We start from the raw sequence: 57,671 nt of genomic DNA on the forward strand, positions 1-57,671 counted from the left end.
GGTCCGCAGCCGCCTGGGCCGTCTCGACGGCACTGTGGTGGCTCTGCTGTTCACCATGTCCGGGATCACCGAGCAAGCGGACGAGGCGATCGTCGGGGACCGCAGGGATGGACTGGTCCTCGTCTTCGACGAGGTCGACATCCTCAGGGCTCTGAGAGACCCGCAAGAGTTGGACCGCCTTCTTCGCCTGAAACACGATGAACTCGTTGTCCACGGGCGTGTCCACCGCGGCGAAAAGGAGCGCGAGGCCGACAAGGCCGCCCGCAGTCCGCGCAAGACGACAGGGAAGCTGCCTATGAGCCGTTACAGGCTACTCAACGGCAGCGGGGACACGGTGCCATGGTTCTACGGAGCAGGAGGGTTCAGCCCCGGGGTCTTCTGCCTCGACCTGCCCGATGTCGACTGGGTGCCGGCTGCGGGAAACGGCGTGTGCCTGGATATGCCAGTCACCGCATGGGGCCAGCCTGACCTCCTCCGCCTCCTTGACGCCTTGAACGAACTGGGGTGGATGGGAGAGCGGAGTCAATGGAGCATCCAGCAGCATGACCGGAACTGGCATGGCTGCGGTGCCGATGGCTTTGCCCAGGCCCTCAAGAACTGGGAAGAACGGACCAGGGAGCTCGAAGATCCGCACCACAGCGAGGAGTTCGTCTACTTCGAAGTCTGTGACGGCGGTTTCTACACCGTGTCAGGCAGCATCTCCGCAGAAGAAACACGCCACGTCCAGCGCTGCAATGTCTCCTTCCAGCTCATCGGAATTCCGCTGGACCCTGGCTCGCTGCAGCAGCTCTACCGGCAGTTCGACGTCCCCAGCCGCGGCTACTTCCGTCCGCTGGTCGAACGGTCGGTCACCCGACAGCGATTCCACGGCCGCATCCCGCTGCACGTGCTGGGGTACGTCATCGAGCCCGCCGATCAACGCGGGGACGAGGAAGACTGGGTTGTCGGCGTCCTGGCGGTGAATCCCTTCTACGGCACTGACCTCCAGCCGCCCGACGATCCGGCAAGCGACCTGGACCGCACTGGCGTGATCGTATCAATCTGCGGTCGCACCATCCCCTCAGCAAGCCGCAGGAGCGCTACGAGCTGTGGTCGTATGAGCGGGCCAGGACTTCCGACGCCCACGCTCTGCGCATTGTCGCCGAGTGGGGGGAGTCCGACGACGGCGATGAGCAGCGACCGGCTGTTGGGCGTGGCGCTCCAGAGGGTGGCCTGATGGCGTCGACTGCTGCGGAGATCGCCGACACTCGGCGCTACGCTCAGGAACTGGCCAACCAGGCGCCCCCACTCACCCCCGAGCAGCGGGACCGCCTGCAAGCCCTGCTCCTGCCCAAGCCGACCGAGTCGAAGCCAATCGCCGCCTAGAAACGGCCCCACCACGCCGGTGTTCCAGCACCAGACCGACAGGGGGCCAGCCCATCCAGCACATGCCGAAGGCCCGGCTTCTCGCTCGCCAGCGGGACATGACCCGCTCCTGGACGACGAGGCCACCGTGAAGGTCTTGAAACGACAGAACGGACAGGTATGGCTGATGCCGCGCAACACGTCCTTCGAACCGAACCCCGGCGACGACGCGCGCATCCTCGGCAAGGTCGTCGGTTTCCTGCAGCTCCTCCGAACAGATACCCCTTGGAGAAGAGCTGGACGGTCATGCCACGCTGACTGCGACCGAAAGCGCGTAGCTCAGATGGCCAGAGCGCCGGTCTCCAAAACCGCATGCCGCAGGTTCGAGTCCAGGCGAAGTCGACGAGAGACCAGCTGATTCCGCCCGCCGGCGTCACACCGATCCCGACAGAGTTGATGATCTGTAGGCGGCTCCCTCAAAGTGGACCGCCCCCTCGGACGCCCCGGAGCCCGCATGAGTGAGAGCAGCCCCTACCCTCTCGGCATCGAGCCGCCCATCCCCCATCTCCTAAGCGGCGCGGACGAAGAGGAACTCACACTCAATCTGGGGTTGGGGCTCGTGGCCAGGAAGGCCGCGGAGGCCGAGTACATCCTGCACGGGATCTACGTGCACCTCGTCGAAGCGGAGAGGGCCTACAGCGAACTGGCAGTCGCCACCGGCGGCACGCTCGTACAGCAATGCCGCAAGAAGCTGGAAGCGGCCACCCTCTCCGCCTCGTGCAAGAGTTCACTCGCCGAAGAGCTGAACGCTGCGGAGGAAGGGTTCCGCCTACGGAACCGCTACCTGCACGGCTACTGGATCTACGACGACGAGTCCTACCAGTGGCTCACCTTGAAGGGAGCCCACCGCACTGACCGTCCCGAGATCACTTTCATCAACAGCAGCGAAGTGTGGGAATTGGCCGAGCGCTTCCAGAAGCTCTGCTCCAGCCTGCTTCACTGGGACACCGCCCACTTCGGCGAGCCGGCCGACGACGAGGACGGTCACCAGGGCCTGGTCTCTCGCAAGCAGATCTGACGCTAGGCACGATACGGCTGGGCGATCAATTCGTCGGGCTGTTCGGCCTGCTGGACATCGTGGCGTCTCTGCGTTGCGGGGTCTGGACGACATCGATGAACTGCTGGACCTGCTGGCCGCCCGGACGGGACGGCTCGTCCGGGACGGCTACCACCGCATGCTCGTCCGGGCACCCTGGGCCTACCAGCGGGCCGTTGGCGTGTGCGGCCGAGCGGGTTTGGGGCGCCCGGCCGGGTTCAACGCCGAGCAGGTGGGCTGTACTCCGGAGAGGGCTTCCAGGTCTTGGGGTCGACCTTCACGATGCTGTTGTTGGAAGAGGCGGAGGGCTTCTGGGCGCCGCCCGCCGTGATGTTCTGCTCGCCCGACACGTACGCCGTTTGGTAGGCGGCCAGCGGCCGAGGGGACTTGTCCGCGATCAAGTCGGCCGTGATTTGGTAGGGGCGTCCTTTGTCCGGGATCTTTTGCGTTGTCGGCTTTCCGTCGCCGTGCAGCGTTATCTCGTAGCTGTAGTGGCAGTAGGAACGGTGGGTCCGCGCGAACAGCAGCAGGGTCTGGGGAATGTCCTTCACAACGGGCAGGTCGTGATTGAGGAAGTAACGCCCCGAGAGCTTCAGCGAGTCCGCGTTGAACTTCTGGGCCAGCGGATGGGGCGAGTCCAGGTCGAAGCCGATGCCGACGACACCCTCGGGCCCTCCGCCGTTGCCCCCGGGAGGGGCGTAGACGATCGTGCCGTTCAGCGGCCTGGTACAGGTCTTGTGTACGGCGATGTCCGTGACATAGACGGTGTCCGACCCGGTGTTGGTGAGCACGACCTTTTCTGCCATGGCGTTGGGGACCACCACGCCGGGACCGGTCGCGGTCTCGAGGGCGTGTTCCATCTGCTGCTGGGTCAGGCGTGTCGGGCGGGCGTAGATGACCGTGGCGCCGGCACTGACGTCCATGGGGGTGACCGATGAGACGGTCAGGCGTGCCGGGGGATCGTCTCTGAGCAGCGAGGCGATCCAGTCCCACCCGGCGTCGAAGGCGCTCTGCGCATGCGCGCTCACCGCCACCCCAATGCCTCCGCCTGCAGCGATCAGCAACGTGGCAGCACCTGCGGTGACCCTGGTGCGGATGGCCTGCTGGGGGGCGGGCAGAGCCTCCGGGCTCCTCGGTTCGGACCTGCGCTGTGCGGCGGCGCCCAGGTGCCAGCGGCGGGCGCCGCGCCCGGCGGTGCCGGAGCGGGTGCGGTGGGCTTCCCAGTTCGATGATCGGCGCGACATGGGCAGGTCTCCAGCGTCGGTCGGTTCAGGCACAGAGGTGGTCGTAGGTGCTTGCGGTGCCGATGTACTGGGCCCAGGAGGCGCGGCTCATGCCGCCTCCCGCGAGGGCACAGACACGGTCGGCCCAGTTGGTGGGATCCAGGGTCCAGAAGTAGGTGGAGAGCGCCTGGGGATGGGGCCCAAGGATGCCACCGTCTGCGGTCAGCAGGGTGCCGGTGGGGTCGAAGGCGACGTCGACGGCTGACTGACCCTCGGGCAACTGAAATGCCGGGTAGGCGAGTTGTCCATCGCTCGTGCCGAAAACCAGGACCCGGCTGAGAACGTCGCCGACGGCGAGATGACGCCCGTCGAGGCTGTAGGCGATGCCCGTGGCCGGGCCGGGCAGGGCGATGACCGGCGTGCCGGGTGCGGGATGCCCGGCGCGGTCGAGGAAGGTGACCGTGTCGTCCACGGACAGGATGGCGATGTGGGCGCCGTCCGGTGCGTAGGCCACCTCGTTCGCCCAGCGGCTGAGGGAGACCGTGTTCAGCTTGTGGCTGCGCAGGTCGACGAAGCCGAGGCTGTTGCTGCTTCCGATGTCGTCAGGCCGGCCGGTACCCATGGGAAGCACCAGCGTGCGGCCGTCCGGGCTCAGGGCCATGCTGCTGCCCTTGGTCGCCCCGGTGGAGATGTGAAACGCCTGGCGCCAGGTGCGGGTGGACCAGGCGGCGACCTTTCCCGCGGCGTCGCGGGCGATCAGCAGGTGCAGGCGCGGGTCGAGGGCGACGGACACGGCGATGTTCGGCACGGCGCTCGGACTGGTGGCTCCGTCCTCGGTGCTGTCGTCGGGGAAGACCAGATGCCGCAGGGGCTGCCCGGTCCTGGCATTCCAGACGAGGACAGTGGCCTGTCCGTCCGGGTCCTGCCCGGCTACGGCGGCCAATGACGGCGTGAGGGCCGCCCCGTTGGCGTAGAAGGCGGACGCGGATTCCCACCAGGACTTCTTAGCACCGAACGTACGGCGGTGGGTGGTGTCCGAGGCGTGGCGGCCCGGGTCGCGCGGGTTGGGGCGGACGGTATACATGTGCCGGGTGCGGTTGTCGTTGTCCGGGTCGCTCAGCAGCAGGTTCCCCGACCGGTCATAGGCCAGGACGGTGGATGCCCCGCCTGTGGCGGGCGCGAGACCGGCGCCGCTGACGGTGAGGATGCAGACGGTGTCCCCGCTGCCGCCGACGGAGAGAGACTGTCCGGCGGGGTCGGAGGGCACGCCGAACCCGCCGGCGTAGCCACCTTGCGGCCGGGAGGTCAGCAGGCTGCCGTCGTCGGTGATGAGCTCGGTTCCCCGGTCGGTCGCCACGGCGAGAGTGCCGTTGCCCCGAATGGCCAGTGCATTGACGTACCGGTTGATGGCGGCGTACGGGAAGGTCTCGTGCCGGGTGTGTCCCAGCGTCCAGCCTGCAAGGCCTGCGCTCGTGCCGACCGTGACCGTCAAGGTGTCGCCGATGGACTGTGCGGCCAGCGCCGTGGCCCGCCCCCTCAGCGCGGAGGCGCCGAGGATGTTCTTGAAGAGGCGGGTGCCGAGATCGAAGGAGAAGACTCCCTCGTCCTCGCTGCCGATGAGGATGTGCGGCGCCGATCCGTCCCACCTGGCGTACGGGTTGCTCACCGCAGTCGCCGGCAGCGCACCGTGGTTGACCTTGTTGGTGAGCCAACTGGTGTGCCCGCTATGGGTGCGGGCGTTCCACACGTGGACCTCACCGGTGCCTGCCACCCAGAAGATGCTGCGCCCGTCGTCGGTGAACCCGAGCCCGACGGTGCGCACGCTGGAACCGTCCGCAGCTGGTTTGGCCAGGCGTACGGGCGCTGAGATGCGGGAGAGGTCGCCGGTGCGCCACAGCAGGACGTTGCCGCTGTTGTCGGCGCCCACCAGCAGTGGTGCGTCCGGTGCGGAGGCGAGCGCGACGACGGCCGAGCTTTTGCCGACGCGGCCGAGTTGCTTGCCCGACCACAGACTCCAGACCCGTACGCCGCCCTTGGGACCGGCGGTGAAGACCAGTTGCCGGCGGTCGTCCTGCGCGAGGGCGGTGAGCTTTCCCGTGCCGGTGTTGATCCGCCGGGCGACGAAGGCGTCGTCCTCGCTGATCCGTCGCAGCAGACCCGCTGTCTGCTCGTCTGGGTGGATTCGGTGGGCGGCCAGGGCCAGTTGGGCGGCCAGCTGAGGATTCTGGTCCTCCGCGCTCAGTGCGCGTGCCGCCAGCCGGTCCGCCACGGCGGCAGAATCAGGACCGTGGCGCCAGACTCCCAGGGTGAGGCCGAGCAGGATGAGCGCGGTGGCCGTCACGGCGCCGACCACTGCGGTGGCCGCCCGTCGAGGACGGTGTCCTGCGTTCCGCCAGGAGGTCGACAGCAGGTGCGGCAGCTGCCGCAGCCCGTCGGGCAGCCACCGGCCCGATGCGGCGCGCCGGTTCTCGAGTACGGCGAGAGCGGGCCCGATGGCCTCCCCGAGGGCCTGGTCCGCCGTCGTCACAGGGGTGCCGTTCGCCTGCTCGGCGGCCCACAGGACACAGCGCTCATGCTCGGCGAGAGGGGATGTCCGCCAGGCGTCCCGCACGGCCGATGCGAAGGAAGCGCTCGCGCGCAGCAAGGCCATCCGTGCCGGATCGGGGTGGATGCCGGCCGGCCCGTCGTCCAGAACCGCCAGCATCAGCCGGACCTCGCCGGGCACGTTGCCAGACTCGGCACCGCTGTCGTCGATGATGCCGGTGAGCGTGCTTTCCGTCTCGGCGACGATCGAGGCTGTGGGCTCGCCGGTCAGGGTGCATGCGACGAGAGCGGCGAATGCCTCGGCCGGCCCGCTGCCCGGCCCGCTCAAGATGCCGAGCACCACCGTCAGCCCCGTCGGTGTGTCGGCGGAGGTGTCCTGGCGGACGACAGTGGGCCACGCCTGTAACAGCAACTCGGCCGAACGCCAGTACTCCAGCGCCGGAGACAACCGCTGCCGGGCCCGTTCGTGGTCACACAAGGCCCGGGCAACGTCCAGCACGGCCGCCGCCGCTGGTGCCTGCCGCGCCGAGACCCGCTGCTGGATTCGGTCCAGGGCGTCCAGGGCAGCCGTCGGCTCCTGCTGGACGGCCGCCCGGCAGAGTTCGAACAACTCGGGAGCGGTCGTCACCTCCGGCTCGCTGCCCGTGCTCTCCGTGCCGACGGACCCGTCTGTCGACTCATGTCTGCGTATGCCTCTTCGCACCTTCGCACCTCTTCTGGGCTTGCCGCACTATGAGTCCCCGCGGCTGTGCCGAACCGGGGTCTTGTGATTCAACGGCCGTCGCGGCGGCCTTACTCGGCAGCAGCCATCAGGACTACGCCGGTCACGGAGCGATTGCGAAAGGTGATTTCGACCGGCGCGCCTTGACCCACGCGGAACTCGGTCGCGTGCAACGTCGCCGGGATGTACCACGGTGTGGCTCCCCGGGTGCGATAGCCACCGGGACTGGTCTCGAGAGGCTGGAACGACGTGTTGCTGTCTTCGCCCCACAGCGACTGCGCGATCCCCGCGAGCGGCCACAGGGGCCCGGTGATCAACTTTTGGCGGCCTTCAGCAACTACCGGATATGCGGTCCTCACCTGAGCACCGGCCGTGACGTGAGCCGTGGCTGACGTTGCGTCCGCAGCACACATGCCCTTGCTGGCGCATGCCGTGGACACCCGGGCCGGTGCCACCGCCAGATCGATGTGCGCATCTTTTCCCAGAGTGGTGTGCGCGTCGCTCACCGTCGCGTATTGCAGCAGCGCGCCGTAGGTGCCGTCGGTCGGCGCCGCCGACGGCAGGACGGGGACATCGCCGGTCGGCGCAGACGTCGTAGCGGCGGTGACGACGCTGTCGCTGGCCAGTACGAGGTGGTCTTTTGACCAGCGCCACTGCCGTCGGACGGGGAAGCCGGATCCGAAGGCGTTCGAGAACGCCCCCGAGTTGACCGCCGTTTCCATAAGGCCACCGGTGAACCGGGCCGACAGGTACTGGCCGGTGTCGGAGGAACTGCTGCCGGTGCCCGACGAACGCAGCCGGCTAGCTCCGTCCTGGACGAGCAGACCCCAGCCGTCGGGACCGTTGCCGAACGCCACCGCATTGCCCGTCCCGTCGCCCGAAAACGGCCCCGTGACGATGAACACGGCGTCAGACATCCCGGGGAGAACCGCACCCTCGACGCCCACCCCGTGCTCGTCATAACTGGGCGGCCCGTCAGCCGAGTCGGGCGGATAGGTGGACTGGGCCATCTGGTGCCAGCCGCCTGCGCTGTAACGCCAGAACACCAGATGCCCGCGTTGGTCGTAACAGGCGGCCTCGAAACCGCCGGGTGAGCGCACCACCAATGACGACATCGACGGCTGCCGTGCCGCGAGTTGACGCCGAGCCACCGCCAGGCTCACAGACGATGCGCTCTCTCCTGTGCGGTCCGAGTGGCCCGAGTCGTCACTCCCGCCGACACCGAGAACAACCCCTGCTATACCGCACCCGACCCCGAGCACAGCCACCAACGCCAACAAGCCTCTTCGGCCACCACGAATCCCCGTACGTACTCCCACCCCGCCCGCCCCCAAGCGCCGTTCGTCTCCGTCCCGTCAGACGGTGAAGCTTTAACTGTGCCCAATACGGCAGGACTTCTGACTTGTTATGCGAAAACCGCTATGTTGCAATTTCATCTCGTGTAAGACTCGGTACGGCGGTGCAGCATCACAGCCATGGTGCGCACCGATCCGGCCACAATCGTGCTGCCGGAAAGGCCGAACTGCCCTACAAGTGGTGGCGTTCTCCTCGGCGGCGGCCAGGCCCACCTCAGCGAAGCGGCTCCGTCGGCAGGCCGATCAGCAGGTGACCGCTGTGGCGGTGCACCAGCTCTTCGGCGCAGGAGACGTCTCGGGTGAAGTGCTGGCCATCAATGCCCACGCTGCGCACTTCTCAAGAGCCGCACGCGGCTGAGATTGTTGACGATGCGGTGTGCCGCGGACTTCGACACGCCGAACTACGGGGCGAGTTGGCACAGCGTCAGGTTGATCCGACAGTACGCGGTGACCAGCGGCACCCGGTCCTCCAGCGACAGACTCCAGGGCCAGCCCTTGCGGACCGGGTCCGGCGGCACTACAACCGTTTAGAAAGGGCCGACTCGCCCCCAAGGGGGACCTCATCCTTGGTAAACGACTCTCCGGCGAGCAACGGCAGCATCTCGGCGCGCACTACCGCTGAGCCCTTCACAGGCCCGGGCAGAAGCCGCTGATCTTGCAAAAGCGAGGATCGTGACAGGCCCGGAAGCTGAGAACCAATCAGCTCCGCGCCGTCTGCGGTGTAACCGAAGCAGCGCGGCCCGGTCGACGGCAAGCCGCCCTCGACACGCTGGCGCATCTCCCGCTCCGACATCTGCTCGACCTCGAACGTGTCGACCTCGCCAAGGAGGCCGGCCAGCAGGCGGCCGTCGTGAGGTCCACCTCGGGGCCGTTCACGCACAGCACGGACACCTGGTGCTTGCGGAGGATCTCGATTCCCTCGGCCTGTTCGCGCCGGCTGTGCCAGAGCCGGCCGAGCATGTAGACGATGATGACGTCGACTTCGCCACGCTGTACGGCAGCCATGAGGAGCTCGCACTGGGGGCGGTGCATGCCGTGGGTGGCCGACTTGTCGTTGTCCCGAAAACGGCGCCCCTGGAGGGGGATGCCGCGCCCCTTCGGCCACCTCTGCGGTGTACTCGCCTTGACGGATGACACCGTCTTTATCGCCCTCATCCGCCGTGCCGATGCCCTCGTATGACGCACCCTTACATAACGAGGCCATACGTTGAAGCACGGGTGCGAGTGCCCTCTGAACTGCGTGTTCCTTGATCACGGCCTGATGGCTCGACACGCACCAACGAGCGAGACAGAACGGTCGTCTTGTCGTAGTGGGCGAGCTGGACGAGGACGAGGTCGCCGGGGCGAATCAGCGGCTGGACGGTGGCCCACAGGCGCGGTTCGGACAGATAGGTGACCGTACTCTCGCCGGAGTCGGCGTAGTTGGCCACGGACACGCCCTTGCGCAGGTACTGGGGCAGTTGCTGTCCCCAGCCGGAGTAGGGGTCGCCGGGCTGGTCGCAGACCGTGGAGTCACCGACGAGGAAGATCTGGCGGGTGTGCCGGGCGCGGGTGACCTTGATGTCGGCGAGCGCGGGGGCCGAGCCGCCCAGCACCAGGTCCAGGCCCGGCGTGCCGTCGGGGCCGGTCGGCTCGCCCTCCGGGGTGCGGACGTTGACGGTGAAGCTGCGGGAGACCCGCTCGCCGGCCGCGGCCGCCGTCTCCGGCAGCAGCGAGCGCCGGGTCTCGCCGCTGATCGCGGTGCTCGACGCGGTCTCGCCGCCGAGGAGGACCTTCACGTCGTACGTCCCCGGCGGGACGTCGAAGTGGCAGCCGGCGGTGGTGCAGTTCTCGATGCCGAGGGGGCGGCCGGAGTGTGCCTGCGCCGGTACGGCGGTCAGGCCCGCGCTCAGCGTGACCGCCGCCAGCACGGCGAGGTTGAAACGTCTCATTCGAGGCTCCTCAGACGGACGACAAGGCCTGGCGGCTGGACCGTACCCCCATCGGCAAGCGCTTTCTAGCCTCTCAACCAATTTCACAAGATTGCCAACCTCCAGCAAGCGAAAGCCCTTTCGCGAAATCGATTCAACTGTCACTCTCCAAAGCACCCGCACCACCCCCACACGTCTCGAAGGAGGCACCCCCATGTCCGAATCCACCGTGCACGGAGCGGTCGGACGCCGCACCTTCGTCCTCGGCACCGCTGCCGCCGCCGGCACCGCCGCCCTCGCCGGGCCGCTCGCCCAGGGTGCGTCCGCCGCGAGCTTCGGCTGGTCCGACGACGGCTCGAACTACGTCGTCGACACCGGCGCCAACCTCGTCTTCAAGGTCAGCAAGACCAACGGCGACCTGACCTCGCTGGTCTACAAGGGCACGCAGTACCAGGGCTACGGCGGCAAGAACTCGCACATCGAGTCCGGTCTCGGCACGTCCACCGTGAGCATCAAGCAGTCCGGTACGACGATCCTGATCTCGGTCGCGTACGGCACGCTGAAGCACTACTACGCGGCCCGCAGCGGCGAGAACAACGTCTACCTGTGGACCAACAAGGCCGACGACTCGGTCTCGGCGACCCGCTACATCCTGCGCGTCAACGCGGGCAAGTTCCTCAACGACGAGCCCGACTCGTACACCTACGCGCCCACCACCATCGAGGCCTCCGACGTCTTCGCGAAGTCCGACGGCCAGACCCGCTCCAAGCACTACGCGAAGGCGCGGGTCATCGACTACAACTACGTCGGCTGGACCACCGGCAGCGTCGGCCTGTACATCGTGCGCTCCAACCACGAGAAGGCCTCCGGCGGCCCGTTCTACCGCTCCCTGCTGCGCCACCAGAGCGCGGACGGCGGCGGCCTGTACGAGATCCTGTACTACGGCGAGAACCAGACGGAGGCCCAGCGCTTCGGCCTCCAGGGCCCCTATGTCATCGCCTTCACCGACGGCGGCGCCCCCTCCTCCTCGCTGTACCCGGGGACCCTCACCACCTCGTGGGCGGACTCGCTCGGCATCTCCGGCTACGTCCCCGCGAGCGGCCGGGGCAAGGTCGCCGGCGTCGGCATCACCGGCCGGAACACGGCGTACGCCTACACGGTCGGACTCGCCAACTCCGCCGCCCAGTACTGGGGTTCGGCGCGGTCCTCGGACGGCTACTTCTCCATCGGGGGTGTGCTGCCGGGGACCTATACGTTGACCGTCTTCAAGGGTGAACTCGCCGTCTACACCGGCTCAGTGAGCGTCAGCGCGGGTGGCACGACCACCCTCAACAGCATCGCGATCCCGTCCTCGAACGATCCGAGCAACGCGAGCGCGATCTGGCGCATCAACAACTGGGACGGCACGCCCGGCGGCTTCAAGAACGCCGACCTGATGACGTACGCCCACCCGTCCGACGTCCGTGCCTCCTCCTGGACCGGCAACGTCGTCATCGGCAGCGGCACCGAGACCTCGGCCTTCCCCTGCTATCTGTGGAAGGACGTCAACAGCGGAATCATCGTGTACTTCAAGCTGACGGCCGCCCAGGCCGCCGCCGCGCACACCCTGCGCATCGGCGTGACGACGGCCTACGCCAACGGCCGCCCGCAGGTCGTCGTCAACGACACCTGGACCTCCGCCGTCCCCTCCCCGCCCACCCAGCCGAGCACCCGGTCGCTGACCGTGGGCTCGTACCGGGGCAACAACTACACGTTCACCTACAGCGTGCCGGCGTCCGCCTGGCTGACGGACACCAGCGCCTACAACACGCTGAAGATCTACGTGGCGAGCGGTTCGGGGTCGACGTCCTTCCTCAGTGCGGGCACATCGATCGACGCGATCGACCTGCTGGCCTGACGTCAGGTCCCGCGCGTCCACTGCTGGTTGGCTGCTCCGTTGCACGTGTACGTGATGATCGCGGCGGAGTTGGCGGTGGACGCGCCGTTCACGTCCAGGCATTCCCCGGAGGCCCTGGCCTTGATGTTCACGTACGAGCCCGAAGTGACCACCGACCACTGCTGGGTGGTCGCGCTGCCGCAGTTCTCCTGGGTCACGTTCGTGGCGTTCTCCTGGAGGCACAGGGAGCTGCCGCGGCCGACCAGCTGGTAGTAGCCGGTGCCGAGGTCCTTGAACCACCACTTCTGGTTGGCGCCGCTGTTGCAGGTGTACTGGCTGATCGCGATGCCCTGCCACAGCGACTGGTCGGCGACGTCCGCGCACTTGCCGCTGTTGCGGGACACCAGCGTGTTGTACGTGGCGCTGGTGCCGCTGATCGTCCCGGCCGCCGCGTCGATCGTGATCTGGGGGTACCAGGACATGGACATCGTGGTGGAGGTGGGGAAGGTCAACGGCAGCCACACGTACCGGGAGTCGTTGACGGTCCCGCCGAAGGAGTTGCCCCAGCGGTCGCCCATGTAGAGGTACGCGGTGCCCGACGTCCCCTGCACGGGAAGGACGTACGCGGTCTGGGAGTTGTAGGTCGTGGAGTCGCCGACGTTCGCCATCGAGGTCCATGGACCGGCGAGGGAGGTGGCGGTGGCGTACTGCTGCTGGTTGGCGCTCCAGCCGGTGGCGCCCGACGTCAGCATGAAGTAGACACCGCCGCGCTTGAACAGGGCCGGGGCCTCGCGGTGGCCGCCCACCCACGGGTTGGCGACCAGGCTCGCGATGCCGGTGTAGTCGGCGGTCAGCTTGTAGATGTGCAGGTCGTAGTTCTCGTTGGCGGCCGAGACCATGTAGCCGGTGCCGTCGGTGTCGACGAACGTCGTGATGTCACGGGACATGTTGTCGCCGAGCGGGCGGAAGCTGCCCTGGTAGGCGTAGTTGCCGTCGACTGTGGACGACACGGCGACGGCCGCGCGGGCCTCGCTGTAGTCGGTGCCGTTCTCCTTGTGCATCCACATCACGAACTTGCCGGTGGAGGCGTTGTAGATGACCTTGGGCCGCTCGATGTAGGCAGTGGACAGCTCGGAGGCGGACGACTGGGTCAGGACGTGGTTCCTGAACTCCCAGTTCTTCAGGTCGGTGGAGCGGTAGGCGTCCACGTACCGGAAGGTGTTGTCGGCGTTGCGGTCCTCGCCGAACCAGTAGTAGTAGGAGCCGACCTTGATGACCCCGCCGCCGTGGGCGTGCAGGGCGCCTCCCGAAGTGTCCGTGAACTGGACGCCGTTGGGGATCGTCAGCGGCGCGGCCTGGGCCGGACCGGCGGTCACCAGGGCGCCGGCCAGGGCCAGACACAGGGCGAGCAGTACCGCGTACGCACGTCTCATGACGCGACCTCCGTGTCCATGGCGGTGTCCGCCACCGGTATGCCGAAGTCCGGCGTGCCGTCCGCGTGCCAGCCGAGCTTCTGGACGCGGGTGTGGCGGTTGGGGTCGTTCAGCGGGTCGCCGACGATCTCCTTGTACTGGCGGGCGTGGTAGACGAGGACGTCACTGCGGCCGTCCTCGGCGACGGTGAAGCAGTTGTGGCCGGGGCCGTACTGCTTGGTGGTGTCGTTGCTGGTGAAGACCGGGGTCGGCGACTTGGACCAGCTCGCCGGGTTCATGAGGTCGGAGTCCGCGTCGGCCGTGAGCAGGCCCATGCAGTAGTGCCAGTCGGTGGCGCTGGCCGAGTAGGACATGAACAGGCGGCCGTGGCGGGCGATGACCGAGGGCCCTTCGTTGACCTTGTAGCCGACGCACTCCCAGTCGTACTCCGGGGTGGAGAGCCTGATCTGGGGGCCCGTCAGGGTCCAGGGGTTCGCCATCCTGGACAGGAAGATGCCGGTGTTGTTGTCCAGTCCGGGCTCGTGCTGGGCCCAGGCGAGATAGCGGGTGCCGCGGTGGCTGAAGGTGGTGGCGTCCAGGGAGAAGGTCTCCCAGGCGGTCCTGATCTGGCCCTTCTCCACCCAAGTTCCCTTGAAGGGGTTGGGGTTGCTGTTCTCCAGGACCCAGATGCGGATGTCCCACACGCTCTCGGCGGGCGCGGAGGCGAAGTAGATGTACCACTTGCCGCCCACGCGGTGGATCTCCGGCGCCCAGATGTGGGCGCCCATGGCTCCGGTCGGGTGCTTGGTCCAGATGACGGACTCGTCGGCGCTCGCGAGGCCGTTGATGGTGCGGGAGCGGCGCAGGATGATGCGGTCGTACTCGGGGGCGGTGGCGGTGAAGTAGTAGTAGCCGTCGGAGTGCCGGTGGATGTACGGGTCGGCGCGGTGGCGGACGAGCGGGTTCACGAAGGGCGCGGCCTTCTTCGGGCGCGGGGCGGCTTCGGCGGCGGTGGGGGTCGCGGCGAGGGCGCCCGCGGCCAGGGCACCCTTCAGCAGCAGTCGTCGGTGGGGGACGTCGGGGGCGCGGCTCATACGGACTGCCTCTCGGGTGGGGGTGTCCTGAGAGAGATGTTCGATATTGAGAACATCTGTTGTTATTGCGAACAGCCGAAAGGTACGGCTGGGGAACGGGGAGGTCAACGGGTCGGACGCGACAAAAGAAGGCGCTTTCTGTTTCGGATTTCTGTTATCGGCCGCCGCCTCGCCCGTCTCCGGTCATGTGTGCAGCCATTTCCACAGAACAGCAGCGGTCGCCGGTGCCCTGGCGGCGGCCGCCCTCATGGTCACCGCTCCCCCGGCGCAGGCCGCGGGCATCCGTGATGCCACGGCCGATGTCCTCGCGGACCGGGACGTCACACTGACCGGCGACACGGTCGTCACCGTGCCCCCGGGGACGACGACGTACGACGGGGTGTTCCGCGGCGCGGGCACGCTCACCGTGCGCGGCAGCGGGACGCTGATCCTCACGAAGGACAGCGACTTCACGCTGCCCGGGTCCCGGCAGCGGCAGTCCGTACGGACGCTGGGCGGCAACCATCCGTACGTCACCACGACCCGCCCGGACCCGCCGGCGATCACGGTCGAGCGCGGGGCGACCCTGCAGTACGGCAACGGCGGGACGACCGGCCTGATCGGCCACTTCCCCTACAACACCCCGGCGTTCCGGCTGAACCAGGACAACATCCGGGTCGACGGCACCCTGCGGCTGTCCCTGAAGAGCGCATACAACCTGGGTACCGTCAGCGGCTCCGGTCTGATCACCCAGCCGCGCTTCCTCTGGGGCACCTGGGACCTGACCTCCGGCCCGTTCTCCGGGGTCGTCGACAACGGCACACAGGCCAACGCGGGGCGGCCCGAGTACGCGACCGCGCTGCCGAACGTCCGCAAGGTGCTGAACCAGGGCACCTGGACCGTGGACACCCCGTTGGGGCAGACCGTCACCCAGCGGATGGACTTCTACCAGCGCGAGTACGGCAGCGACATCAACGTCCAGTCCCGGCCGGGCGGCAAGGTGATCCTGACGGGCCAGTACAGCTGGTCGAACCGGGGCGGCGACACCGACCCCTCGCTCAGCGACCCCGCCCTGAACTGGACGCCGGCCACCAAGAACGTCAACAAGCGCGGCACCAACATCAAGGGCGCGAACGTTCAGTGGGGCGACGGGACCACCAGCAGGATCTTCATGCCAGGCACGGCGGAGACGGTGTACATCAACCTCCTTGCCGCACGCTCCCGTTCACTGCTCACCTTCGACTACAACGGGCCGGTCACCCTCGGCGCCCCCATCGGCGGCGGCCGCTTCCACGACACCCTGTCCGCACCCGGCGCGGGTGACATCGTGATCAAGGGCACGAGGGGCAACGACGTCACCTTCGCGGCCGTCCAGTACTACGACGGCTCCACGACCGTCGAGAAGGGCGCCGTACTCCGCCTGGGCAGCGGCAGGCCGGGCGGCGACGGCGGGCTCTACACCGGGGGCGGCCTCTACAAGCTCGTGAACGACGGCTCGCTCGTGCTCGACAACACCGCCAAGCCCCTGACCCTGCCCCGGATCAGCGGCAGCGGCTCCCTCGTCCAGGCGGGCAGGGCGACGACGACACTGACCGGCAGCGCGGTGTCGTACACGGGGACCACGACGGTCCGCAAGGGCACGCTCGCCCTGCGCGGCGGGGCAACTCTCGCGCACAGCAAGGGGATCCGGCTCAGCACGTCGGCCGCACGGCTCGACGCGGGCACGGCCGGGCTGAGGGTCGTGTCCTCTCTCACCGGCAAGGGCACGGTGAAGGGCGCGGTCACCAACGAGGGTGTGGTCGCGGGCGGGCTCACGGTCTCCGGGGGGTACACGCAGAGCACGAAGGGTGAACTGGTACTCGGAAAGAGACCGTTGAAGGTGACGGGGCCGGTACGACTGTCCGGCGCCCTCGACCTCGCGGCGGCGGGCACCGCCCCGGCCCGCGGTATCACCGTGCTGGACCACAAGGGGAGTTCGAAGACCACGGGCGCCTTCAAGGGCCTGAAGGAGGGCACCCGTCTCAAGCTGGCCGACACGACGTACCGGATCACCTATCGGGGCGGCGACGGCAACGACGTCGTACTGACCGCGGTCACAAAGAGCGCCTCGCCGAGCGTGCGCGCGGACACGTCGTCGTCGACGCCGGGGACGACGCCGCGTACGACGGCGGCGGCCGCGGCCGAGGGGTTGGGGTGGTGGCCGTACATCCTGGCGCTCGGACTGCTCGGCGGGCTGGTGGTGCCTCCCACCCTGAGAAAGCGGGGCAAGCGCCGCCAAGCCGGGCGGCACGCAGCGCCCTGAGGAGCGCCGCCTCACGTCCGGGTCGATGATGCGTGAGAGCGTGGTCCCGCATGCGGGCCCCGGTGTTCGCGGACCGGACAGCCAGGGCCCTCCCGCGGGCCGTCGGCTAGCGTCGGGGTATGACCAGCGACACCCCCGAAGCCCCCGACGTCCCCACCCGCCCCTTCGCCGAGGCCCTCGCGGCCGGCCCTGTCGTGCTCGACGGCGGTATGTCCAACCAGCTGGAGTCCGCCGGACACGACCTGAGCGACGAGCTGTGGTCGGCGCGGCTGCTCGCCGAGCGGCCCGAGGCCATCACCGAGGCGCATCTCGCGTACTACGAGGCGGGCGCGGACGTGGCGATCACGTCCAGCTACCAGGCCACCTTCGAGGGGTTCGCCAAGCGCGGGATCGAACGCGAGCAGGCGGCCGAACTGCTCGGTCGGAGCGTCGGGCTGGCGCGCGAGGCGACGCGGCAGGCGGCGGCGAAGGGCATCCGGCGGCCGCTGTACGTGGCGGCCTCGGTCGGGCCCTACGGCGCGATGCTCGCGGACGGCTCGGAGTACCGGGGGCGGTACGGCCTGAGCGTGGCCGAGCTGGAGGCGTTCCACCGGCCCCGGCTCGAGGTGCTGGCGGCGGCCGGGCCCGACGTCCTGGCCCTGGAGACGGTCCCGGACAGCGACGAGGCCGAGGCGCTGCTGCGGGCGGTCCGCGGTCTCGGTGTCCCGGCCTGGCTCTCCTACTCCGTCGCGGGCGACCGTACCCGGGCCGGGCAGCCGCTGGAGGAGGCGTTCGCCCTGGCCGCCGACGCGGACGAGGTCGTCGCGGTGGGCGTCAACTGCTGTGTCCCGGAGGATGTCGACACCGCGATCGAGACCGCCGCGCGGGTCACCGGCAAGCCGGTCGTCGTCTATCCCAACAGTGGGGAGACCTGGAACGCGGGCACGCGCGCGTGGGAGGGCGACTCGTCCTTCGCCCCGGAGCAGGTACGCGACTGGCAGGGGGCCGGGGCGCGACTGATCGGCGGGTGCTGCCGGGTGGGACCGGGGGCGATCTCGGGGATCGCGGGGGCGCTGCGCTGACTTCCGCGGTGCGCCTTCTCGCCGTAAGGCTTCCGGCCTCTTGCGGCTGCGGGTTTCGTCGTGGTTGCTCGCGCAGTTCCCCGCGCCCCTGAGGGGCGCGCTGTGCGCCCCCGGATTTCTCCCGCTCCTGCCCCTTAGCCTCGCCCCCTTCCCCCTGCTAGCCTCCCGGTCGGGAACCGGTTTCCATCGGTGTTGCCGCTGTTCCGGAGGGGGAGGCGGAAGGATGACCAGGAAGAGCGAGGACGCGAGCCGGAGCACGATCCGGGACGTGGCGGCACGGGCGGGGGTGTCCGCGTCGACCGTGTCACGGGTGCTCGGCGGGGTGTATCCGGTGAGCGCGGCGACCCGCACGCGCGTGATGCGTGCCGTGCGTGACATGGACTACGTCGCCGACGCGCGCGCGAAGGCGATCGCGGGCGTCGGCACACCCACGCTGGCCTTCGTGCTGGAGGACATCACCGGGCCCTCGTTCGCCCTGATGGCACACGGTGTGGAGCGCGAGGCGACCCGGCTCGGCCATCTGTGCCTGGTGTGCAGCACGGAGGGCGACATCGAGCACGAACTGGAGTTCGTGGAGATGATGCGGGCCCAGCGGGCGGCCGCCGTGATCCTGGTGGGCGGCGCCGCCGACACCGTCGAGTACCGCGAGCGCACCCGGCGTATGGCCGACTCGCTGGCCTCGGCGGGATCACGGCTGGTGCTGTGCGGCAGACCACCGCTCGGCCCCGGCGCGCCGGTCACGGTCATCGAGTACGACAACGAGGGCGGCGCCTACGCGCTCGTCGCCCACGTCCTGTCCCAGGGCCACCGGCGGGTGCTGTTCCTCGGCGGCAGGGCCGACCACACCACCGCGCAGGGCCGTGAACGCGGGTACCTCGCCGCACACCGCGCCCGCGGCCTGGACCCCGACCCGGCGCTCGTCCTGAACGGCGACTTCACCCGCGACTCCGGTCACCGCCTGATGCGCCGGGCCCTGAAGGACGGCCTGGACTTCACGGCCGTGGTCGCCGCCACCGACATGGTCGCGGCGGGCGCCCTGACCGCCCTCCACGAGGCCGGCCTCGACGTCCCAAGGGACGTCTCCCTCGCCGGCTACGACGACATCCCCTTCGCCCGCGACCTGCACCCGGCGCTCACCACCGTCCACGTGCCCTACGAGGAACTGGGCCGCCTCGCCGTGCGCACCGCGCTCGGCCGTACCGCGGAGGACCCCGCCGAGCACCTTCTGCTGGGCACCCATGTGGTGGTCAGGGACTCGGTCACCGCGACCGGCACCTGAGACACGTCCCACCAGCGGCCGCGCTCAGTGCCGCCGGGCCAGTCCGGTGCGTCGCAGCCGCCGTACGACCGACCGGAGCTCCGCGGTCCGCGCCGGCCAGCCCTCCGCCGGTTCCGACACGGGGGCCGTCTCCGGCGTGGTCGGGTCCGCAGTCCACACCGCGAAATCGTGGTCCCGAGGGCCGGACTCCACGTACGGGTCGCCCTTGCCGAAGATCTGCACGGGGTGGGTGGCGTCCCAGGGCTGCCAGCCGGGGTCGCCGTCGACGGTGAAGCGCACCCAGGCCCCGTGCATGGCGTCGGCGAGCTCGGCCGGGGCGCCCTCGCCGGCGAGCTTGGCCGACTCGGGGGTGTCTCCGGTGTCGAAGACGAAGCCCAGCTCAAGGGCGTGGCAGGCGCCGAGGTGCGGCAGCTGGGAGGGCCAGGCGAACTCGTAGACGTACGACGAGCCGGGGCGAGCCTCGGCCAAGCGGTGCAGGGGGATGCGGAGCAGATGGTCGGTGACCATCTGGCCGACGATCTCGGCGGTGCCGGCGCCGGGGTGCAGGGCGCGGTAGCCGCGGACCACCTCGGAGCCGCAGTGGCAGCGAGCCATGGCACCGGCGAGGGCGACCGGGCCGAGCCGGTCGACCCGCTCCAGTAGGCCGCCGGGGACGAGCCAGAGGCGGTACTCGTCGCTGGTCCAGCCCAGCATCAGGTCGACGTCCTTCGCCACGCCCACGCCCGGCTCGGTGAGGGCCTCCAGGGGGTCGCGCGGCACGAGGTCGCCGTCGACGACGATCCCGAAGGCGGGACCGCCGAGGACCGGGCTGCTGAGCCTGCCCACCTCGGCCTGGGTACGCAGCAGCAGGTCACGGTCGACGTCGGCGAAGGCCGCGGCGGTGGCGGGGACCTTCAGCCGGGTGGCCATCCGGCGCACCATCCGCCGCACCTTGTCGCGGTCGCTCGCCTCGGGCGGCCCGCTCTGCAGGACCGCGCGCCGGCACAGCCCCTGGGCCTGCGGGGCGGCCAGCAGGGCGCCGGCGCTGATCGCGCCGGCCGACTGCCCGGCCAGCGTCACTCGCCCCGGGTCGCCGCCGAAGGCCCCGACCGCCTCGTGGACCCATTGCAGGGCGGCGAACTGGTCGCGCAGGCCGGGATTGGCGGGGACGTCGGGGAACAGGCCGTAGCCCTCCACGCCGAGCCGGTAGTTCACCGAGACGAACACGACGCCGTCCCGGGCGAAGGCATGCCCGTCGTACACCGGGACCGCTGAGGATCCCCTGGTCAGGGCGCCGCCGTGCAGCCAGACCAGGACCGGGAGCCGGGCGCCCGGGCCGGGCTCGGGGGTCCACACGTTGAGGTTGAGGCAGTCGTCGCCGGGCACGAACGGGTCGGAGAGGTACTGCGCGAAGGCGTCGGAGTACGGCGGTTTCGGTGCCGTCGGCCCGAAGTCGACCGTGTCGCGCACCCCGTCCCAGCGCTCGGGCGGCTGCGGCGGCCGGAAGCGGCGGGGGCCGACGGGCGGGGCCGCGTAGGGGATGCCCCGAAAGACCGCGACGCCGTTCTCGTACCGGCCGCGTACGGTCCCGTAGGGCGTGCTGACCACGGGGTTCGTCTGGACTGCCGTCATGCACCAGCCTCCTCACCGCGCTACTGCACCATGAACAACAGAGCACCACATTTCGGCTCGGTATTCCGGTGCAGAGCGCGGTTCGGCGGCTACTTGGCGTACATCAGGGTGCCGAAGCCCAGCTGGTCGAAGCCGCCGCTGGTGGTGCCGTAGTCGCCGCCTCCTCCCTCGGGGGCGACGAGGTCGTAGTACATCTGCGAGATGTACTTGTCGTCGAGGCCCAGGCGCCGGTTGTAGTGGAAGTGGAGCATCGCCCAGACCGGGCGGACCTGGCCGCGGGAGGCGGAGGAGATCACGGTCTGGGAGGAGGCGGCGCAGTTCTGGCCGGTGCCCCAGTTGTAGGTGGTGAAGGGGACGTCGCTGCCGACGTTGTACTTCGCGACGTACTGGGCGGCCTTCATGAAGCGGCGGCCGTCGTAGGAGTAGAGGTCGTCGCCCTGGTTCCAGGCCATCTCGCACAGGGCGCCCATCTGGCCCATGCCCATGACGGTGTGGCCCTGGTCGCGGCCGGACTCCTGCCACTGGCCCAGCGCGTACCCGTCGGAGTCGGTGTAGAGGTACGGCACCGCGTGGGAGAGGGAGCCGTTGCCCGCGCCGGACTTGAAGTAGGTGACGGCCTGGTCGTACTTGGCGCTGTCCTCGTTGAGGATGCCGATGGCCAGGACCGAGGCCATGTTGCACAGGTCCCAGTTGGCCCAGTAGTTGGTGATGCAGGCGTCGTTGTGGTTGGTCAGGAAGCTGTTGTTGAGCGGGTAGAAGACCTTGGCCAGCATCTCCTGGGCGGCGGCCAGGTCGAAGCCGCTGTAGCCGCGCATCAGTTCGCAGGCGTTGGCGAACTGCCAGCCGTAGAGGCCGGAGGCGAGGAAGCGGTCGGCGTTGCCGGTGACGGAGGTCAGCGTCGTCGACCAGGCGTTGAGGATTCTCGCGGCGCACGCGGCGTTGGCCTCGGTGCCGCCGACCTGCCAGCGCAGGGCGTTCTGGTAGGCGGCGGCGATGTCGTTGAAGAGCAGGGAGTAGTTCTCGCCGGTGCCGCCGCGGATGATCGTGGCCGTGGCCCGGTTGGTCCAGGTGGACTGGGAGTGGGAGTTGGCGACCAGCTTGTTCCAGCCGGAGAGCCAGGGGTCGGTGCCCGCGGCGACCCTGACCTTGGCCCGGTTGATGTCGCCGGCGTTGTGCAGCATGCCGGGGTGGGTCCAGGTCGCCGGCGCCGCGTCCGCCGTGGTGGCCAGGCCGGTGGCGAGGGCGCCGCCGCCCAGGGCGAGGGCGGCGCCGAGACCGCCCGCGGTCCTCAGCAGACCGCGGCGGCTCAACTCGGCTTGCGGGAGGTGCTGGTGGGGGGAAGTGCGGCTCATGGGGTGCATCTCCGTTCCGTGGGGGGAATCAGATGGGGGTGATGCTCACCTCGTCGAACTCGGAGGTGACGAGGGCCAGCGGGCTGCGGGAGCAGGCCACCAGGCCGACGTGGAAGGGGGCGTCACCGAAGCCGGGGATCTCACCGGAGGCCAGGTCGGTCCAGGTGGCTCCGTCGTCGCCCGAGACGGAGGCGGTGAAGTCGGTCCCGGTGCGCTTCAGCCGCAGCAGCGTGGGGAGTTGGACGGTGCCGTTGCCGGAGAAGGCGGAGGCCCCGGCGACCGTCCTGCGCAGCATGAGCTGCGCGGTGGTGCCGCCGGTGACGATCACCCCGGCGGCCTGGTCGAACGGGGACAGCGACTTGGCCATCAGCAGTCCGACCCGGTCGGCGGTGGCCCCGGTGCGGGAGACCAGCCGGGCGGTGACCTGGCAGTCCCCGGTGACGGGCCGCCGTACGAACTGGCCTGTCATTGCTTGGTTGTTGACCGTCAGGTCCACGCCCGCGCCCCGCACCACGAAGGTCCCGTCCTCGTGGGCGGTGCTGCCGGGGGTGAGGATCGCGGCCACGCCCAGCGTCCCGAAGTCCCGGTCGTCGAGGACCACGTCACCGAGGTCGCCGTACGTCCAGGGGGCCGGCGGGGGTGTGCCGACGGTGAGGGCGAGGGTTCCGGTGCCGTCGCCCGCCGCGTTCCCGGCGGTGGTGGTGACGGTGAACTCGCCGGTCGCGCGCGGCGTTCCGTGGATCAGTCCGGTGCGCCTGTCGACGCGGAGGCCGTCGGGCAGGCCGGTGGCGGTGAACCGTACGGGTGCGTGGGTGGCCCGCAGGACGTGCCGGAAGCCGACCCCCTTGTTCGCGAACGCCTTGTCGGTGGAGGTGAGTTCGGGCAGTGACGGGGTCGGCATCGTCGCGGAGGCGGGTGCCGAGAGGGGGCCGCGTCCGGCCGCGTTGGTCTTCGCGACGGCGTAGTGGTACGTCGTCCCGGGGGTGCCGGTGGCGTCCGCGTACCGGATGCGGGTGCCGGACCCGACCGGGCCGACGCCGGCGGCGAGGGTGGCGTAGGGGCCGTCGGGGTGGGTCGCCCGCAGGACCTTGTAGCGGGCGGAGAGGTCCGGGTCGGTCCAGGCCAGTTCGACGGCGTCGGTACCCGTGGTCGCCCTCAAGTCCCCCGCGGTGCGGGCAGGTCGGGGCACGGACCAGACCTCGCCCGCGGAGGCGGAGGTCACGGTGACGTTGTCGAAGGCGCCGGTGCCGGTCTCGGCGTAGTCCGCGTCGACTCCGAGGCAGGAGGTGAGGAGCAGGCCCGCGTAAGCGGTGCGGCCCAACGCGACCTCGGTGGAGCCGACTTCGGTCCAGCGGATGCCGTCCGGGGAGATGGCGCCGGTGCAGCGGCGGCCGTTGCGGGTGACACGGACCCAATACGGCTTCCGCAGGCGGTAGCCGTCGCCCGCTCCCTCGACATACGGGGCTTCGAGCGGGGTCGCCGACTCGGGCAGGGTGCCGAGGCCGGCGATCGGGAAGGCCGCGCTCGTGGTGATCGCCGTCTGCTGCGAGGGCGGCACCGGGGTGCTGCCGGTGGCGGAGACGGTGGCCCCTTTCGACGGGCGTACCGTCCACACGCCGCTCCAGGTGTGCAGCGGCAACCCCTGGATGACCATGGCGGCGTGGGCCGCGTCCGCGTCGAGGGAGTCCCGGAGGCTGACGCCGATCTTGGAGTACTGCGAGCTCAGCGGCCACACGATCCGCGCGGTCACCATGCCGTCGCCGCGCAGGGGCAGCTGCACCAGCCGGTGGGTGTCGGCGGTGCCGCTCGCCTCCAGCACGAACCGCTCACCGTCGAAGACGGCCGAACCGGGGATCCGCACGTCCCCGATGTCCCGCGTCGACCAGGGCTCCGGGAGACCGGCGGTGGCCGGGACGGGCGCCGAATCACCGCTGCTTCCAAGGGGGCCCGCGGCGACGACGGTGTAGTGGTACGTCCGTCCCGCGCGCACCCGGTCGTCCGTGTACGTCGGCTTGTCGATGTCGGTGGCGATCTTCGTGTACGGCCCTTCGGGGCCTGTGGCGCGCAGGACGGTGTAGCTCGTGGCCCATGTCGAGGGCAGCCAGCTCACCGTGATCCCGGCCCGCTCCCCCACCGCTGTCACCCCCGCCGGAGCTGTCGGCACGGACGGGGAGGGCGCGGTCGCGCCCGCGTAGGCGAACGTCCCCCAGCTCGGCAGATCGTCGTTGCTGCCCTCGACGATCCGGGCGCCGCCGGTGCCGCGGAAGACGGCGGCCCTGGTGTACGGGGTGTCGAGGCCGCGGACGCCGGCGTAGTGGGCGTAGGCCATCTCGTAGATCGGGGGCAGGGTGCCGCGGCCGGTCGCGGAGACGGTCTGCTTGATGTACTTGCCGGTGCGGTCGAGGTCGGGGGTGAAGGGGACGTCGTTGCCGAGGTTGTAGCGGGCCGCGTACTCGAAGTTGGTGAGGATGCGGTTGTCGTCGTACCCCCACAGGTCGACGCCCTGGTTCCAGGCGACCTGGGCGATGTCGCCGGTCAGACCGACCGCGAGCTGTTCGTGGCCCTGGTCGCGGCCGGCCTCCTGGCCCTGGCCGGCGTCGGTGACGATCCGGTGGGCGAGGGAGCCGTTGCCCGCGCCCGCAGCGGCGAAGCGCAGGGCGTCCTCGAAGAGGGTGGGCTCCTCGCAGAACACGCCGATGGCGAGGATGGTCTGAAGGGCCGTCAGGTCCCAGTTGCCGTTGGCGTAGAGCATGTAACCGGAGACGGCCGGATACCAGACGTCCAGGAAGGAGCGCTCGCAGCGGGCGATGTCCGCGTCCGCCCAGCCGTCGTACCCGGTGTGGCGCAGCAGTTCGGCCGCGTTGACGAACTTGAAGGCCTGGAGTCCGGCGCCGAGCGGGCCGTCGGCGCCGGTGATCACCGTGAGGGACGCCGACCAGGCGTTGAGGAGGTCGCGGGCCTTGTCGGCGTTGGCACGGTCGCCCGTGACGGCCCACATGAGGGCGTTCTGGTAGGCGGCGGCCGAGTCGGCGACCGCCTGGTTCTGGAAGTTGGTGGGGCCGCGGCCCCAGGAGGTGATCTGGCCGGTGTTCTGGGCGGTGTACGTCGACCGGGAGCGCGCGTGGGCGGCGAACGCCAGGTACCCGTCGTAGAGCGGGGACTGCTGGGCGGCGACCGCGGCCTTCATACGGGCGAGGTCGTCGGCGGTGTGCAGGAGGCCGGGGTGCATGAACGCGCGGGAGCCGTCGGTGCGTTCGGCGGCCCGGGCGGTGGCGGGTGCGAGCAGTCCGCTCGCACCCGCCACCAGCAGCAGGGCGGCCGTACCGCCGAGGAAACCCCGGCGGCTGGGGGCGAGGCCGGTTCCGGGAGGGCTGGTGCTCATGAGGCGGCGGCCGCCTCGGCCTCGGCGGTGGTGAGGAACTTCAGGTTCGTCACATGCTCGTTGGAGAACCACTGGATCGTGTCCGTGGTGTAGTACCAGCTCGGCTTCTTCATCGAGTCGGCGACGACCAGCCCGTTGATCACCAGGTTCTCGAAGGTGACGTCCTTGATGGCATGGTGGGCGTCATAACCGAGGAAGAGCGAGGGCTTGGCGTTCGTGCCCGTGTAGCTGAGGTTCTTGACGTACACGTTCTCGATGCCGCGGCCGACCGAGGTGTTGTACTTCGTGTTGTACATGACCTTCATGTAGATGACCTGGCCCCAGCGGAAGTCCTCGATCCTGATGTCCTCGATGCGGACGTTCTTGATCAGGTTGGAGTCGCCGGGGTTGAGGGCGATGCAGCCCTGGTAGTTCATCTGCGGTTCGCGGTGGTCGAGGATGTCGATGTTCTTGAAGCGGAGGTTCTTCAGGACCTCGGGGTTGTCGGTGTTGCCGTGCGTCCCCACGTTGATCGGGTGGGCGACGTCCGCCCAGAGGGTGGAGTTGCGCACGGTGATGTCGGTGGTGTCGCCGTAGTAGTCCCAGCGGTGGGTGTAGATGGCGATGCAGTCGTCGGAGTTGCGCATGAAGACGCCGTCGATGACCACGTTGCTGGAGCAGAAGACGTCGATGCCGTCGCCCCAGCCCTTGGAGCTGAAGGAGCCGAGACCCTTGATGGTGACACCGGTGGCCTCGCCCAACTGAACGGCGTAACCGTTGGGGTTGAGCACGGTGACGGCACCGATGGAGATGTTCCGCGAACTCTCCACCAGGGCCCCGCCGCCCGCGGTCCCGGCGAGCACGCCCCGGCCGGCGATCCCGGCGTGCTCCACGTTCCGGAAGATCACGGTCGCCTTGAGGACAGCCCCGCCGTCCAGGTACACGGTCTTGCCGGAGGGGACCAGCAGGGTGCCGTCGGCCGTGGTGTGGACGCCGGGGCCGTAGTAGAGGACGTCCGGGTCGTCCTGCGCGGGTTTCTTCTTCTCCACCGCGCGGGCGAACAGGTGGAGGCAGTCGAAGATGTCGTCGTTGATCTGGACGACCAGGTTGCGCGGCTGGTCGACCGTGAAGCGCAGGGTGTCGCCGAGCACTTCGGGCTTGATGCCGTAGGAGTCCGGTCTCACCCGGACCTTGGTGGTGCCGCCCTTGAGGTAGGTGACCTCGACCTCGACGGAGCCCTGGAAGTCGAAGTACGCCAGTGAGGAGTTGTAGGTCTTGCTGGAGCCGGTGGTGGGGTTGATCTCGCCCAGCTGGGGCCGCCAGATGTCGAGGGTCTGCCAGTCGCCGTCGGGGGCGGTACGCACCCGCACCTTGAACGTGGTGTTGGTCGGCATGGCGGCCGGGCGGGGGTAGGTCACCAGCTTCGGCGTGACGGCTGCGGTGTCGTCGGCCCTGGCCGCCGTGGCCGTCAGGTGGGTCAGACCGGCTGCGAGCACGGTGGCACCGGCCGTCTGGAGGGCCGTACGGCGGGACAACGGCGTGTTCATGCGGAACTCCTTGTGAACAGGGTTGTGGGGACGCCTACTTGAGCCCGGTCGTCGACATGCCGGCGACGAAGCCGCGCTGGGCGACGAGGAAGATCAGCAGGATCGGCACGACATACATCACCGAGGCCGCGGCCTGGAGGTTGGTGACCGGGGTGCCGGCCGAGGTGACGTAGGTGGACATGACGGCGACCGCGAGGGTGGTGCGGTCCGTGGAGAGCAGGAGCTGCGGGGCGATGTAGTCGCCCCAGGTCCAGGTGAAGGCGATCACGAAGCTCGCGGAGAGGACCGGCCAGGACTGCGGAAGGAAGATCCGCCAGAAGATGGCCGAGTAGCCGCAGCCGTCGACGATCGCGGCCTCCTCCAGCTCCCGGGGCAGCCCAGCGAAGAACTGCCGGAAGAGGAAGACCAGATAGGGGGCGGACGACAGGCCCCACAGCACCCACGGCCAGTAGGTGTCGACCATGCCGAGCTTGGCGAAGATCAGGTAGGTCGGCAGCAGGGTGATCATCTGGGGCAGCATCATCGAGCCGAGCAGGATGCCGAACAGCGTCTTCTTGCCGGGGGCTTCGAGGCGGGCGAAACCGAAGCCGACCCAGGCGGAGCTGAGGGTGACGAGGGTGGCGTAGATGAGCGCGATGATCAGGGAGTTGCGGGCGTAGCCGAGGAAGTCGATGAGGTTGAAGGCGTCGGCGATGTTGTGCCACTGGACGTGGTCGGGCAGCCAGTGCACGGGTGAGGCCGCGAGCTCGGCCGGGGTCTTGAGGCCGGAGATGACCAGCCATCCGAAGGGGCCCAGGAACAGGCCGGTGATCGTGACGAGGACCGTGTAGAGGACGAGGCGGTTGAGGCGCAGGCGGGGGGCGGGCTTGAGGGTTGAGCCCACCGGGGTCGGGCTGGTGGCGGTCACTTCTTCGCCTCCGGGTCGACGTTGTAGAACACCACGCCGGACGTGGCCTTGAAGATCAGTCCGGTCGCGACGAGGATCAGGACGAAGAGCACCCACAGCAGCGCGGAGGCGTAGCCGTAGCGGCCGAACGCGAAGTACTCCGCGAAGACGTGCATCATGTAGAGATAGGTGGACTGCGGGAGCGCGGTGATGCCGGCCGGCGTCGGGTCGGGGGCCAGCAGCAACGGCATGATGGTCTGCACCGAGGCGATGACCCCGGTCACGGTCTGGAAGAGCAGCACCGGCGACAGCAACGGCACCGTGATGCTGCGAAAGCTCCGCCAGGCGCTCGCCCCGTCGATCCGGGCCGCTTCGAGGAGCTCACGGGGGATGTCCTGGAGCCCGGCCAGCGAGATGATCATGATGTTCCCGGCAGTCCAGAGCACCGTCATGATCAGTACGTAGCGGGCGTAGGGGTCGGCGAGCCAGCCGAGGGCGTCGATGCCGAAGAGGTTCAACACCCCGTTGGCGGCACCGGAGTTCTGGTCGAAGAGCTGCTTGAACGCGATGCCCGCGCCCACCGGAGGCACCACCGCCGGCAGATACAGCAGGGTGCGGAACAGCCCGCGGGCCCTGAGCGGCCGGTTCACCAGTACGGCGAGCCCGAGACCGGCGACGATCGACAGGGGTACCGAGGTGATCGCGAACAGGCCCGTGCGGCCCAGCGACTGCCAGGTCTGCGAGTCGGAGAACAGTTCGCGGTAGTTGCCGAAGCCGACGTAGTGCCAGTTCGGCGAGATGCCGTCGAAGGTGGTGAAGCTCAGCCACAGCGCGTACGCCATCGGCGCGATGGTCAGCAGCGCGAAGCCGATGACCCAGGGGGAGGCGAACATGTAGAACGCCCGGTGCCTGCGGGTGGCGATGGAGGTGCGGGGCCGGGAAGTGGCCGGGCCTGCCGCCGGGGCGGAGCCGTACCGCTCGGCCGCCGAGGACATCTGATCGACCGTCATCCGACCTGCTCCTTACCGCGCTTGAGCTGCTCGTTCATGGCCGAGTTCAGGCGCCCCGCGAGGGTGTCGACAGACATGCCGCCGGTCATGGCGGCCGGGGCGATCTGGTTGAAGAGGGCGAGGAGAGAGTCCGCGGTGGCGTACGGCGTGAAGGCGATCACCGAGTAGTGCTTCAGCTCGGCCTCCTGCACCGTGAGCACCCGCTTCTGGTAGTCCTCCTGGGCGGGCATCAGCGGCCGCAACGACTTCAGGGTCGGGATGCCCCAGCCGCCGGAGGCGCGCGCCTTGGCCGGTGCCTCGCCGAAGAACCACTCGAAGACCCGCCAGGCGGCGTCCTTGTGGCGTGACTTGCTCGGGATCCAGAAGCCGGTGCCGGCCTGACAGGGGCTGACCCGCCGTCCGCCCTCGAAGTACGGGGCGGGGGCGAGCCGGGACAGCGGCGCCAGTTTGCTGTCCGCGTTGATCAGACCGCCGAGCCAGTAGCCCGAGTTGGACATGGCGAGCCGGTTCGCCTGGAAGGTGGGCCCGTCCCAGGTGTTGGGGTCGGGCTGGATGATGCTGGGACCGACCTTGGTCCGGCAGTAGTCGACGTACCAGCCGAGCGCCTTGCGGGCCTCGGGGGTGGTGAAGTCGACCCGGGAGTAGTCGTCGGTGAAGAGGTTCCCGCCGGCGGCCACGGTGAGGCTCGCCAGGAGGTTGGGGGTGAGCACGCCGTTGTAGCTGCCGCCGAACACGGTCGTCTGGCCGTGCCGGCGGCGGGTGAGCCGCTTGGCCTTTTCGAGCCACTCCTCGTAGGTGACCGGGTCCAGCTCGGGCGGGTAGTCGACGTCCGCCTGGTCGAACAGCCGGGTGTTGTACCAGAACATCGAGTCCTGGGAGAAGTCCTTCGCCATGCCGAAGCGCGGGCCCTTGCCCTGGGTACGGCCGTCGTAGCGCCACAGGTCGTTGACCGGGTCCAGGTCGTCCGGCCTGAGGACGCTGCTCCTCGCGAAGTACGGGTCCAGGTCCTCCATCACGCCCCGGGCCGCGTAGTACGGGGCGTCCACGGCACCGACACCGCGCACCAGGTCCGGCGGGTTGCCGTTGGTCATCATCGCGATCAGCTTGCTGGTGCTGTAAAGCACCGTGTTGATCCTGACGCCGATGTCCTTCTGGGCCTGCTTGACCAGCTCCGGCGAGAGGTCGTCGGCCTTGGCCATCACCGTGACGGTCTCACCGGAGCCGCCGACCGCGCTCGACACCTGCATCGCACAGCCGCTCAGCGCCGCCGCCCCCGTCACGGCACCGCCTGCGGAAAGGGAGAGAAAACGGCGGCGGCTCAAGGCGGCACCGGCATGTGGGCGCACGACGCCCCACCTCCTGCTCTGTCCGTTCATGGGCACGCGATGGCCGGAGACAACCGGTTGCCGCGTGTGGGGCAGAGCTTCAGCCCTGTCTGGAAACGGCGTCAAGAGGCTTGACGAACTTTCGAAAGGACTGTGTAACGTCACCGACACGGACCCGGTGAAGAAACCGGTTGTCATCCAGGCTCTCGAGTGATTGACCACCGCTCGATGCCAGACCTACGGTAGATCTGCTGTAGAAGACGTTTTCAGAAACTGTTTCCACCGAGTGTGTCAGGAGTGACATGCCCAGCCCTCAGCCACCCAGGGCCGTCCTCGCGATGGATCCCGTACACCTCCCCCTGCTCTTCCCCCCACCCCTGATGACCCGGCTGAGCGAGGTCGCCGGCCTCGACCCCGCACTCGTCGTCCAGGACTTCACCGACCCCCTCGCGGCCGACGCCCTGAGCAAGGCCGAGGTACTGATCACCGGCTGGGGCTGCCCCCACCTCGACATCGGTGTCCTCACCGCCGCGCCCCGGCTGCGAACCGTCCTGCACGCCGCGGGCTCCGTGCGCTCACTCGTCGGGGACGCCGTGTGGGAACGCGGCATCACCGTCTCCAGCGCGGTCACCGGCAACGCCCTGCCGGTCGCGGAGTACACCCTCGCGATGATCCTGCTGTGCGGGAAGGACGCGTTCGACCACCGGGAACGGTTCCGCGTCACCCACACGTATCCACCGCCCGCGGAGACCGCGGCAACCGGGAACCTCGGGCGGCGCGTCGGGATCATCGGGGCGTCCCGGGTAGGACGGCGGCTGCTGGAGCTGCTACGGCCGTTCGACTTCACGGTGCTGTTGCACGACCCGTACGTCAGCCCCGCGGAGGCCGGCACACTCGGGGCCGAACTCGTTTCGCTGGAAGACCTGTTGAGGCACAGCGACATCGTCTCGCTGCACGCTCCCGACATCCCGGAGACCTACCGGATGCTGGACGGGGACCGGCTCGGGCTGATCCGGGACGGGGGCGTCCTCATCAACACCTCCCGCGGGGCGCTGGTCGATCCCGACGCGCTGGCCGATGAGCTGGTCTCGGGGCGGCTGCGGGCGGTGCTCGATGTCACCGAGCCCGAACCGCTGCCCGCGGCGTCACCGCTGTACCGGCTGCCCAACGTGTTCCTCACCCCGCACATCGCCGGGTCGCTCGGGAACGAGTTGGAGCGGCTGGGGCGGATCGTGGTGGAGGAGCTGGAGCGGGTGGCGGCGGGGGTGCGGTTGGTGCACGAGGTGCGGTATGCGGATCTGGGGCGGGTGGCTTGAGGGGGGCGCGGTCTGCATTGCCTGGGCGGGGTCTACTTCACCTGGACGGGTTGTATCTCACGTGCCCGCACCACATTGGTCCGGTCGCTGTCCGGGGTGCGGGCCGAGTTGGTGGGCACTTGCCGTTTGCGGTACCTACGCCGTCGGAATCGTGCCGTAGTAACAATGGGATACGGTTTCCGCACCCGCATGGGGCGGAGCCCCCGGTCATGACCGTGAAGGAGCCGCAAGGGTGAGTCAGCGCAAGGCGTCCGGCGACGTCGGACGGGCCACCATTCGGGACGTGGCCGAGCGGGCCGGGGTGTCCGTGGCCAGCGTCTCGCGCGTGCTGTCCGGGAACTATCCGGTCTCCGAGGACCTCCGCCGCAAGGTGATGAAGGTCGTGCGCGACCTGGACTACGTCACCAACGCGCACGCCCGCTCGCTCGCCGGGGGCGGCACACCCACGGTCGCCATCCTCATCAACAACATCACCGGCGCCGCGTTCGCCCACGTGGCCAAGGGAGTCGAGGGGGCCGCCACACTGCGTGGATGGTTGTCCCTGGTGGGGACGACCGGGGACGATCCCGAGCGTGAGCTCGCCCTCGTCAACCTCATGCGACAGCAGGGGGTCGCGGCCGTGGTGCTGCTCGGCGGTGCCTACGACTACGACGAGTACCAACTGCGTATGGCCCGCTTCGCTCGTTCCCTGGACGCCGCCGGGTCGCATCTCGTGCTCGTGGGACGGCCTCCGCTGGAGGGTGACGTGCCGGCCACGACCGTCGACTACGACAACGAGGGCGGCGCCTACGCCATGGCAAGCCACCTGCTCTCGGCCGGGCACCGGAGGGTTCTCGTGCTTCCGGGGCACTCCGAACTCACCACCGCTCAGGGGCGGTTGAGGGGCGCCCGCCGTGCCTTCGAGGCGTACGGCGTGCCGTTCGAGGCCGAAATGGTGCGGCACGGGGCCTACGACTACGAGCACGGGTACGACGCCGTCGAGCAAGGCCTGCGGGACGGGCTCGAGTTCACCGCCGTCCTCGCCGGGACCGATGTCGTGGCCGCCGGGGCCATGCAGGCCCTGCGTGCGGCCGGGCTGCGGGTACCCGAGGACGTGTCGATCGTCGGGTACGACGACATCCCGCTCGCCTCCCAGCTCACGCCGCAGCTCACCACCGTCCATGTGCCCTACGAGGAGATGGGACGGGTCGCCCTGCGTGCGGTCGCGGACCGGCATGAGGGCGGTGGAGCGCGGCGCCGGGGGGCCGACGGGGACCATCTGGTGCTGGGCACCCATGTCGTCGTACGGAACTCGGTACGGCCGCCCGCACAACCCCGCTAACAGCCGAGAAAGAGATCGTTTCGTAAACGGTTTCTGCCGCTTCGCGGGGGCCGATCCGCCGGGACTCCCGGCTGTGCTCCATTCGTTCCGGCGCGCCTCTGAACTGGCAGTATGTCCTGGCACGCGGGTGCTTGCCGGGCACGTCCCGACCTGATCCGGTGGACAAACCGGCGCAACAAATTGCCGTCCACCTCTTGCTAACCACCGCGGCCTCGGCCTACCGTCCCAGCAACCGGTTACTACAGCTTCTGCTGGGCCGCCCCCCGCAACCGCGAGCCGATGAACTTCCGGCCGCCGTTTCCGGCCGATACCGAGCCGCCGATCCCCCTCTCCTCTCCGAGACGCCCTACTTTCCGAAGGAACACGGTCAGATGAACTTCAGCAGCCCCCGGAGAAGGTTCGCCCGCGTCGCCGTTGCGGGACTCGCGTTGTCAGGTCTGCTCACCGCGTGCGGCGGGTCGGACGATTCCGGCGACTCCCAGTCGTCCGGGCCGGTCACCCTGCCCTTCTGGGGCTGGGCGAACGGCCAGGACGCCGTCGTCAAGGCGTTCAACGCCTCGCACAAGGACATCCAGCTGAAGTACACGAAGGTCACCGACCAGCTGACCATGCAGAAGCAGCTGACCAACGCGGTGAAGGCGGGCAACGCACCCTGTCTCGTGCAGAACACCGCCGAGTACGTCACCAGTTGGGTCGCGCAGGGCGCGCTCGCCGACATCACGAAGTACGTCGAGGGCGAGAAGGGCAGGTTCAACACCGGTTCGTGGGCGAGCGCGCAGGTGATGGGGAAGTCGTACGGCGTGCCGACCAGTTCGTCGCCGAACTTCACCATCTACCGCACCGACGTCTTCAAGAAGTACGGCATCGAGCCGCCGGCGACCTGGGACGAGTTCATCGCCGCGGGCAAGGTGCTGAAGAAGCACGGCGTCAAGATCACCAACTACGCCGGTGAGGACCCCAGCACGCTGGAGGTGCTGGCCATGCAGGCGGGGGCGCACTGGTACTCGATCGACGCCAACTCCTGGAAGGTGGACTTCCAGGACGCGGGCACGCTGAAGGCCGCCAAGGTGATCCAGGAGATCATCGACAACGACCTCAACAGCAAGCTGTCCTTCGCCGACTACGCGGCCGTGCAGCGCAACTACGACAACGGCGGCACCGCCACCCGGCAGATCTCCACCTGGCAGATGGCCGGCATGGTGCAGAACTTCACCAAGTCCTTCGGTGACTGGGGTCTCTCGCCCTGGCCGACGTTCACCGGTGAGGCCGCCAAGACCCCGGCCGGCACCAACCTGACCGGCAGCGTGACCCTGGTGACCAAGGGGTGCAAGAACCAGGAGCAGGCCGCCGAGGCCGCGCTGTGGATGTCGACGAACACCGGCGCGGTGAAGACCATGGCGAGTCCGACCACCGGCAACGGCGTGATGCCGGCGCTGGCCGACAGCGACTCGTACGTGCCCGAGGCGGTCTCCGAGAAGCTGCTCGGCTCCAACTACCAGGCCGGTCAGCAGGTCGTGAAGGACAGCCTGAAAACCGTCACCACCGACTGGACCTTCGGGCCCGACTGGACCGCGATGTTCACCGAGATGCAGGCCGGCTGGGCCAAGGTGGTCAGCAAGGAGCAGACGGTGACCGACCTGCTGGCCCACATGCAGGAGTGGACGGTCAAGGACCTGAAGTCCCGCGGCATCAGCGTCAAGGGCTAGAGGCTTAAGGGCTGCTACTGATGATTCGCTCACTGCGCTGGAAGGGTGCCGCCTTCACGCTTCCCTTCCAGCTCGGCTTCGTCTTCCTGTACCTGCTGCCGATCGGGTACGCCGTCCACCAGTCGTTGTACCGGTCGCAGTCCTCCGGGCTGGGGCTCGGTGGCACGACCGACGAGTTCTCCGGTCTCGACAACTACCGGCAGGGGCTCACCGACTCGGCGTTCATGGGCTCCGTGCTGCGTGTGGTGCTGTTCGCCTGTGTGCAGATCCCGGTCATGCTGCTGGTCAGCCTGGTGCTGGCACTGCTCCTGGACGCCCTCCGGTCGAGGACGGCCGGACGGTTCCGGATTCTGCTGCTGGTGCCGTACATGATCCCGGGAGTGGTCGCCGCGATCGTGTGGCTGAACCTCTACAGCCCGGACGTCGGCCCGCTCACCCCGCTCGGTGAGATCTTCGGGTTCTCCTGGAACTTCTTCGCGCCGTCGATGGTGTGGCCGTCCATCGGCAACCTGCTGACCTGGCACGGCATCGGCTACAACATGGTCATCATCTACTCGGCGCTCCAAGGCGTGCCCCGCGACCTGTTCGAGGCCGCGCGGCTCGACGGGGCCTCCGAGCTGCGGATCGCGCGCAGCATCAAGATCCCGTTCGTGCGGGGGGCGTTGGTGCTGACCGGGATGCTCTCCGTCATCCAGATGCTCCAGATCTTCAACGAGCCCGCGCTGTTCCGGAACGTCACCCCACAGACGGTCAGTGACTCCTTCACCCCGATCATGATCATCTACAACCAGGCGTTCAACGCGGGCAACTACCACTACGCGGCGGCCCTTTCGGTGCTGCTCGCCCTGATCCTCGGTGTCGCCTCCTTCCTGTTCTACCGGTTCACCTCGAAGGAGGCCGACTGATGACCCTGACCGAGGAGCCCGCGAAGACCCGACCGGTCCGACGGCTCAACACCCCCGATCCGGCGGCCCGTTCACGTGGCGGGCAGCGGTTCCTGCTCGTCGGGCTGTCCCTGGCGAGCGTCTACAGCCTCTTTCCGGTGTGGTGGCTGGTCGTCGCGGCCACCAAGGACCGCACCGGCCTCTATCAGTCCAACGGGCTGTGGTTCTCCGGCTGGCACCTGTGGGACAACCTGCATCAGCTGTTCACCTACGAGCACGGCATCTTCCTGCGCTGGACGGCCAACTCGTTCCTGTACGCCGGGGTCGGCTCGCTGGGCGGCACGCTGCTGGCGCTGGCAACCGGTTACGGCCTCGCGCGCTTCGACTTCCCGGGCCGCAACCTGGTGTTCGCGTGCGTGGTCGGTTCCTTCCTGATCCCGATCGCGCTGCTCACGCTGCCGCTGTACCTGCTGTTCTCGGAGATCGGCCTGGTCGACACGCCCTGGGCGATGCTCATCCCCTGCCTGATCAACCCGTTCAGCGTGTACCTCGCCAAGGTGTACACCGAGGCCACGATCCCCTTCGAGCTGCTGGAGGCGGCCAGGATCGACGGGGCCGGGGAGCTGAGGATCTTCTTCAGCATCGTGCTGCGGATGATGACCACCGGGGGCGCGACCGTCTTCCTGCTGGCCTTCGTCAACACCTGGAACGCCTTCTTCCTGCCGCTGACCGTGCTGCGCGGGGAGAACAACTGGACGCTCAACATCGGCCTCTACAACTGGTCGGGCAAGCGACTGGAATCCGGCGTCGACCTCACCAGCCTGGTCCTGACCGGTGCGCTGCTGTCCATCGTCCCGATGGCGGTCATGATGGTCGCGATGCGGCGCTACTGGCGTACCGGAGTCACCCTCGGAGCCCTCAAGTGACCCTGCTGCACAACCCGGTGATCCGCGGCTTCGCCCCCGACCCGTCGATGGTCCGCGTCGGCGACCGGTACTACGTGGCGACCAGCTCCTTCGAGTGGTTCCCGACGATCCCGCTGCACCGCTCGCGCGACCTCGCGCGCTGGGAGTACGCGGGCCATGTCGGGGGCGCGGTCCCGGGTGGCTCCCTCGCGGGCGTCCCCGACTCGGGCGGCATCTGGGCACCCTCCCTGAGCTGGGACGGCGAGCGCTTCTGGGTGGTCTACTCGATCGTCCGCTCGGTCGGAACGCCGTACTTCGACGCGGACACCTATGTCTGTACGGCGACGGAGGCGGCCGGTGAGTGGTCTGCGCCGCGGCGGATCGCCGGCCATGGCTTCGATCCCGCGCTCTTCCACGACGACGAGGGGCGGCTGTGGCTGCTCAACCTCCAGAACGACCACCGCCCCGGCGGCCGGCGCTTCGCCGGGATCGTGCTGACCGAGCTGGACCGGAAGACACTGGCACCCCTCGGTGACACCCACCTGCTGCTCCAGCACGAACGGCTCATCGAGGGGCCGAAACTCCTTCGACACCAAGGCTGGTACTACCTCGTCCTGGCGGAGGGCGGCACCGGTTTCGAGCACGGGGTCCTGGTCGCCCGGAGCCGGGAGATCACCGGCCCGTACGAGCTGGACGACCGGCCGCTGCTGACGTCCCGGGACGATCCTTCGCTGCCCTTGCAGAAGGCCGGCCATGGCGAGCTGGTCCAACTCCACGACGGAAGCTGGGTATTGAGTCACCTCACGGCCCGCCCCCTGAACACGCCGGACGGACCGCGCTGCCCGCTCGGCCGGGAGACGGCGATCCAGGCGGTGACCTGGGACACGGACGGCTGGCCGAGGATGCGGCACGGGGGTTCGCATCCTTCGGTCGAGGTCGACGTACCCACACGACCGGACTCCGCACCCGACGTCGCCGTACCGACGCGACCGCAACCGCGGCCGCCGGAGCAACCCGCGCTTGCCGAGCCCACGTTGGGCTGGCCCTGGAGCACCCTGCGGGCCGCGCCCGACGCGTCCTGGGCCGACACCGGCGTCCGGCCCGGCTGGATCCGGATGCGGGGGCGGCACGGGCCGGAGTCGTGGTGGGCGCACAGCCTGCTCGCTCAGCGGATCACCGAGCACCGGGCGGAGGCCGAGGTCACCGTGGAGGCCCGGCCGACCTCGTTCACGCAGGCCGCCGGACTGGTGCTCTGGTACGGCACCGAGTCGTATCTGGCCCTCGACCTGACGTGGGCGGAGCCCGAGGGCGAGGAGCAGCGCGGTCAGCAGTGGCGGGGTGGTGGGCGGACCGTGCTCAGCCTGGTGGAGCGGGACGAGGGCGGCACCCGGCAGGTGGCCCTGGTCGACGTCGGCACGGAAAGCGCCTTCACACTGGGGGTGACCGTGGTGGACGGGGCAGCCCGTTTCTGGTGGCTCGACCGGGACGGTGAACGGCGGTTCGTCGGTCCGGAGCTGGACTTCACCCGCCTCTCCGACGACCACGGGTCCAAGCTCCGGTTCACGGGCGCGATGGCCGGAATCCATGCCGTGGACTTGGTCGACGCGGCCTTCACGGCCGACTTCACCGGGTTCCGTCTGAGCTGCGGGTAGCGTTCGAGGTTTCGAAAGTCACGGGAACCCCAAGACCGGCGTAGCCCGACCTCTTCCCGACTTCACCGGGCGAACTTAGGGTAGGAAGCGCTTACTGTTTCTGCGCTGGTCGAAACTTTCATGGCCCTCGGGCGGGCCGGAGAGGTGGTTCCCGATGGTCCGCACGGGGAGTGCGAGCGTGGCGGCCGGTCCCACGCTGGCGGTCGTGGCCCGGGAGGCGGGCGTGTCGGTGCCGACCGCCTCCAAGGTGGTCAACGGCCGGGAGGACGTGGCCCCCGAGACCCGGCGCCGGGTCACCGAGGCGCTGGACCGGCTCGGTTATGTCCGCAGACCGAGGTTCGACGCGGCGAAGGCGTCGGGCCTTGTCGACCTGGTCGTGCACTCGCTGGAGACCTCCTGGTCCGGGGCGGTGCTGCACGGCGTGGAGGCCGCCGCCCATGACGCGGGCCTGGAGGTCGTGGTCTCGGCCGGACTGACCCGGAACCGGGCGGGGCGCCCGGATCGCGGCTGGATGGACAAGCTCACCGCACGCGGCTCCTCCGGAGTGCTGTTCAACCTGGCCGAGCTGACGGCGTCCCAGTACGGCTGGCTGCACCAGCACCGCATCCCGTACGTCCTGATCGACCCAGTCCTGGAGCCGCCGCCGGGTGTGGTCTCGGTGGGCGCGGCGAACTGGCAGGGCGGGGTGACGGCGACCGAGCACCTGCTCGCACTGGGCCACGAGCGCATCGCGGTCGTGGCCGGTCACCAGCGCCGGATGTGCAGCAGCGCGCGCGTGGCGGGATACCGTTCCGCGCTCGCGGCAGCGGGGATACGGCAGCGCCCCGAGTACGTCCGCCACGCCGGCTTCGACGAGAGCGCGGCCCATCGCCGCACGCTGGAACTCCTCGATCTGCCCGAGCCGCCCACCGCGGTCTTCGTCTGCTCCGACCAGATGGCTCTCGGCGTGTACGAGGCGCTGGCCGAACGGGGTCTGCGGGTCCCCGACGACCTCAGCGTCGTGGGTTTCGACGACCTCCCCGAGGCCCGCTGGACCACCCCGGCGCTCACCACGGTCCGTCAGCCCCTGTCGGAGATGGCGGCGACGGCCCTGCGCCTGCTGGTCCGCATGATGGACGGCGACCGCCCGGAGAGCACCCGGACCGAGCTGTCGACGCGGCTGGTGGAGCGGGCGAGCACGGCCCCGCCGCCCGGCTGACCCGTCGACCGGCTGTACGGGCCACCCACCGCCGGATTCGTTCAGCTTCGGTCATCTGCGGGCGAAGGGAACTGGCCGGGGCGGACGGGCGTCGAACGATGCGGCGGGGAGGGGGGCCGTTGCCCCTGCCGGGGCGGCGGCGAGCACTTGGGGGACGACCATGACGCGCTGGCGGCCGCTGCCGGACTCGCTTCCGAGGGAGGCGCGGCATCTCGTCGAGCAACTGCGGCACCTCAAGGACCGGACGGATCTGAGCCTCGCCGAGCTGGCCCGGCGCACCGCGTACAGCAAGTCGTCCTGGCAGCGGTATCTCAGCGGGGCCAAGCAGCCGCCGCGGGGGGCGGTGCAGGCGCTGTGCCGAGTGGCGGGCGCGGACCAGGCGCGGCTGCTGGCGCTGTGGGATCTGGCCGCCCCGGTCTGGCCGTACGGCACGGTGGTGACCGCGGTGGCGCCGGAGGCGGCGGTGTCGGTTCCGGCCGGTCTCGCGTACCGGCGGTGGCGTACGGCGGCGCTGGTCGCGTTCGCCGTCATCGTGCTGCTGGTGGCGGGGGTGCTGTGGGCGTGGCCCTCGGGGAGCGGGTGACCGCGGGGCCGCCCGCTCCCCCACCGGCCGGGGTCAGCCGAGCTGGTCGTAGTACGCGTTCCGCCAGGGGCCGGTGCCCTTGAGCTTCACCCGGTACTTGCCGCTGATCCGCTTGAAGTCCACGTCCCGCCGGTCGCCGTCGTAGCGGACACCGCCGCCCGAAACGGGGCCGTGGAGCCACTGCTGGGCGAACTCCCAGGTCTGGTCGGTGACCACGCCGTCGTTCTCGGTGAGGCCGTAGCGCTCCTGCCACCATTGCGTGGCCGACTCGGTCTGCGGGCCGTAGGAGCCGTCGATCTGGCTCTTGGCGAAGTTGTGCCAGTCCCCGTCCTCGTCCTGCCACTTGGCGCCGTCCGCGTACAGGACGGACTGCCACAGGGCCGTGGCGTTGCTGTTCGCGTAGTCGTCGACGCTCAGGTTCTCCTCGTCCTGCCAGTCGTCGCTGACGACGCCGTTGCCGTCGATGCCGTGGTACGAGGCCGCGTCGGCCGCCGGCGCCACGGCGAGGCCGAGCGCCCCGGCGCCCAGCAACGCGGCCGTCACCATCGCGGCGGCCCGCTTGCGCATGCTCATGGAAGTCTCCCTTTCCGAACCGCCGTGGTTCCCCCCGTGGTTCCCCCTGGGGCGGCTCGCTTCGCTTGGCACGGCAAAGACTCACAGGCCTGAGGTGGGCACGGCGAGAGCTGCCCGCGTCCCCGGGCCGACGGGGGACGGTCCGTCCGGCGTACGGCGGTGTGGTCCGGGAGCGGGGGCCGTACAGGGACCTGCCGGGACGGGGTGGGACGGGTTCAGGTCCCGCTCCGCTCCGGACGGGCCGCCCAGGTGATCCCGCCGAGCAGATGGGCCCGGAAGTCCGGGTCCTCGTACGCCTCGGCGGCGTGTCCGAGCGCCGTGTAGAAGACGCGGCCCGCGCCCTGCTCCCGGCACCACACCAGCGGGTGGTCGGCGCCCATGCCGCCGCCTTCGTACGAGGACTCGTCGGCGCTCGCCAACACCCGTACGGCTCCTCGGGGGTTGGTTCGGAAGTCGTACCACTCGTCGGTGAACTCCCATACGGCGGGCAGGTGTCGGGTGGCCGGGTGGTCCGGGTCCTCGACGCGCACTCTGCCGGGCTGGTACGCGGGGTGCTTGTCGAACCGGGCGCCCAGCAGCTCGCCGTAGTAGGGCCAGGTGTACTCGGTGCAGGCGGCGGCGTGCACCCCGACGAATCCACCACCCGACGCCACGTGAGCGGCCAGCCGCTCGCGCCCGGCCGGGGTGAGGATCTCGCCGCTGGTGGAGAGGAAGACGACGGCGGCGTACCGGTCGAGGGGCCGCTCCAGGTCCGCCGGGTCCTCGCTCGCGTCCACCTCGAAGTCGCCGAGGGCGCGGACGGCGTCGACGGCGGCCGGGATGGAGTCGTGACGGTAGGCGGTGGTGCGGGTGTGGACGAGGAGTCGGGGAGCCATGGCCCGAGCCTAGAAGGTGGGTCGCCGCACAGGTGTTCCATCACGCGGTGCGCGGGCCGTAGCCTCGGCGCGGTGAACGCGATTCCCGCACGGCTGGACCATCTCGTCCTCGCGACCCGCGACCTGGCGGCGACGGTCGCCGACTTCACCCGGCGCACCGGTGTGACCCCCGCTCCCGGCGGGGTGCACGTCGGTCTCGGCACCCGCAACCACCTCGTGTCGCTGGGCGGCACCGCCTATCTGGAGATCATCGGCCCGGACCCGGAGCAGCCGGAGCCGAGCGGCCCGCGCCCCTTCGATGTCGACTCGTTCGCCGCTGCCCGCACGGTGACCTGGGCCATCCGCCCGCCCGACCTGGACACGGCGGTGGCGACGGCCCGGGCCCGTGGCTACGACCCGGGCGAGATCCGCCCGATGAGCCGCCGCCGCCCCGACGGCACCCTGCTGCGCTGGCGCCTCACGGACGGTGACACCCAGCATCCCTCCGGTCTGGTCCCCTTCCTGATCGACTGGGGCACGTCCCCGCATCCCACGGCCTCGGGCCTGCCCACCGCCCCCCTGCTCTCCCTGACCGCGACCGCCCCGGCCCCCGAAGAGATCCGCCCCCTCCTCGCCGCCCTCGACACCGAACTCCCCCTCGCCGAGGGCCCGGTGGGGCTCTCCTTCACGGTGGGCACCCCGCGGGGGGCGGTGACCTTCGGCTGACGTGTCCGATTCCTTCAAGACCGGGCGTCGAGGCGCTGTCTACGGTGACGGCATGACTCCACGATTCGATGCCATCGGTCTGGTGGCCTCCGACATGGCCGCCTCGGTCGCCTTCTACCGGCGGCTCGGGTTCCCGTTCCCCGAGGGGGCCGAGTCCCAGCCGCACGCGGAGGCCGAACTCCCGGGCGGTGTGCGGCTGATGCTCGACACCGAGGACACGATCCGCTCCTTCCACCCCCGCTGGCGAGCGCCGACCGGCGGCAGCCGCACCGGGCTCGCCCTGCGGTGCGACAGCCCGGCCGAGGTCGACGCGGTGTACGAGGAGCTGGTGGGCGAGGGTTTCCACGGTGAGCTCAAGCCGTGGAACGCCGACTGGGGCCAGCGGTACGCCTCCCTCCACGACCCCGACGGCAACGGCGTCGACCTGTACGCCCCCCACGCGGCGGAGCCGCACATGTCACAGCCCGGCGGCGAGTAGCCGCCCGAGCGGCACGCCCGCCAACTCCTTCACGTCCCGCGCGAGATGGGCCTGGTCGGCGAACCCGCTCCGCACCGCCGTCTGAGCGAACGGCACTCCGGCCCCGGCCAGCGCGAGGGCCCGCCGCAGCCGCAGGATCCGGGCCAGGGTCTTCGGCCCGTACCCGAACGCCACGAGCGACCTGCGATGCAACTGCCTTGCCCCCAGGCCGAGTTCGTCGGCGGTCACGGCGACGGGGCGGCCCGCGTCGAGAGCGGTGACCAGGGCCCTCAGAACGGGGTCAGGAGGGGCCGCGCGCTCCAGAACGAGGTCTTCGAGTGCCGTGGCGGGGTCAGGGGCCGCAGCGATACGGCTCCGCAGGCGCCGTACCTCCGACACCGGCCAGAGGTCGGACAACTCCACCCGCCGGTCCCGCAGTTCATGGGCGGGCACCCCCAGGAAGGCGGGCGCGGAGCCTGGAGAGAAGCGCAGGCCGGTCCAGCTGCCGGGGGCGCCTGCGGTGACGTACGCGCGGGTGTCGGGGCCGGCGACGAGCAGCCGCCCCTCGTTCCAGAGCAGGTCCATGCACCCGTCGGGCAGGACGCGCCCGGAGCCGTCGCCGGTCCAGACGACGGCACCGCCGAGCCGGGACGGCCGTTCCTGGTACACGTCCTCAGGCTACGACGGGCCGCCCCGCAGCCGGAACTCCTGCGGACTGACCCCGTACCCCCTCTTGAACGCGCTGGACAGTGCGAACGCGCTCCCGTACCCCACCTGCCGGGCGATCGCTTCGAGTGTCGCGGTCCCCTGCCGCAGCCGGTCCGCCGCCAGGGCCAGCCGCCACCCGGTCAGATACGTCATCACCGGCTCCCCCACCAGCTCACCGAACCGCCGGGCGAGCGCCGCCCGCGACACCCCCGCCTTGGCGGCCAGGGAAGCCACCGTCCATGGATGCGCGGGATCGTCCTGCATCAGCCGCAGCACCCGCCCCACCACCGGGTCCGCCAGCGCCGCGTACCACGCGGGCGCCTCCGCCTCGGGACGGGAGAACCAGGCCCGTAGCGCCGCGATGACCAGCAGGTCCAGCATCCGGTCCAGGACGACCTCCTGACCGGGCTCGTCCCGGACGATCTCCTCCATGAGGAGGGGGGTCAGCGGGCACTCCCACACCTCGGTGGTCAGCGACAGCAGCGGTGGCAGCGCGTCCAGGAGGCGGTTGCTGATCTCGCCGTCCATCAGATAGGTCCCGATGAGGATCACGGCCTCGCCGTCCAGCCGGTCGCCCCAGGTGCGTACCCCGAGGTCCATGGAGCCGTTGAGGGCCCGTCCGTCGGGGTAGCGGCACTCAGCGCCGGGCAGGATCAGCGCCTGGGGGGCCGTACCGGGGTCGTCGGCACAGGTGTAGGGGTCGGGGCCGCGGGCGATGGCGAGGTCGCCGGGGTGCAGCCGGATCCGCTCGCCCGAGTCGGGCATGATCACGGCCTCCCCGCGGACCATCAGCATGACGGTCAGCGGTGCCCGGTCCTCGATCCGCACCGCCCACGGCGGGTCGAAACACGCGCGGATCATGAAGGCGCCACGCGCCCGCGGTCCTTCCAGCAGGCCTGCCAGAGCGTCCATGCGGCCAGCGTAGACGCGTACGCATGGGAATGAGCCGTTCAGCGATGGCCCCTTGCGGGGCACGGGAGTTGACTCGACGGCATGACACAGAACACGCGGAACACGACGGTGGTGGTGACCGGTGCCTCGGGTCGTACGGGCAGCCGGGTGGCGCGGTCCGCGCAGGCCGCGGGGCTGACGGTGCGGGCGGCCTCGCGGGCGCGGGGGTTCGACTGGCAGGACCGGTCCAGCTGGGCTGGGGTGTTGCGGGGCGCGGACGCCGCCTATCTGGTCTATCCCTCGGACATCGGCGCCCCCGGGGCCGCGGAGGCGCTCGGGGCGGTCGCCCGGGAGGCGGTGAGGGCCGGCGTACGGCGGCTGGTGCTGCTGTCGTCGCGGGGGCAGGAGCGGGCACGGGACGCGGAGGAGGCGGTGCACGCGTCGGGGGCGGACTGGACGGTCGTACGGGCCGCGTGGTTCGCGCAGAACTTCAGTGAGGGGCCGCTGGTGGAGGAGCTGCGGCTGAGCGGGGAGCTGGTGTTCCCGGCGGACGAGGTGCGGGAGCCGTTCGTGGATGTGCGGGACATCGGGGACGTGGTGGCCGCGGTGCTGTCGGAGAGCGACCGGTACGTGGGAGAGACGGTCACCGTGTCGGGGCCCCGCCTGTTGACGTTCGGCGAGGCGGTGGCGGAGATCGCGAAGGCGACGGGTCGCGAGCTGACGTATCGGGCGGTGTCCGCACGGGAGTACGGGGAGCGGCTTGTGGGGTTCGGGGTGCCGGAGGGCGAGGTCGGCGCGCTGGTGGCGGCGTTCGAGCAGCTGCTGGACGGCCGTAACGCGTATCTGTCGGACGGGGTGCGCGAGGTGCTCGGGCGCGAGCCGCGGGACTTCACGGAGTTCGCGAGGGAGGCGGCGGCTGCCGGTACGTGGAAAGTCTGACCCCGGCGAGTGGGTCTGCCCAGGGGGGCGGGGCTGTATCGACATGCGGCTCCGCCGCGTGGGCGCGAGAAGCCCCACCGGCCCGCACCCGACATCGCATCCCCTCAGGACCCCTCCGGCTTCCGGGGGGGATGCGTCGTCTTCGCATGCGTCCGGAACCGTGACGTCACGTCCTCCGGAGGAAGGAAGCGGGACCAGCGTTCCGGGAACTCCGAGGGCATGTCGGGGTCCGGGTCGGCATCGGGGTCGTGCAGTGCCGCCGCGCGGGCCACGTACTCCGCGACCTGCGCCTCCCGCATCCGCTCGTTCGCCGCGCGGGCCGCCGCCGTGGCCGCCGCGGGCCACACACGGTCGATCGCGGCGTTGACCGCGGCACCCACCAGGACCGCGAAGGCCGAGACGCCGATCCACAGCAGCACGGCCACCGCGGCGGCGAGCGAGCCGTAGATCGTCGCGCCCTCGATCGTGCTCTGGAGGTAGATCCGGAGCAGGAAGCTCCCGAGCACCCACATCGCCAGGGCCACCAGCGCGCCGGGGACGTCCTCGATCCACGGTGAGCGCACCGGTACCGACACGTGGTACAGCGTGGTGAGGAAGGCGATGGACAGGATGAGCACCACGGGCCAGTACAGGACCTGGACGACCGTCGTCGACCACGGCACGATCCGCACCACCGCGTCCGGGCCCGCCACCACCAGCGGCAGCGCCACCGAGCCGATCAGCAGGGCCGCGATGAACAGCGCGAACGCCACGAGCCGGGTCTTGACGATGCCGCGGACCCCGTCGAGGCCGTACATGACGGTGATGGTGTCGATGAAGACGTTCACCGCGCGGGACCCGGACCACAGGGCGAACAGGAAGCCGACGGAGATGACGTCGGGCCTGCCGCCCTTCATCACGTCGTCGAGGATCGGCTGCGCGATCTGCCGTACGCCCTTGTCGGACAGGACCGTGCGCGCGGCGTCCAGGATGTTGGCCTCCAGGCTGCTGATGCTGTCGGTGCCGGTCCAGTCGTCGACGTAGCCGAGCAGTCCGATGAGGCTGAGCAGCAGCGGCGGCACGGACAGCAGCGAGAAGAACGCGGCCTCGGCGGCGAGCCCCAGGATGCGGTACTCGATGCACGAGTTGACGGTGTCCTTGAGCAGCAGCCAGGCGGTCCTGCGCTTGGAGACGTTCCGGTAGAGGGCACGGGCCCGGTGGAGCCGGCCGGAGGGCCGCTGAGGGGATTCGCTTGCTGCCTGCACGACCTAAAGGTATCCGCCACGGGAGCGTGCACTCATCCCCGCGTCCCGGTCCGGTGCACGCCCGTGCGGGGAACGCCCGCTCGTGTTCGGTTCCGTCATGCCGCGGAAAACGCGTGGCAACCGCGGAGAAATCGTCAAGGAAATCGAACCCCTTTGCTGTCATGAACTCGATGGCCAGATTTCGAGGCCTCGAGAAGCGGAACGCCGGACGGCATATGCACCGCCCATCCGGTGAGTTCCCCGGTTACACCACCGAACGACATGAACAGGACATACCACCGGTGAACGGTCGACCAGCAAGAAAGCGTCATTGACCGAAACGGGCTTGACCCGTTCATGAACCCCTCGAAACAATTCGGATTGCATTCTCAGGGCCCTGACCAAGGCTCGAGCAGGCCACCCCGTCCCCGCCGCGTGGTCACTTCAGGCACATACAGAACATCTCCATCTCTTATTTCATTCCGTGCCTCAGGGCACTTCTCTTTCTTCCGGCACACCGGAACCACGGGGGTTCTTCTTCATCATCTTCCGCTGCGTGGTGAACAGCGGACGACATTCCGCCGTATCCCTCTCTGGAGAATTTCCATGCCTGTTCCGTACGCACCGAAGCGTGCCGTGCCGCGCATCGTGGGGGTCGATGTGGCACGGGGCCTCGCCCTGCTCGGTATGTTCTCCGTTCACGTGTTCGGTGCGTTCGACGCGGCCGGCTCGGTCACACCCGCCTGGATGTTCGCGGGCGGCCGTTCCTCGGCGACCTTCGCCGTGACCGCAGGCATCGGCCTGGCCTTCACGACCGGCGGGCGACGGCCGGTGACGGGGCGGCCCGCGGCCGCCGCGGTGGCGGCACGGGCCGGCGTCATCGCGCTGATCGGGCTGCTGCTCGGCTACGCCTCGCGCGCGGCCGACCTGGACGTGGACGTGATCCTGGTGTTCTACGCCCTGCTGTTCCTGATCGCGATCCCGCTGCTTGGCCTCGGTCCGCGCACCCTGGCGTTCCTGTCCCTGGCCCTGGCCCTGGGCGCCCCGTTCGCCGTGCACGCGCTGCGGGGCGTGCTGCCGGAGCCCGCCTTCGACGGCGACCCGACCCTCCAGGACGTGGTCACCGACCCGTTCGGCCTGGTGTCGGACCTGCTGGTCCACGGCGACTACCCGGTGCTCGCCTGGACCGCCTATCTGTGCGCCGGGCTCGCCCTCGGCCGGATGGACCTGACGTCACGCAAGGCCGCACCCCGGCTTTTCGGCGGCGGTCTCGCACTGGTGGCCGGGGTCTGGCTGGTGTCGTCCCTGGTGCTGTTCCGCTTCGGCGGGCTCGGGCACCTGTGGCGCGCGGAGTTCCCGGGCGCCTCCCGCGCCGAGGCTCTGTGGGACAGCCCCGACGGCGAGACCTGGTGGGCGCTGCTCTCCCGCGCGCCGCACGCGACCACACCCTTCGACATGCTGCTCACCCTGGGCTCGGCGGCGGCGATCCTCGGCGGCGCCCTGCTGCTGACCAGGAGCGCCGTCCTCGCCCGGGCGCTCACGCCGCTCGCGGCGGCGGGAAGCATGCCGCTGACCCTCTACGTCGCCCATGTGCTCCTTCTCGCCACCGGCGCACTCTCCGCCTCCCCCGGGCTCCTCTACGCCGTCATGACGACCGGAGCGCTCCTGTTCGCCCTCTCGTGGCGGCAGGTCGGGCGTGGCCCGCTGGAAACGGTCGTCGCGGGCGCGGCCCGGCGGTGTCGCGAGGCCGTAACACCGGCGCGGTCCCAGGAACCGGTGGAGAGCCCGGTCCGACTTAGCAGGCACATCGAATAGTTCATAAGGCAAAAAATGATGATCTAGGAGCTCAAGTGGTGGTAAATCATGGTGAGATCACGACAGTCGCCCCGGTGGTGGACGGCACCGCTCAGGTCTTCGCCGAGGTGCTGGCCGGGGTCGTGAAGACGGATCAAGTGCCCCTCGACAGCCATTTCTTCGACGACCTGGGCGCCAACTCGCTGGTCATGGCGCAGTTCTGCGCCCGGGTCAGGAAGCGGGACGATCTGCCGCCGGTGTCGATGAGGGACATCTACGGCCACCCGACGATTCGCAGCCTGGCCACGGCTCTCGCCGAGGCCCCGGCCGCCGAACCCGCTCCCGCACGGCCGGCCGAACCGCCTCCGCCGCCGGGCAGCACCGCCCGCTATGTCCTGTGCGGCATCCTGCAGTTCCTCGTCTTCGCCCTGTACTGCCTCGCCGCGGGCATCGCCACCGCACAGGGGTACTCCTGGATATCCGGCGGCGACGGTGTGCTCTCCGTCTACCTGCGCTCGCTGGTCTTCGGCGGCGCGCTGTTCCTGGCCGTCTGCGCTCTGCCCGTGGTGGCGAAGTGGGTGCTGGTGGGCCGGTGGAAGGAGACGGAGTTCCCGGTGTGGGGCTTCGCCTACGTCCGCTTCTGGACCGTCAAGGCACTACTGCACGCCAACCCGATGATCGTGTTCACCGGCAACCCGCTGTACGTCCTGTACCTGCGGGCCCTCGGCGCCCGTATCGGCCCGGGCGTCACCATCCTGTCCCACTCGGTGCCGGTCTGCACCGACCTGCTGACCGTCGGCGCCGGCACGGTGATCCGCAAGGACGCCCTGTTCCTCGGCTACCGGGCGCACGCGGGCCGGATCCGCACCGGACCGGTCACCCTGGGCCGGGATGTCTTCGTCGGCGAGAAGACGGTCCTCGACATCGGCACGTCCATCGGCGACGGCGGCCAGCTGGGCCACTCCTCCGCGCTGTACGACGGCGCCGCCGTCCCCGCCGGGCAGCGCTGGCACGGCTCCCCGGCCCGCCCCACCGACGTCGACCACGTCCGTGTCCCGGCCACCCGCTGCGGCACGCCGCGCCGAGCCGGCTACGCCCTCGCGGCCCTGCTCCAGACACTGCTGGTGTACGTCCCGCTCGGCATGGGCGGCGCCTTCCTCGTGATGGGCCTCGTGCCGGCCCTGGACCCGCTGCTCGAACCAAACGCGAAGGAACTGGCGTCGGCGGCCTTCTACGCCGAGGCGCTGCCCCTGTCCATCGCCCTCTTCGCCGGTTTCGTGGTCCTCGGCCTCGTCATCGTGACGATGCTGCCGCGGCTGCTGAACCTGACCCTGAGGGCGGACCGGGTGTACCCGCTGTACGGCTTCCACTACTCGCTGCAGCGCTCGATCGCCCGCATGACCAACATCAAGTTCTTCAAGTGGCTGTGCGGCGACAGCTCGTACATCGTCCACTACCTGCGGTCCATCGGTTACGACCTCTCGCAGGTCGAGCAGACCGGCTCGAACTTCGGCACCGAGGTCTCGCACGAGACGCCGTACCTGGCCACCGTCGGCAGCGGCACGATGGTGGCCGACGGGCTTTCGATCCTCAACGCCGAGTACTCCAGCACGTCGTTCCGGGTCTCGCGGGTGGCCATCGGCCCGCGCAACTTCCTCGGCAACCACATCGCCTACCCGGTCGGCGGCCGTACCGGCGACAACTGCCTGCTCGCCACCAAGGTGCTGGTACCGCTCGACGGTGAACTGCGCGAGGGTGTGGGCCTGCTGGGCTCCCCGCCGTTCGAGATCCCGCGCACGGTGGAGCGCGACACCCGGTTCGACCACCTCCGCGAGGGCGGCGAACTGCGCCGCCGGCTGTCCGGCAAGAACCGCTTCAACGCCCGCTCGATGGCCCTGTTCCTGTTCCTGCGCTGGCTGCACTGGTTCCTGCTGACGCTGCTCGGCTTCGCGGCCGTCGATCTCTACGGCGGTCAGAGCGCCCGCGGGGGCCTGCTCATCGGCGGCTACCTGATGGCCGGCCTCGCGGTGACCGTCGGCTACTGGGCGCTGGTGGAGCGCGTGATCACCCGGTTCCGGCCGCTGACACCGCGGCTGTGCTCCATCTACGACCCGTACTTCTGGTGGCACGAGCGGCTGTGGAAGGTGCCGGACGAGCATCTCGCCGTGTTCAACGGCACCCCGTTCAAGAGCCTGGTCTGGCGGCTGCTGGGCGTGCGGATCGGCCGGCGGGTCTTCGACGACGGCTGCTACATCACCGAGCGGACGCTGGTCGCGATCGGCACCGACACCACGCTCGGCCACCACTCCAAGGTGCAGGCCCACTCCCAGGAGGACGGCACCTTCAAGTCCGACCACATCGTCATCGGCGACGGCTGCACCCTCGGGGCGGGCGCGCTGGTCCACTACGGCGTCGCGATGGGCGAGGGCGCCGAGCTCGGTACCGACGCCTTCCTGATGAAGGGCGAGGAGATGCCCGCGGGGGCGCACTGGGGCGGCAATCCGGCGGTGGCGCTGCGACGCGGCCGAACTGCCTGAACTGCCCGAACGAAGCAAACACGGGGAAGGAAGTCATGGAAACAGTTCCGCACCCGACGCCCGGTCCGATACCGGACGTCACGGAGTACGCTGTCCGGCTGCCCGAGGGCACACCGACCGACTCCGCCGCACTGCTGACGGCCCACGCCAGGGTGCTGGCCGCTCTCTCGGGCGAGACGGAGGGCAGTCCCGGCGACGAGCTGCGCGTCACCGTCACCGACGGCACCCTGCGGCTCAGCTACCGCACCGGCGCCTTCGACACCGAGGCGGCCGCCCGCATCGCCGGCTACCACCTCACCGCGCTCGCCGACCCGGACCGCAGGAGCCTGCTGTCCGATGAGGAACTCCGCTTCCAGCTGGAGGAATTGGCGGGCCCGGTCCGTGAACTCCCGGACCGGCGGGTGCACGAGCTCTTCGAGGAGCGGGCCGGGAAGCACCCGGACACCGTGGCAGCCGTACAGGGCGAGCGGCAGTGGACGTACGCCGAGCTCAACTCCCGCGCCAACCAGGTCGGCCGGGCACTGCTGGCCCGCGGTCTCGCGGCCGAGGACGTCGTCGCCGTCGTCATGGAACGGAACCTGGACTGGATGGCGACCGTGCTCGGCGTGCTCAAGGCGGGCGGGGTCTATCTGCCCGTCGAGCCGCACTTCCCGGCCGAGCGGGTCGCGAGGACCCTGTCCCGGGCGGGCTGCGAACTCGTCGTCACCGAGGAGGGCAGCACCGGATCGCTGTCCGGTACAGCCGCCGAGACGCTACTCGTCGACGCCGCGTACGCCGAGGGCCACGCGGGCGACGATCTCGGGATCCCGGTCGCGGTGGACCAGCTGGCCTACATCTACTTCACGTCCGGCTCCACGGGCGAGCCCAAGGGCGCGATGTGCGAGCACGCCGGCTTCGTCAACCACGTGCTCGCCAAGGTCGAGGACCTGGGGATCGGCGAGGACGACGTGGTCGCGCAGACCGCGCCGCAGTGCTTCGACATCTCCCTGTGGCAGCTGCTCGCCGGGCCCGTCGTCGGCGGGCGGACGCTGGTCATCGACCAGGAGACCGTCCTGGACGTGCCGCGGTTCGTGGACACGGTGGTCCGGGATCGGGTCAACGTGCTGCAGGTCGTGCCGTCGTACCTGGAGGCCGTGCTCGCGGAGTTGGGGCAGCGGCCGCGCGAACTGGCCGACCTGCGCTGTGTGTCGGTGACCGGTGAGGCGGTGAAGCGGGAGCTGGTGCAGCGCTGGTTCGCCACCGCGCCCGGCATCCGCCTCGCCAACGCCTACGGGCTGACCGAGACCTCCGACGACACCAACCACGAGGTGATGAACCGGGTGCCGGACGGCGACCGGGTCCCGCTCGGGCGGCCGGTGCGCAATGTGCGCGTGTATGTCGTCGACGAGGACCTGGTGCCCGTGCCGCTGGGCGCTCCGGGCGAGATCGTCTTCTCCGGGGTGTGCGTGGGGCGCGGGTACGTCAACGACCCCGAGCGCACCGCGGCCGCCTTCATGGAGGACCCGTACCGGCCCGGCGAGCGGCTCTACCGCAGCGGTGACGTGGGGCGCTGGCGGTCCGACGGCCGGCTGGAGTTCCTCGGCCGTCGGGACACCCAGATCAAGATCCGCGGCTTCCGCGTGGAGATCGGAGAGATCGAGAACGCGCTGCTGCGGGTGGCCGGGGTGCGTGACGGGGCCGTCGTGGTCGTACGGGGGACGCAGCTCGCCGCGTTCTGCGCCGGGCCCGAGCCGGTGGGCGCGGACGCGGTGCGGGAACGGCTGGCCGCGTCGCTGCCGGCCTACATGGTGCCCGCCGTCGTGCACTGGCGGGAGCACCTTCCGCTGACGGCCAACGGCAAGACCGACCGCCGGACGCTCACCGCGCTCGCCGAGGACCTCGACGCCGCTGTGGCCGGTGAGCCGGTCACGGCCGGCGAGCGGCGGCTCGCGGATGCCTGGGCCGAGGTGCTCGGTGTCCCCGCCGACCGGATCGGCCGCCTCGACCACTTCTTCGACCGCGGCGGCACCTCGCTGTCCGCCGTGCGTCTCGCGATCGCCCTGGACCGGGCGATCACCCTCAAGGACGTCGTCCGCCACCCGGTCCTCGCGGACCTGGCGGGCCTGCTCGACCGGCAGCACTGAAAGGAACCCCGAGATGTCATCCATGAATCTCCTTCCGAACCTGGACCTGGCACCGGACAGTCCGCCGATCCTGCACGCCGAGCCCGGCGACGATCCGGCGAGTTGGGCCGCCGAGCACCGCGACCCCCTGCGTGCCCTCGCCCTCGAACACGGCGGTGTCCTGGTGCGCGGTCTTGGCCTTTCGGACCCCGCGACCACCGAGGCCGTCTTCCGCCGGCTGACCAGCGGTCTGATGCCCGACCGAGAGCCCTTCGCGCCGCGCCGCAGCTACGGGGGCGGCGTGTACTCGACGACCAAGTGGCCGCCGAACCAGCAGATGTGCATGCACCACGAGGTCAGCTACGGCCTGGAGTTCCCAGGTCTGCTCCTCTTCGCCTGTCTGGAGGCGCCCGCGACCGGGGGCGCGACCGCGCTCGCCGACGCGTCGGCGATGCTGCGGGACCTGCCCCGCGAGCTGGTCTCCCGCTTCGAGCGCGAGGGCTGGCTGCTGACCCGCTCGTACCACGAGGAGATCGGCGCGTCGGTCGAGGAGGCGTTCGGCACGGACGACCGCGCGGCCGTCGAGCGCTACTGCCGCCGGAACACCATCGAGTTCGCCTGGCAGAGCGACGGCTCCCTGCACACCCGGCAGCGGCGCGGCGCGGTGCTCCGGCACCCGGACTCCGGCCTGCCCTGCTGGTTCAACCAGATCGCGTTCCTCAACGAGTGGACCATGGAGCCGGAAGTGCGCGAATACCTGGTGGACCTGTACGGCGCCGACGGGCTGCCCTTCAACACCCGCTTCGGCGACGGCGATCCGATCGACGCGGACGTCGTACGGACGATCAACGAGGTGTACGACGCCCACACCGTGCGCGAGCCGTGGCAGGACGGGGACCTGCTGCTCGTCGACAACATCCGTACGGCACACAGCCGCGAGCCCTTCGAGGGACCGCGCGAGGTGCTGGCCGCGCTCGGCAACCCGGTGTCGCGCACCGACGGCGAGGTGAGCGGCGTATGAGCACCGTCGGCGCACCGACCTTCGCGCTCGTCACCGGCGCCCAGGTCCAACAGGCCCTGCACGGAAGGGAACCGGAGATCGCGGAGCTCGTCGAGGCCGTCTACCGGCTGCACGGGGCGGGCGACTCGGTGAACCCTCCGTCGTACTTCCTGCGGTTCCCGGACCGTCCGTCGTCCCGGATCATCGCGCTGCCCGCCTCGCTGGGCGGACCGCTGCGGGTGGACGGGCTGAAGTGGGTCTCCAGTTTCCCGGAGAACATCAAGTCCGGGCTGCCGCGCGCGTCGGCCGTGCTGATCCTCAACGATCCCGAGACCGGCTACCCGTTCGCCTGCCTGGAGAGCTCGGTCATCAGCGCCACGCGCACCGCGTCGTCGGCGGCGCTGGCGGCCGGGAAGCTCAGCGCGGGCCGGAGCCGCCTCACCCGGGTGGGCTTCATCGGCACCGGGCTGATCGCCCGCTACATCCACACCCATCTCACCGCCACCGGTTGGGAGTTCGAGGAGACGGGTGTGCACGACCTGTCCGCCGAGAGCGCCGCCGGGTTCCGCGGCTATCTGGAGCGGTCCGGCGCACCGGGGAAGGCCGTCGTGCACGACACGGCCGAATCCCTCATCCGCTCCAGCGACCTGGTCGTGTTCGCCACCGTCGCCGGCACACCGCACGTCCACGACCCGTCGTGGTTCGGCCATCACCCGCTGGTCCTGCATGTCTCCCTGCGCGATCTCGACCCGGAGATCCTGCTCGCGTCGGCCAACTTCGTCGACGACGTCGAGCACTGCCTCAAGGCCGAGACCTCCCCGCATCTGGCCGAACGGCTCACGGGGAGCAGGGACTTCATCGACGGCACGCTCGACGACGTGCTGACCGGACGGGTGACCGTCCCGACGGACCGGACGGTGGTGTTCTCCCCCTTCGGCCTGGGGGTGCTCGACCTCGCCGTCGGCCGGTACGTCCACGACGAACTGGCCCGCCGCGGCGAACTGCACGTCGTCGACGGGTTCTTCAACGAGCTGCGCCGGTACGGCTGAACCATCCGTGGTGCATGAGGAAGGGGGCGCCATGCCCGTCATATCCGATCCTTCGGAGTACAACGAGTCCGACCTCTACGTCGACCTGCGGGCGGCGCTGGAGCTTCCGCTGTTCCTGAAGTGCGAGGGCTTCAACTTCGCCGGGTCCATCAAGCTGAAGGCGGCCCGCGAGATGGTGAACGCCGCCGAGCGCGACGGCACCCTGCGGCCCGGCTCGATCCTGGTCGAGTCGTCGTCGGGGAACCTGGGGGTGGCCCTGAGCGTGATCGCGGCGAGCCGGGGCTACCGGTTCCTGTGCGTGACCGACTCACGGTGCAACCTGGCGACGATCCGGCTGATGGAGGCACTCGGCACCCGAGTGCACGTGGTCAGGGAGCCGGACCTGCACGACGGTTATCTGGGCGCCCGGCTCGCCTACGTGCGGGCGCTGTGCGCCTCGGACGAGCGGTACGTGTGGCTCAACCAGTACAGCAACGAGGGGAACTGGCGGGCGCACTACCGCACCACCGCGCCGGACATCGCGCGCCGCTTCCCCGACCTGGACATCCTGTTCGTCGGAGCCGGCACCACCGGGACCCTGATGGGCTGCGCCCGCTGGTTCTGGCAGTGGCGGCGCCCGGTGCGGATCGTCGCCGTCGACAGTGTCGGCTCGATCACCTTCGGCGGGCCGCCCGGCGTGCGGATGATCCCGGGGCTCGGCACCAGTGTGCCGCCGCCGCTGCTCGACAAGTCGTACATCGACGACGTGGTGCTCGTCGAGGAACCGGACACCCTCCAGGTCTGCCGCCGGCTGGCCGGCCGGGGTTTCCTCTTCGGCGGCTCCACCGGCACGGTCGTCAGCGGCGCCGACCAGTGGCTGTCCGCGCACGGCCGCCGCGGGCTCACCGCGGTCGCCATCGCGCCGGACCTCGGCGAGCGCTACCTCGACACGGTGTACCGCCCCGGCTGGCCGCACGGTATGCCCGAGGCGGATCCGGTCCCCCGGACGGCGGAGGTGATGGCCCACCTCGCGTGAGCGGCGAACACCGGACCGCACCCCTGCCGCCCGACCTCCCGACGGGCGGGCGACAGGGCGCCTCGATCGGTGGAGATCGGCGGGCGGACGCCGCAGAACAGAGAAATACCTGGCCAGGGCCCCGACACCCACAGATCCACGCCGCACACCTTGCGGAAGAGTAGGTTCCGTTCCCCGATGCCGCTGTCGGCACCCGCGGCCACCGGCCGGTGTCGTGGCCGCGCAGGGAATCCCCGGGGCACCCTCCGCGATCATGCCGCCCGGAGCCGTGTCCGTGAGGTGAACGACCCGGTACCCCGGGGTACTTTCGCAGGCATGGCAGGCACCACGCACACCGTGACCAACCAGCCCCCACCCCTGACCGGCTACGACGTCTACAGCGCCGACCGCGTGCTCAGGGAGGCCGTCCAGCGGCACCTCGACCCGGCACTGCTCGACGAGGTCCACGGCGAGCTGGCCGCGCTCGGCCGGGCCTGTGGCTCGGCGCAGGTGCAGGAGTGGGGACTCCAGGCCAACGAGAACCCGCCCCGGCTGCGCACCCACGACCGCCACGGCCACCGTGTCGACGAGGTCGAGTTCCATCCGGCCTGGCACCGGGTGCTCGGCAAGGGCGTCTCGGCGGGCCTGACCGCGGCCTGGGCCCGCCCCGGCGGACACGCACGGCGGGCGGCGGCCTTCCTGCTGTGGACGCAGGTCGACGCGGGAAACTGCTGTCCCCTGTCGATGACCCACGCCGCGGTTCCCGCCCTGCGCACCGACCCCGACCTGGCCGCCGAGTGGGAGCCGCGGCTGACGTCCATGGTCTACGACCGCGAGCTGCGGCCCGCCCACCTCAAGGCGGGGGCGCTGTTCGGGATGGGGATGACGGAGAAGCAGGGCGGCAGCGACGTCCGGGCGAACACGACGTCCGCGCGGCCCCTGCCGGACGGCGAGACCTACGAGCTCACCGGTCACAAGTGGTTCTGCTCCGCCCCCATGTCGGACGGCTTCCTGGTCCTCGCCCAGGCCCCGGGCGGACTCACCTGCTTCCTCGTCCCCCGTGTCCTGGAGGACGGCACCCGCAACACGTTTCTCCTCCAGCGGCTCAAGGACAAGCTCGGCAACCGCTCCAACGCCTCCGCCGAGGTCGAGTTCGACCGGACCTGGGGCCGCCGTGTCGGCGACGAGGGACGCGGGGTCCGCACCATCATCGAGATGGTCGCGGCGACCCGGCTCGACTGTGTCCTGGGCTCGGCGGGTCTGATGCGCCAGGCCGTCGCCCAGGCGATCCATCACTGCACCCACCGCGAGGCCTTCGGCGGCAAACTCGTCGACAAGCCGCTCATGCGCAACGTCCTCGCCGACCTCGCCCTGGAGTCCGAGGCCGCGACCACCCTCGGCCTGCGCCTGGCGGCCGCCTACGACAAGGGCGACGAGATGGAACGGGCCTTCCTCAGGATCGCGGTACCGGCGGCCAAATACTGGATCACCAAGCGCTGCCCCCCGCTGACGGTGGAGGCCGCCGAATGCCTGGGCGGCAACGGCTACGTGGAGGAGTCGGGCCTGCCCCGCCTGGTCCGCGAGTCACCGCTGAACTCCGTCTGGGAGGGCGCGGGCAACATCCAGGCCCTGGACGTCCTGCGGGTCCTCCAGCGAGAGCCCCAGGCCCTGAACGCCTACCTCCTGGAGATCGGCGAGACCCGTGGCGCCGACCACCGCCTGGACGCGGCGACGAAGAGCCTCTTCACCGAACTGGCCGATCTGGAGGGCATCGAGGGCCGGGCCCGCCATCTGACGGAACGACTCGCACTGGTCCTGCAGGGCTCCCTGCTCGTCCGTCATGCCCCCGCCGAGGTGGCCGACGCCTTCTGCGCGTCCCGCCTGGGCGGCGACAGCGGCTCGGCCTTCGGCACGCTGCCCACGACCCTGGATCTGGCGTCGGTGGTGGAGCGAGCCCGCCCCGTGGAGTGA

General features: G+C 70.0%; 43 protein-coding genes and 3 pseudogenes. 25 read left to right on the forward strand and 21 right to left on the reverse strand.

Annotated features, from left to right (window positions below):
• The 3 genes from ABZT93_RS26865 to ABZT93_RS26875 form a co-directional block, all read left to right on the forward strand.
• On the forward strand, positions 1 to 1,216 hold a 1,216-nt coding region (locus tag ABZT93_RS26865; protein WP_356109257.1), incomplete at its 5' end, for a hypothetical protein.
• Positions 1,216 to 1,365: a hypothetical protein gene (locus tag ABZT93_RS26870; RefSeq protein WP_356109259.1), complete on the forward strand. Its 150-nt coding sequence runs from the start codon at positions 1,216 to 1,218 to the stop codon at positions 1,363 to 1,365. The genes ABZT93_RS26865 and ABZT93_RS26870, both read left to right, overlap by 1 nt.
• Before the next feature lie 493 nt (positions 1,366 to 1,858).
• Positions 1,859 to 2,422: a hypothetical protein gene (locus ABZT93_RS26875; protein WP_356109261.1), complete on the forward strand. Its 564-nt coding sequence runs from the start codon at positions 1,859 to 1,861 to the stop codon at positions 2,420 to 2,422.
• A gap of 236 nt (positions 2,423 to 2,658) precedes the next feature.
• Here the strand turns inward: ABZT93_RS26875 and ABZT93_RS26880 are convergent, their stop codons facing one another.
• From ABZT93_RS26880 to ABZT93_RS26910, 7 genes and pseudogenes are all read right to left on the reverse strand, one after another.
• Positions 2,659 to 3,684 (reverse strand): hypothetical protein, encoded by a 1,026-nt coding sequence (locus ABZT93_RS26880; protein WP_356109264.1) that lies wholly within the window; start codon positions 3,682 to 3,684, stop codon positions 2,659 to 2,661.
• 25 nt (positions 3,685 to 3,709) lie between these two features.
• Entirely contained in the window at positions 3,710 to 6,910 is a 3,201-nt protein-coding gene (locus ABZT93_RS26885) for a WD40 repeat domain-containing protein (RefSeq protein WP_356109267.1), read from the reverse strand.
• Positions 6,911 to 6,999: 89 nt separating this feature from the next.
• Entirely contained in the window at positions 7,000 to 8,091 is a 1,092-nt protein-coding gene (locus ABZT93_RS26890; protein WP_356109270.1) for a hypothetical protein, read from the reverse strand.
• 596 nt (positions 8,092 to 8,687) lie between these two features.
• Positions 8,688 to 8,792 (reverse strand): annotated as a pseudogene (locus ABZT93_RS26895) (IS5/IS1182 family transposase); the annotation flags it as partial.
• 8 nt (positions 8,793 to 8,800) lie between these two features.
• On the reverse strand, positions 8,801 to 9,163 hold the full coding sequence (locus ABZT93_RS26900) for a hypothetical protein (RefSeq protein WP_356109678.1): 363 nt from the start codon (positions 9,161 to 9,163) through the stop codon (positions 8,801 to 8,803).
• 26 nt (positions 9,164 to 9,189) lie between these two features.
• Positions 9,190 to 9,438 (reverse strand): annotated as a pseudogene (locus ABZT93_RS26905) (recombinase family protein); the annotation flags it as partial.
• A gap of 140 nt (positions 9,439 to 9,578) precedes the next feature.
• Positions 9,579 to 10,214, reverse strand: a pseudogene (locus ABZT93_RS26910) (carbohydrate esterase); the annotation flags it as partial.
• A 193-nt stretch (positions 10,215 to 10,407) separates the two neighbouring features.
• Here ABZT93_RS26910 and ABZT93_RS26915 point away from each other — a divergent pair.
• A complete protein-coding gene (locus tag ABZT93_RS26915; protein ID WP_356109273.1) occupies positions 10,408 to 12,090 on the forward strand; it encodes a rhamnogalacturonan lyase B N-terminal domain-containing protein in 1,683 nt (560 codons plus the stop codon).
• A 2-nt stretch (positions 12,091 to 12,092) separates the two neighbouring features.
• Here ABZT93_RS26915 and ABZT93_RS26920 read toward each other — a convergent pair whose 3' ends face one another.
• Together ABZT93_RS26920 and ABZT93_RS26925 are read right to left on the reverse strand one after the other, a co-directional pair.
• Complete coding sequence (locus tag ABZT93_RS26920; RefSeq protein ID WP_356109276.1) at positions 12,093 to 13,502, reverse strand: RICIN domain-containing protein; 1,410 nt, start codon at positions 13,500 to 13,502, stop codon at positions 12,093 to 12,095.
• Positions 13,499 to 14,575, reverse strand: a complete 1,077-nt coding sequence (locus ABZT93_RS26925) for a glycoside hydrolase family 43 protein (protein WP_356109279.1) — start codon at positions 14,573 to 14,575, stop codon at positions 13,499 to 13,501. The genes ABZT93_RS26920 and ABZT93_RS26925 overlap by 4 nt, the downstream gene beginning before the upstream one ends.
• 187 nt (positions 14,576 to 14,762) lie before the next feature.
• Between ABZT93_RS26925 and ABZT93_RS26930 the strand changes: the two genes are divergently transcribed.
• From ABZT93_RS26930 to ABZT93_RS26940, 3 genes are all read left to right on the forward strand, one after another.
• Positions 14,763 to 16,856 carry an autotransporter gene (locus tag ABZT93_RS26930; RefSeq protein ID WP_356109282.1) on the forward strand — a complete coding sequence of 698 codons (2,094 nt, stop codon included), beginning with the start codon at positions 14,763 to 14,765 and terminating at the stop codon, positions 16,854 to 16,856.
• Between the two features lie 119 nt (positions 16,857 to 16,975).
• Positions 16,976 to 17,917: a homocysteine S-methyltransferase gene (mmuM, locus tag ABZT93_RS26935; RefSeq protein ID WP_356109284.1), complete on the forward strand. Its 942-nt coding sequence runs from the start codon at positions 16,976 to 16,978 to the stop codon at positions 17,915 to 17,917.
• A 223-nt stretch (positions 17,918 to 18,140) separates the two neighbouring features.
• Positions 18,141 to 19,196, forward strand: coding sequence for a LacI family DNA-binding transcriptional regulator (locus ABZT93_RS26940; protein WP_356109287.1), 1,056 nt, complete (start codon positions 18,141 to 18,143; stop codon positions 19,194 to 19,196).
• Between the two features lie 24 nt (positions 19,197 to 19,220).
• Here ABZT93_RS26940 and ABZT93_RS26945 read toward each other — a convergent pair whose 3' ends face one another.
• The 7 genes from ABZT93_RS26945 to ABZT93_RS26975 form a co-directional block, all read right to left on the reverse strand.
• Positions 19,221 to 20,807, reverse strand: coding sequence for a carboxylesterase family protein (locus tag ABZT93_RS26945; protein ID WP_356109290.1), 1,587 nt, complete (start codon positions 20,805 to 20,807; stop codon positions 19,221 to 19,223).
• Between the two features lie 89 nt (positions 20,808 to 20,896).
• Positions 20,897 to 22,159 carry an alginate lyase family protein gene (locus ABZT93_RS26950; RefSeq protein ID WP_356109292.1) on the reverse strand — a complete coding sequence of 421 codons (1,263 nt, stop codon included), beginning with the start codon at positions 22,157 to 22,159 and terminating at the stop codon, positions 20,897 to 20,899.
• Between the two features lie 28 nt (positions 22,160 to 22,187).
• The gene (locus tag ABZT93_RS26955; protein WP_356109293.1) at positions 22,188 to 25,541 is read right to left on the reverse strand and encodes an alginate lyase family protein; all 3,354 of its coding nucleotides are present in this window, start codon (positions 25,539 to 25,541) and stop codon (positions 22,188 to 22,190) included.
• Positions 25,538 to 27,067: a glycosyl hydrolase family 28 protein gene (locus tag ABZT93_RS26960; RefSeq protein WP_356109295.1), complete on the reverse strand. Its 1,530-nt coding sequence runs from the start codon at positions 27,065 to 27,067 to the stop codon at positions 25,538 to 25,540. Before ABZT93_RS26960 ends, ABZT93_RS26955 begins: the two co-directional genes overlap by 4 nt.
• Positions 27,068 to 27,101: 34 nt before the next feature.
• Entirely contained in the window at positions 27,102 to 27,974 is an 873-nt protein-coding gene (locus ABZT93_RS26965) for a carbohydrate ABC transporter permease (protein WP_356109298.1), read from the reverse strand.
• Positions 27,971 to 28,963 (reverse strand): sugar ABC transporter permease, encoded by a 993-nt coding sequence (locus ABZT93_RS26970; RefSeq protein ID WP_356109301.1) that lies wholly within the window; start codon positions 28,961 to 28,963, stop codon positions 27,971 to 27,973. The genes ABZT93_RS26965 and ABZT93_RS26970 overlap by 4 nt, the downstream gene beginning before the upstream one ends.
• Positions 28,960 to 30,309 (reverse strand): extracellular solute-binding protein, encoded by a 1,350-nt coding sequence (locus ABZT93_RS26975; protein ID WP_356109303.1) that lies wholly within the window; start codon positions 30,307 to 30,309, stop codon positions 28,960 to 28,962. The genes ABZT93_RS26970 and ABZT93_RS26975 overlap by 4 nt, the downstream gene beginning before the upstream one ends.
• Before the next feature lie 281 nt (positions 30,310 to 30,590).
• Here ABZT93_RS26975 and ABZT93_RS26980 point away from each other — a divergent pair, with 281 nt between their 5' ends.
• The 8 genes from ABZT93_RS26980 to ABZT93_RS27015 all read left to right on the forward strand — a co-directional run bounded on the left by ABZT93_RS26980 (position 30,591) and on the right by ABZT93_RS27015 (position 39,853).
• Positions 30,591 to 31,604, forward strand: coding sequence for a hydroxyacid dehydrogenase (locus tag ABZT93_RS26980; RefSeq protein WP_356109306.1), 1,014 nt, complete (start codon positions 30,591 to 30,593; stop codon positions 31,602 to 31,604).
• A gap of 232 nt (positions 31,605 to 31,836) precedes the next feature.
• Complete coding sequence (locus ABZT93_RS26985; protein WP_356109309.1) at positions 31,837 to 32,925, forward strand: LacI family DNA-binding transcriptional regulator; 1,089 nt, start codon at positions 31,837 to 31,839, stop codon at positions 32,923 to 32,925.
• A 371-nt stretch (positions 32,926 to 33,296) separates the two neighbouring features.
• The gene (locus ABZT93_RS26990; protein ID WP_356109312.1) at positions 33,297 to 34,631 is read left to right on the forward strand and encodes an extracellular solute-binding protein; all 1,335 of its coding nucleotides are present in this window, start codon (positions 33,297 to 33,299) and stop codon (positions 34,629 to 34,631) included.
• Positions 34,632 to 34,651: 20 nt separating this feature from the next.
• Complete coding sequence (locus tag ABZT93_RS26995) at positions 34,652 to 35,536, forward strand: sugar ABC transporter permease (protein ID WP_356109315.1); 885 nt, start codon at positions 34,652 to 34,654, stop codon at positions 35,534 to 35,536.
• Complete coding sequence (locus ABZT93_RS27000; protein ID WP_356109318.1) at positions 35,536 to 36,441, forward strand: carbohydrate ABC transporter permease; 906 nt, start codon at positions 35,536 to 35,538, stop codon at positions 36,439 to 36,441. Before ABZT93_RS26995 ends, ABZT93_RS27000 begins: the two co-directional genes overlap by 1 nt.
• On the forward strand, positions 36,438 to 38,072 hold the full coding sequence (locus ABZT93_RS27005) for a family 43 glycosylhydrolase (RefSeq protein WP_356109320.1): 1,635 nt from the start codon (positions 36,438 to 36,440) through the stop codon (positions 38,070 to 38,072). The genes ABZT93_RS27000 and ABZT93_RS27005 overlap by 4 nt, the downstream gene beginning before the upstream one ends.
• Before the next feature lie 154 nt (positions 38,073 to 38,226).
• A complete protein-coding gene (locus ABZT93_RS27010) occupies positions 38,227 to 39,270 on the forward strand; it encodes a LacI family DNA-binding transcriptional regulator (RefSeq protein ID WP_356109322.1) in 1,044 nt (347 codons plus the stop codon).
• 160 nt (positions 39,271 to 39,430) lie between these two features.
• Complete coding sequence (locus tag ABZT93_RS27015) at positions 39,431 to 39,853, forward strand: helix-turn-helix transcriptional regulator (RefSeq protein WP_356109323.1); 423 nt, start codon at positions 39,431 to 39,433, stop codon at positions 39,851 to 39,853.
• Positions 39,854 to 39,886: 33 nt separating this feature from the next.
• Here ABZT93_RS27015 and ABZT93_RS27020 read toward each other — a convergent pair whose 3' ends face one another.
• Together ABZT93_RS27020 and ABZT93_RS27025 are read right to left on the reverse strand one after the other, a co-directional pair.
• On the reverse strand, positions 39,887 to 40,426 hold the full coding sequence (locus ABZT93_RS27020; RefSeq protein WP_356109326.1) for a peptidoglycan-binding domain-containing protein: 540 nt from the start codon (positions 40,424 to 40,426) through the stop codon (positions 39,887 to 39,889).
• Positions 40,427 to 40,641: 215 nt separating this feature from the next.
• Complete coding sequence (locus ABZT93_RS27025; protein ID WP_356109328.1) at positions 40,642 to 41,301, reverse strand: ThuA domain-containing protein; 660 nt, start codon at positions 41,299 to 41,301, stop codon at positions 40,642 to 40,644.
• A gap of 72 nt (positions 41,302 to 41,373) precedes the next feature.
• On the opposite strand from ABZT93_RS27025, the gene ABZT93_RS27030 reads away from it, so the two are divergent.
• Both ABZT93_RS27030 and ABZT93_RS27035 read left to right on the forward strand, forming a co-directional pair.
• The gene (locus ABZT93_RS27030) at positions 41,374 to 42,006 is read left to right on the forward strand and encodes a VOC family protein (protein WP_356109330.1); all 633 of its coding nucleotides are present in this window, start codon (positions 41,374 to 41,376) and stop codon (positions 42,004 to 42,006) included.
• Between the two features lie 52 nt (positions 42,007 to 42,058).
• Positions 42,059 to 42,484: a VOC family protein gene (locus tag ABZT93_RS27035; RefSeq protein ID WP_356109332.1), complete on the forward strand. Its 426-nt coding sequence runs from the start codon at positions 42,059 to 42,061 to the stop codon at positions 42,482 to 42,484.
• On the opposite strand, the gene ABZT93_RS27040 is transcribed toward ABZT93_RS27035, so the two are convergent.
• Together ABZT93_RS27040 and ABZT93_RS27045 are read right to left on the reverse strand one after the other, a co-directional pair.
• A complete protein-coding gene (locus ABZT93_RS27040; RefSeq protein ID WP_356109335.1) occupies positions 42,464 to 43,132 on the reverse strand; it encodes a DUF6597 domain-containing transcriptional factor in 669 nt (222 codons plus the stop codon). The genes ABZT93_RS27035 and ABZT93_RS27040 overlap by 21 nt on opposite strands.
• Before the next feature lie 9 nt (positions 43,133 to 43,141).
• The gene (locus ABZT93_RS27045) at positions 43,142 to 44,083 is read right to left on the reverse strand and encodes an AraC family transcriptional regulator (RefSeq protein WP_356109337.1); all 942 of its coding nucleotides are present in this window, start codon (positions 44,081 to 44,083) and stop codon (positions 43,142 to 43,144) included.
• An 81-nt stretch (positions 44,084 to 44,164) separates the two neighbouring features.
• Between ABZT93_RS27045 and ABZT93_RS27050 the strand changes: the two genes are divergently transcribed.
• Entirely contained in the window at positions 44,165 to 45,001 is an 837-nt protein-coding gene (locus tag ABZT93_RS27050) for an NmrA family NAD(P)-binding protein (protein WP_356109343.1), read from the forward strand.
• Between the two features lie 104 nt (positions 45,002 to 45,105).
• Here the strand turns inward: ABZT93_RS27050 and ABZT93_RS27055 are convergent, their stop codons facing one another.
• Positions 45,106 to 46,245, reverse strand: coding sequence for a YihY/virulence factor BrkB family protein (locus tag ABZT93_RS27055; protein ID WP_356109345.1), 1,140 nt, complete (start codon positions 46,243 to 46,245; stop codon positions 45,106 to 45,108).
• Positions 46,246 to 46,830: 585 nt separating this feature from the next.
• On the opposite strand from ABZT93_RS27055, the gene ABZT93_RS27060 reads away from it, so the two are divergent.
• The 7 genes from ABZT93_RS27060 to ABZT93_RS27090 all read left to right on the forward strand — a co-directional run bounded on the left by ABZT93_RS27060 (position 46,831) and on the right by ABZT93_RS27090 (position 57,671).
• Positions 46,831 to 48,039: a heparan-alpha-glucosaminide N-acetyltransferase domain-containing protein gene (locus tag ABZT93_RS27060; protein WP_356109348.1), complete on the forward strand. Its 1,209-nt coding sequence runs from the start codon at positions 46,831 to 46,833 to the stop codon at positions 48,037 to 48,039.
• Between the two features lie 35 nt (positions 48,040 to 48,074).
• The gene (locus tag ABZT93_RS27065; RefSeq protein ID WP_356109351.1) at positions 48,075 to 50,555 is read left to right on the forward strand and encodes a Pls/PosA family non-ribosomal peptide synthetase; all 2,481 of its coding nucleotides are present in this window, start codon (positions 48,075 to 48,077) and stop codon (positions 50,553 to 50,555) included.
• A 35-nt stretch (positions 50,556 to 50,590) separates the two neighbouring features.
• Complete coding sequence (locus ABZT93_RS27070; protein ID WP_356109352.1) at positions 50,591 to 52,678, forward strand: non-ribosomal peptide synthetase; 2,088 nt, start codon at positions 50,591 to 50,593, stop codon at positions 52,676 to 52,678.
• 13 nt (positions 52,679 to 52,691) lie between these two features.
• The gene (locus ABZT93_RS27075; protein ID WP_356109355.1) at positions 52,692 to 53,678 is read left to right on the forward strand and encodes a TauD/TfdA family dioxygenase; all 987 of its coding nucleotides are present in this window, start codon (positions 52,692 to 52,694) and stop codon (positions 53,676 to 53,678) included.
• Positions 53,675 to 54,706 (forward strand): 2,3-diaminopropionate biosynthesis protein SbnB, encoded by a 1,032-nt coding sequence (sbnB, locus tag ABZT93_RS27080; protein ID WP_356109358.1) that lies wholly within the window; start codon positions 53,675 to 53,677, stop codon positions 54,704 to 54,706. The genes ABZT93_RS27075 and sbnB overlap by 4 nt, the downstream gene beginning before the upstream one ends.
• 31 nt (positions 54,707 to 54,737) lie before the next feature.
• Positions 54,738 to 55,721 carry a 2,3-diaminopropionate biosynthesis protein SbnA gene (gene sbnA, locus ABZT93_RS27085; RefSeq protein WP_356109360.1) on the forward strand — a complete coding sequence of 328 codons (984 nt, stop codon included), beginning with the start codon at positions 54,738 to 54,740 and terminating at the stop codon, positions 55,719 to 55,721.
• 315 nt (positions 55,722 to 56,036) lie between these two features.
• On the forward strand, positions 56,037 to 57,671 hold the full coding sequence (locus ABZT93_RS27090) for an acyl-CoA dehydrogenase family protein (protein WP_356109362.1): 1,635 nt from the start codon (positions 56,037 to 56,039) through the stop codon (positions 57,669 to 57,671).

Origin of the sequence: Streptomyces sp. NPDC005303, from assembly GCF_040607335.1 — a bacterium.
Classification (GTDB): Bacteria; Actinomycetota; Actinomycetes; order Streptomycetales; family Streptomycetaceae; genus Streptomyces.

Excerpts from the sequence above, each read along its gene's own strand:
- ABZT93_RS26870 (WP_356109259.1), top strand. The coding sequence starts at position 1,216 with ATGGCGTCGACTGCTGCGGAGATCGCCGACACTCGGCGCTACGCTCAG.
- ABZT93_RS26875 (WP_356109261.1), top strand. The coding sequence starts at position 1,859 with ATGAGTGAGAGCAGCCCCTACCCTCTCGGCATCGAGCCGCCCATCCCC.
- ABZT93_RS26880 (WP_356109264.1), bottom strand. The coding sequence starts at position 3,684 with ATGTCGCGCCGATCATCGAACTGGGAAGCCCACCGCACCCGCTCCGGC.
- ABZT93_RS26915 (WP_356109273.1), top strand. The coding sequence starts at position 10,408 with ATGTCCGAATCCACCGTGCACGGAGCGGTCGGACGCCGCACCTTCGTC.
- ABZT93_RS26920 (WP_356109276.1), bottom strand. The coding sequence starts at position 13,502 with ATGAGACGTGCGTACGCGGTACTGCTCGCCCTGTGTCTGGCCCTGGCC.
- ABZT93_RS26925 (WP_356109279.1), bottom strand. The coding sequence starts at position 14,575 with ATGAGCCGCGCCCCCGACGTCCCCCACCGACGACTGCTGCTGAAGGGT.
- mmuM (WP_356109284.1), top strand. The coding sequence starts at position 16,976 with ATGACCAGCGACACCCCCGAAGCCCCCGACGTCCCCACCCGCCCCTTC.
- ABZT93_RS26940 (WP_356109287.1), top strand. The coding sequence starts at position 18,141 with ATGACCAGGAAGAGCGAGGACGCGAGCCGGAGCACGATCCGGGACGTG.
- ABZT93_RS26945 (WP_356109290.1), bottom strand. The coding sequence starts at position 20,807 with ATGACGGCAGTCCAGACGAACCCCGTGGTCAGCACGCCCTACGGGACC.
- ABZT93_RS26950 (WP_356109292.1), bottom strand. The coding sequence starts at position 22,159 with ATGAGCCGCACTTCCCCCCACCAGCACCTCCCGCAAGCCGAGTTGAGC.
- ABZT93_RS26955 (WP_356109293.1), bottom strand. The coding sequence starts at position 25,541 with ATGAGCACCAGCCCTCCCGGAACCGGCCTCGCCCCCAGCCGCCGGGGT.
- ABZT93_RS26960 (WP_356109295.1), bottom strand. The coding sequence starts at position 27,067 with ATGAACACGCCGTTGTCCCGCCGTACGGCCCTCCAGACGGCCGGTGCC.
- ABZT93_RS26970 (WP_356109301.1), bottom strand. The coding sequence starts at position 28,963 with ATGACGGTCGATCAGATGTCCTCGGCGGCCGAGCGGTACGGCTCCGCC.
- ABZT93_RS26980 (WP_356109306.1), top strand. The coding sequence starts at position 30,591 with ATGCCCAGCCCTCAGCCACCCAGGGCCGTCCTCGCGATGGATCCCGTA.
- ABZT93_RS26990 (WP_356109312.1), top strand. The coding sequence starts at position 33,297 with ATGAACTTCAGCAGCCCCCGGAGAAGGTTCGCCCGCGTCGCCGTTGCG.
- ABZT93_RS26995 (WP_356109315.1), top strand. The coding sequence starts at position 34,652 with ATGATTCGCTCACTGCGCTGGAAGGGTGCCGCCTTCACGCTTCCCTTC.
- ABZT93_RS27000 (WP_356109318.1), top strand. The coding sequence starts at position 35,536 with ATGACCCTGACCGAGGAGCCCGCGAAGACCCGACCGGTCCGACGGCTC.
- ABZT93_RS27010 (WP_356109322.1), top strand. The coding sequence starts at position 38,227 with ATGGTCCGCACGGGGAGTGCGAGCGTGGCGGCCGGTCCCACGCTGGCG.
- ABZT93_RS27015 (WP_356109323.1), top strand. The coding sequence starts at position 39,431 with ATGACGCGCTGGCGGCCGCTGCCGGACTCGCTTCCGAGGGAGGCGCGG.
- ABZT93_RS27020 (WP_356109326.1), bottom strand. The coding sequence starts at position 40,426 with ATGAGCATGCGCAAGCGGGCCGCCGCGATGGTGACGGCCGCGTTGCTG.
- ABZT93_RS27025 (WP_356109328.1), bottom strand. The coding sequence starts at position 41,301 with ATGGCTCCCCGACTCCTCGTCCACACCCGCACCACCGCCTACCGTCAC.
- ABZT93_RS27035 (WP_356109332.1), top strand. The coding sequence starts at position 42,059 with ATGACTCCACGATTCGATGCCATCGGTCTGGTGGCCTCCGACATGGCC.
- ABZT93_RS27045 (WP_356109337.1), bottom strand. The coding sequence starts at position 44,083 with ATGGACGCTCTGGCAGGCCTGCTGGAAGGACCGCGGGCGCGTGGCGCC.
- ABZT93_RS27050 (WP_356109343.1), top strand. The coding sequence starts at position 44,165 with ATGACACAGAACACGCGGAACACGACGGTGGTGGTGACCGGTGCCTCG.
- ABZT93_RS27060 (WP_356109348.1), top strand. The coding sequence starts at position 46,831 with ATGCCTGTTCCGTACGCACCGAAGCGTGCCGTGCCGCGCATCGTGGGG.
- ABZT93_RS27070 (WP_356109352.1), top strand. The coding sequence starts at position 50,591 with ATGGAAACAGTTCCGCACCCGACGCCCGGTCCGATACCGGACGTCACG.
- ABZT93_RS27075 (WP_356109355.1), top strand. The coding sequence starts at position 52,692 with ATGTCATCCATGAATCTCCTTCCGAACCTGGACCTGGCACCGGACAGT.
- sbnB (WP_356109358.1), top strand. The coding sequence starts at position 53,675 with ATGAGCACCGTCGGCGCACCGACCTTCGCGCTCGTCACCGGCGCCCAG.
- sbnA (WP_356109360.1), top strand. The coding sequence starts at position 54,738 with ATGCCCGTCATATCCGATCCTTCGGAGTACAACGAGTCCGACCTCTAC.
- ABZT93_RS27090 (WP_356109362.1), top strand. The coding sequence starts at position 56,037 with ATGGCAGGCACCACGCACACCGTGACCAACCAGCCCCCACCCCTGACC.